This is a genomic window from Nonomuraea marmarensis (genome assembly GCF_043197025.1).
GTDB classification, from domain to species: domain Bacteria; phylum Actinomycetota; class Actinomycetes; order Streptosporangiales; family Streptosporangiaceae; genus Nonomuraea; species Nonomuraea marmarensis.
The window spans coordinates 1-57,443 of sequence record NZ_JBICRM010000044.1 but is presented as its reverse complement, the minus strand read 5'-3'; the positions used below and the strand labels follow the sequence as shown (position 1 = coordinate 57,443).

Here is a 57,443-nt window from a genome sequence, read left to right as displayed (position 1 = left end):
GATGATCTCGCAGAACACGTCGGCGCTCACCGGCCGGCCTTACTCGCGAAGGCCGTCCAGCTCGTCACGTTGGGCGCCGACCACTCGGCGGGCGCGTGCCGGAACCGCTCGCCCACCCGCTCCCGCAGCCGCTCGGGGACCTCGGCCACCTTGGCGCCCCGGCAGTGGTAGACCAGCCCGCCCCCGCGCTGCCCCATGGCCATCCACGGCAACCACGGCGACACCCGGCACCACGAGAACACGCCCGGCACGTCCGGCACCCCCGAGTCCAGGTCTTTGGCCGAGACGAAGAACTGGAACAGCTCCATCGCCCGGTACGTGTCACTCGCGGAGTTCTCGGGGTAGTCGGCGACCTTCAGCGGCGACGGATAGGCCAGCCGGATGTCCACGTTGAAGACCACCTGGTCGCCGAGCCGGGTCGTGGGCACGGGGTAGCCGCCGAGCCGCTGGTTGACCGGGTCGTTGAAGACGTGCTGCACCTCGACGGCGCGCCCGGTGAGGGGGTTGTCCCAGGTGCCGAGCACCTCCCTCGTCCTGGGGTCGAGGTAGAGGGCCGCCTCCCTGGTCAGGAGCTGCCAGCCGCCGTCGGACTCGACCGCCCTGGCCACGTTGAGCCCCTCGAACCCGAAGAGGTGGTGCGGCCCGTCGTCGTCCTGCCAGCCGTACACGTCGCCGGTCCAGTACGAGATCGTCTCCGCGCCGTCTGCGGACGCGCGCACCCGGATGAAGTCCATGAATCCGCAGCCTAACCCGTCATTTCGGCGGACTCACCGTGACGGCGAAGATCGCCTCGCCGGACTGCTGCCTGCTCTGCTCGTCGGACGGCGTCTTGTTCTGGCCGCACCGCCAGCAGTCACGCAGCCTGATCTCCGTCGTGCCCGGATGCTTGCTGTTGAAGACGAAATAGAGCGTGCCGCCGGCTCCGGGGGCGTCGCTCTCGCTCTCGTGCTCCTCGCTGATGAACGAGGCCACCTTCGGGTCCGGCACCTCGACCAGGTCCCAGTTGTCACCCACCGAAGGGTTGTCGGCGACGGCCAGCGAGAACCGCTGCCCGGGCCGCAGCTCGACCCGCACGGTCGTGCCCTTGGCGCCCTTGACCACGGTGCCGAAGTCGCTCACCGCCGATCCGGCGCCGCACGCCGCCACCAGCAGGGCGAGCACGGCGGCGACGCCCGTTCGACGCATCACCCAGGCAGGCTATCGGGCTTCGGCTGATGCCGGAGCACCGCGTACCCCACTCGGCGCTGCTTCTTACTTGGCCTTGTGGCGGCGCCGCACGATGCGGCGCACGACGACGGCCACCACGGCGCCCGCGGCCGCGACGAGCAGCACCGGCCGCTTCTTCGCCTTCTCGGCGGCGTGGGTCGCCGTGTCCTTGGCCACCTCAGCGGCATGGGTCGCCGTGTCCTTGGCCGCCTCGGCGGCGTGACCCGCCTTGTCCTTGGCGGTCTCCGCGGCGTGGGTCGCCCTGCCCTTGATGTCGGTCTTGGCGGCCAGCGCGCTGACGGTCTCGCCGAGCTCTCTCCGGGTTTCCTCGATGTCCTTACGCACGTCGTCCTCTTCCTCGTCCTCCTCCCTGCGCCCCCTCGTGCTCGTCACCGTCTCCTCCTCGGCCGGCCAGGTCTCCGCGGCCTCGGTTCGTTCGTCTGAGATGGGGGGTTCGGGAAGGAACGTCTCGTGTTCCCGCCGGGCTGCCTCAGCCCGCCGGGCGTTCTCCGCCGCGCCTGGTCTCGTCGGGGGGACGTTGATGGACTCGCGTTCCGTGGGCTCGCCCACGGTCGCTCTGCGAGCGCCGACGTCTCCGGCGTGCTGTTCGCTGTATCCGGGATCAGTCTCGCTCATCGTCGTGACCTCTCCTTGACCATGTCGATGTCGGCCTTGACACTCGCGATGGTCTCCGATGGGACCGGTGACCCGGCTCGTTTCACCTGGTTCTTACCGATCAGCCCGAGCAGCGCGGCAATGATGAACAGAACTCCCGCCACGATCGTGGCGGCCGCCCATCCGGGCATGACCCGAGCGAGGAGTATGACGACGGCGGCCATGAGGGCCGCTCCACCGTAGAACGCGGCCGTTCCCGCCGCGCCGAGCAGTCCGGCGCCGAACCCCGCGTGCTTGCCCTTCTCCGCGAGCTCCATCCTGGCCAGCCGGAACTCGTCCCTGACGAGCCTGGAGACCTGTTCGGAGAGGTCGTTGACGAGCTTGTGGGTGTCGTTCACGACGTTCGCCTCCTCCGCTGAGGAAGGCGACTACCCAGGAAATGGCTGTTATTACCGCTTTGCTGCCTTAAAGAGGAACCCCAAAACAGACAAAACTGGATCCTTCTGGACTTCGCACCAGTTATCCGGCTGCTTCGGCTTGCTCCACGGCGATGGCAGCTCGCACGAGGGAGCCTGCGGCTTGGGCCGCTCACACCACGATCCTGGAGGGTTCATACCTTTATCGTACAACTTCAGGTATGGCTTATATAAGCTCTTCCGCATGACTGACATGTCCGACTGGCTGACCCGCAACCACCGCGAGATCGGCCGCCGCGACGGCGCCAGGAGCATGATTCTGCGCCGCGACTACGACGCGTCCATCGAGGACGTGTGGGCCGCGTGCACGGAGCCCGACCGGCTGAGCCGCTGGTTCCTCAAGGTCGGCGGTGAATTGCGGCTAGGCGGCACGTTCGCGCTCGACGGCAACGCCCACGGCGAGATCCTCCGCTGCGAGCGCCCCCGCCTGCTCGCGATCACCTGGAAGTACGGCGACTTCCCCGACAGCCAGGTCGAGCTCCGCCTGTCCACCGGCTCCCCCGAGACCACCACGCTGGAGCTGGAGCACTTCCTGCTGCCGGACGACGGCGTGATCGGCGTGGGCACCGGCTGGGAGCTCCCGCTGTCCATCGCGCTCTCCCTCTACCTGCGCGGCGAGCTGCCCGAGGCCCCCGTGGACGACTGGTACTCGCCCGGCGAGGAGCAACTGCGCCTGGCCGGCCTAGTCGCCCGGGAATGGGTGGCCCTGGCCGAGGCCGAGGGGCTCCCGCTGCCGGCGGAGATGCCGGACTGGACCTGACACGGTCGGCTGGCGGCCCGATCTTCGGCTCATGACGGTAGCCTGCCGGGGTGCTGGTACACGGGGTCTGGACCGCAGACGGGCTCGCCTTCTGGGCGGAAAGGGGCGACAGCGACCCTCATCCGGATGAACGGCCTCAAAGGTCCCCTTCAGCCGGCCGCTCGCGCCCGGCGCCACGCCCGCACCCTTACGCCACCCCCGCGTCCGGCATCGCCGCCCTGCTCGGCCTCGAAGACCCGCCGTCGCGCACGCTGGAGCTGTTGCTTCCCGGCTCCACCAAGGAGCCGCTGCCCTCACCGGAGACCGGGCGGCTGTCGGAGGTGGCCCGGCCGCGCCTGCACCTCTGGCAGGTCCCCGCCGTCGTGCCACCCGCCCCGGCGGCGCTGCGCGCGCCGGCCGAGCACTCGGGCACGGCCACCCTGCGCCACTGGGCCGCCGTCGCCGACTTCGCCCGCGACCTGGTACGCCGAGGCCGCGTCGTCCCTCAACTCGTCCCCCCGGACGGCCCTCACGTGGCCCTCCAGCCCGACGACACGACGGCCATGTGGGCGATCCCCAAAGCCGACGCCCGCGCCGTGTGGCGGCCTGTGATGACCGGGGTCGATGCCGGATATTTCCGGGACCTGGCGCTGGCCATGCCGCCCGCGTGCCGGACCGCGAGTACCGAGCGCCCGTCGGCGGAGGTCCTGCGCGAGGCGCTCGAAGCGTTCGCCGACGCGCTCGTCCGGCAAGCACTCACCGAACCCCTGGTCTCCACCCCCCGAACCCTCCAGGAACGCTGGCTGGCCGCGCTGACCGGCGACGACCCGTCCTGCCCCGACGTCCCCGAGCTGCGCGAGGAGCTGGAGAAGTGGCAGGACTCCGTGGCGGCGGCCGAGGGCGCGACCCGCGTGTGCTTCCGCCTGCAGGAGCCGCGAGAGCCCGCCGACACCGACGACTGGCGGGTCGAGCTGGCGTTGCAGGCCGCCGACGACCCCAGCCTCTACGTCCCCGCCGCCAGAGTGTGGAACGGCGAGAAGGGCCTGCCGGGGAAGCCGGAAAGGGAGCTGCTGGCCGGGCTGGGACGGGCCGTCAGGCTGTATCCCGAGCTGGACCACGCCCTGCGCGTCCCCCAGCCGAGCGAGTTGCGGCTGGATACCCCGGGCGCGTTCGGGTTCCTGAGGCAGGCGGCGCCGCTGTTGCAGGCGGCCGGGTTCGGGGTGCAGCTGCCGCGCTGGGCCGGCCGTACGAAGCTGGGGTTGAAGCTCACCACCAGGACCAAGGCGCAGACGGCGGCCACCAGCCAGGGGTTCGGGATGCGGGACCTGGTCGACTTCCGCATCGACCTGGCCGTGGGCGACGAGACGATCAGCGAGGCGGAGCTGGCCGAGCTGGCCAGGCTCAAGGTACCGCTGGTCAGGGTGCGCGGCCAGTGGGTGGAGCTGGACGACCGGCAGCTCAAGGCGGCGCTCAGGGCCGTGGCGGGCAGCCGTACGGGTGAGAGCACGGCCGCCGACATCCTGCGGCACGTCGTTCAGGGTGACGACGAGCTGCCGCTGCTGGAGATCGACGCCGACGGCGTGCTCGGCGACCTGTTGTCCGGGCAGGCCGAGCGGCGGCTCGTACCGCTCGAGACCCCGGCGGGCCTGGACGCGAGGCTCAGGCCGTACCAGGAGCGGGGGCTGGCGTGGCTGAGCTTCCTGTCCGAGCTGGGCCTTGGCGGGGTGCTGGCGGACGACATGGGGCTGGGCAAGACGATCACCACGCTGGCCCTGCTCGTGCACGAGCAAGCGGGCACGCCCACGCTGCTGGTGTGCCCGATGTCGCTGGTGGGGAACTGGCAGCGTGAGTCGGCCAGGTTCGCGCCTGGATTGCGCGTCTACGTGCATCACGGCAGCGGGCGCGACGCCACCCGGATCCCCGAGGCCGACCTGGTCATCACCACGTACGGCACCGCGCAGCGCGATCTGGAGACGCTCAAGGGGTACGAGTGGCGCAGGGTCGTGTGCGACGAGGCCCAGGCGATCAAGAACAGCGGGACGTTGCAGGCCCAGGCCGTACGGTCGATTCCCACGGGCACCAGGCTGGCCCTGACCGGCACGCCGGTGGAGAACCACCTGGCCGAGCTCTGGTCGATCATGGAGTTCGCCAACCCGGGGCTGCTGGGATCGCGTTCGCGGTTCAGGACCAGGTTCCAGGAGCCCATCGAGGCCCAGCAGGACGAACAGGCCGCCCAGGCGCTCAAGCGGGCGACGGGACCGTTCATCCTCCGCCGCCTCAAGACCGACAAATCCATCATTTCCGATTTGCCGGAGAAGTTGGAGGTCAAGGAGTGGTGCCCGCTCACGCCCGAGCAGGCCACGCTCTACCAGGCGGTGGTGGACGACATGCTGGCCAAGATCAACGACAGCGAGGGCATCGAGCGGCGCGGCCTGGTGTTGTCCGCGATGGCCAAGCTCAAGCAGGTCTGCAACCACCCGGCCCACCTGCTCAAGGACGGCTCCCGCCTATCCGGCAGATCCGGAAAACTCACCCGTTTGGAGCAGTTGTCCGAAGAAATCCTGGAAGAAGGCGAAAAAGCCCTACTTTTCACGCAATATGCGGAATTCGGGACCATGCTGCAGCCCTACCTGGCCCAGCGGCTCGACCGCCCGGTCCTCTGGCTGCACGGCGGGCTGCCGAAGAAGACCCGCGACCGCCTGGTGGACCGGTTCCAGAGCGACGAGGAGCCGATGTTGTTCGTGTTGTCGCTCAAGGCGGCGGGTGTGGGCCTCAACCTGACGGCCGCCAACCATGTCATCCACGTGGACCGCTGGTGGAACCCGGCCGTCGAGGACCAGGCCACCGACCGCGCGTTCCGGATCGGGCAGCGCAAGAACGTACAGGTGCGCAAGCTCATCTGCGCGGGCACTCTCGAAGAACGGGTGGACCAGATGATCGAACGCAAGAAAGCCCTGGCCGAGCGCGTCGTCGGCACCGGCGAGGACTGGCTCACGGACCTGTCGACCGACGAGTTGCGCGAGGTGTTCGAGCTGACGGCCGAAGGGGTGAGCTGACATGGCGTGGTTCGACGCGGGCAAGCCGATCAGGGTCGAGGGCGGCCTTAAGGCCCGCACGCAACGTGGCACCATCGGCTCCACCTGGTGGTCCAGGCGGTTCATCGACATCCTGGAGCGCATCTGCGACAAGGGCCGCCTCTCGCGCGGGCGCGCCTACGCCCGGCAGGGCCAGGTCCTGTCGATCGACCTGTCCCCGGGTGAGGTCAGGGCCGCCGTCCAGGGCTCGCGCCGCACGCCGTACCGGATCGTGATCAGGATCGAGGCGTACGACGAGGCGCGCTGGACCACCATCGAGGAGTCGATCGCGGCGCAGGCCGTCTACCGGGCCAAGCTCCTGGCGGGCGAGATGCCGACGGAGATCGAGGAGTTGTTCGCGGCGCTGGGGATCGACCTGTTCCCGCGCGACCTGGACATGGACTGCTCGTGCCCCGACTGGGGTTTCCCCTGCAAGCACCTGTCGGCCGTGCTCTACCTGCTGGCCGAGTCGTTCGACGACGACCCGTTCCTGGTGCTGGCCTGGCGCGGTCGCACCCGCGAGCAGCTGCTCGGCTCCCTGGCGGACGACGCACCCGTAGACACCCTGCAGGTGGCGGACGTGCCGTTCGCCGACCGCCTGGCCGACTTCTACGCCCCCGGCGCCACGGCGCACCGCCCCGAGCGCCGCGCCACAACCGCCGCCCCGGACCTGCTCCTGCGCGTCTTCCCACCGCCCGGCGATCTGACCCGCACGCTCACCCCCGCCTACCGGGGGCTCGCGGACGCCTGAAGCACGCCCCGACGCCTATCCATGCGGAGCCCCGTTCGAGATCAGCGGTCCTCGAAGGAGTCGGGGACCATGACGCGCACCCCGTTCGGGACCACGCGGAGCCTGATCGGGGTGCGTAGCCGCACCTCGCCGTCCACGTCGGCGGCCATCGGCGGCTCGGTCTCCAGCAGCATCTCGCGGCCCACCACGAACGGCCCCCCTGCGAGGCTGCGCCAGCGGCCCGTCGTCGCCCTGATCAGCGTCTCGCCGAGCAGACGGAGCTTCTTGCCCGAGCCGAGCTGGTAGGCCACCAGCATGCCGTTGTCGATGCTGATGTCCCTGGCCACCTGCCAGCCGCCGTGGAAACGACCGTTGGCGATGTTGAGCTGGTGGGTGAGCAGCTCGTGGCGCTGCCCCTCGACCGTAATGTACGCGCGGAACGGCGTGTGTCCCGGCAGGATCGTCAGGGCCGTCAGCGGGTAGGCGGGGCGGCCCACGATGCGCTTGAGCCACGGCTTGACCTTGCCCGCCACCTCGACGGACACGCCGAAGCTGGCCAGGTTGGCGAACGGCTGGTCGTCCGCCATGCCGAGGTCGATGTCGGCCACCTTGCCGGTGGCGAACACCCCGATCGCCCCCGCCAGGTCGAGCGGCAGCCCCAGGCTGCGGGCGAAGTTGTTGGTGGTGCCGAGGGGCAGCACGCCGAGCGCCACGTCGCGGTGGGCGACGTGGTGCACGGCCGAGGACAGCGTGCCGTCGCCGCCGCCCACGATGAGCAGGTCGGGCTCGGTGGCCAGCGCCGTGTCGAGCAGGTCGCGCAACCGCTTGGGGTTGTAGACCGACAGCTCCGCCAGCGGCTCGAACCCGAGGTTGTGGATCTGCTCGATCACCTCGAAGTAGTGACGGCGGCCCCGGCGCGAGCGAGTGTTCACCACCACCGCCACCTTGCGATCTCTCCGGATCGCCTCGGTGTGCTCGTCTTTGGTGCGCAATTCGCTCATGGTCATCAATCGTAGGGGGCCGCCGGGGTGCCCCGACGGCCCCTTGATTTACTTCTTCGGGGGAACGACCTGGACAATGGCGCCCAGGTTGCCGGGCAGCGGGCTGACCAGCTTGAACTGCACGCCCAGCGCCTTGCCCTCGTCACCGGGGTTGCCGGTGCCGAGCACCGAGCCGGCGGCCACCTGGCCGTACAGCTCCGTGGCGGGGGTGCCGTCCGAGTGCACCACGCGGGTGCTGTACGCCTGGTCGCCCTTCGACGGCACGACCGCCGAGGCGTCGAAGTCACGGTAGGCGAGCCCGCCGTTGAGCACCTCGATGCCCGGGAACCAGGTCTTCGCGTCGGTGAACGCCGAGACGCCCTTCTGCGCGGGCAGGTCCGTGCAGTACGCGCTGAACGGCTCGTCCGCCGCCTCGATGCACTCCTTGAACGGGTACGTCTTGCCGAACCCGAACGCCGCGTTGGACGTCTGGACGCGCCCCTGCAGGTTCTTGTTCGCCGTCGGGTCCTTCGTGGCCGCGGTCCCGGTGCGGCGCAGCGGGTCGTAGTGGGAGTCCACGACCAGCAGGCTGCCCTTGGGGCCGAGGCTCGGCGGGGCTGTGATGGTGGTGCCGATGTTGTTGGTGGTGAACGTCGAGTCGCGGTACCACACCAGCAGGCCCGGCGCGTTGTACTTCAGCTTCTGCACCTTCCACGACCCCTCACGGGAGTAGTCGGTGTCGTAGGTGTACGCCAGGCCCTGGTCGAACCCGTCGAAGTTACGCCACTCCGCCAGGTAGAAGCGCGAGATCTCGCGCTCGCCGTTGTTGCGGGTCCAGCCCTGGCCGCTGGTGTTGGTGAACGTGCCGCCGATGGCCCGCCAGCCGTTGTCACCACCCTCGACGTCGTCGCTCCACACCGCGGTGCCGCCGTTGGTGAGCTGGAAGTCGTCGGCGTGCCAGCCGCGCGGGGTGAAGGCCGCGTCGGTGTTGTACGTCAGCCGCAGCTTGACCGTCTGCCCGGCGAACGGCGTCAGGTTGGCGTAGTCGTGCCGCCAGCCGTCGGTGTTACCGGTGAGCCCGTACTTCTTGTTGCCGAACGTCTTGAGGTTCTTGTTCGGGTCCGGGTAGTCGTCAGGCGTGCTGACCTCGGTGCCGGCCTCGTCGTAGACCTTCTGCTGGGCCCAGGTCTCGCCGCCGTCGGTCGAGACCTCCACGAAGCCGTAGTCCCAGTCCTGCTCGATCTCGTAGTTGTTCCACATCCAGAACTTGAGATCCGTCCCGGCGGGAACGGGCAGGTCGCGGGTGAGCGTGACGTTGGCCCATTCCTGGTCCAGGTTGGTCCACCAGGAGTTCGAGCCGCTGTGCGGGTCGATCATCTTCAGCGGCGTGGAGGCCAGGTTCACCCGGAGGCCGTCCTCGGTGAGCTTGGGCGTGCGCGAGGACTGGCCGACCGTGACGAGCCTGGAGGCGTCGCCGGGGTTGAACGTCTTCGGGTTCGCCCAGCCCAGCACCCACTTGTCCCACAGGCCCATGTGGGTCGGCATCGACTGGAAGATCGGGCCGGAGTGGGAGCCGCTGGACATCAGGTCCCAGAAGTCCACGGCCGAGCTGGCCTGGCCCGAGGTGTCGTACAGGTCGGGCAGGCCCAGGTCGTGGCCGTACTCGTGGGCGAAGACGCCGACGCCGGAGTCCTCGGGCTGCACGATGTAGTTGGAGATCTTCTTGTCGCTGCCGGGGATGTGGTAGCCGCCGGCGACCGCGCTGGAGTGCGCCCAGATGGCGTAGGTGCCCTCGGCGCCGCCGTCGGAGGACTTGTCCTTGCCGGCGTGCACCAGCACCAGGTGGTCGACGACGCCGTCGGGCTCGTTGTGGTTGCCGTCGCCGTCGGCGTCTGAGGTGTCCTCGAGGTCGTAGTCGGCCCACGGGAAGTTCGGCTGGGCCTTGGCCAGGGCGTCCACCGCGTCGATGGGCAGCTGCTGGGCGCCGATCTCGTTGCCGGGGTGGCCGGACATGTCCTGGGGAGCGCCGCCGCATTTCGCGGCGCCGTAGTACGCCTCGGAGTGCGGCACCTTGATCCAGCCGACCGCCGAGCCGGTGACGGAGTAGGCGCCCTTCGACATCTCCTCGTACATCTTCTTCATCGTGAAGCCGGAGACGTCGATGCCCGGCTTGCCGTCGCGCGGGTCCTTCAGGTCGGGACGTACGCGCTGGGTGATGCCCTTGTCGGTGTAGAGCATCTTGTTGAAGTGGTCGGTGCTGAAGTCCTTGACCCAGAAGGAGTTGTTGTCCTTGTGCGGCAGGGTCGCCGGGTCGGGGATCTTGTTGTGCAGGGGGCCGTTCTTGAGCGTGCCGGGCGGCTCGACCACGCAGTCGTCGGGCTGGCTGTTGATCGTGCGCAGCCGGTTGAAGCCGGAGAAGTCGTCGTTGGCCTGCTCGTTGAACTCGACGAGGACCGTCAGGAGCTTGGCCGTACGGGTCTGCCTGGAGTTCTTGAAGATCCATTCAGCGGGGTTGCGGCCGGTTTTGATGGCCTGGTTCTCGCGGGCGGCGAGGATGCGACCCGCCGCCGGGTTGCCGCTGCTGAACTTCTGGTCGAACTTCTGCGCCGGGGTGAGCGAGCGCTGCTTCTGGTTGGCGAGCGTCGGCTCCTTCGGGTCCTTCTCGACCCTCGGTGGAGCGTAGTTGATGTAGAAGTCCGAGGCCGACGGCTCGTAGTGCGCGACGGACGACGCTTGAGCGGCGGGCACGGACAGGGCGGCGCCGAGGAGGGCGACCGCCGGGAATGTGGCTAACAGGCGCTTTGTGCGTGGCACCAGGAACCCTCTCTGCCCGGGATCGCCGGGCGCATGGCCATAGGGTGTGCAATGCCGGACGCTAGAGGCTTGGTCAACGAATCGTAAAGTACGTTGTTGAAACGTGATCAAACTACGACATTTAGAACATCAAGAGCGCGGCGGCGATCCCGCCCGCGACCGCGCCCCCGTAGCAGATCATCGCTATGACCAGGTCGAACCTGGCGATGCCGAGCAGCTCCTCGCTGGTGAACCTGATCCGGTGCGCCGCGTGGAAGAGGCAGAGCACGACGACGGCGAGCAGCGCGAGCCGCACCAGCACGTTGTCCAGCAGCGCCCGCAGGTGCTCGGCCGTCGGCCAGTCGACCACGCCGAGCGGCATGAGCACCCCGAACAGCAGCACGAGCACCGGCAGCACGAACGCGGCCACCACTCCCCCGCCGCTGAACAACAACCACAGGTACGGCTCCAGCGTGCGCTTCATGGGGACCTCAGGACGAAGTAGGCGATCAGCGCGGAGATCAGCGCCCAGGCCGAGTGGTTGCCGCCCTGGATCATCCAGGCGGGCACCCGCCAGCCGTCCAGGCGGACGACGGTGGCCTTGGGCGCGAGGTTGAGGAACGTGACCGTGTGGAAGACGGTCGCCGCCAGGGCGATCACGTTGATCGCGATCATCCAGGGCTGGGCGGCCAGCGCGGCGAACTCCGGAAGGCCGCCGCCGAGCACCGCGTCGACGAACATCAGCAGGAAGACGATCGACCAGGCCACGAAGACGCTGGTCAGCTCGCGCAGCACGAAGACGGTGTAGTTGCGGGAGCGGGCGAACCACAACCTGTCGCGCCCCGCGCGGTACGCGGTCGTCATCGTTTGCTCCACGGCAGCACCGAGCGTAGCGCGGCGGTCAGCTTGTAGCGCTGGATGGCCTCGGCCGGGTCCACGTGCTTGGGGCAGACCCGCGTGCACTCGCCGACGAACGTGCACCCCCACACGGCGTCCTCCAGGTTGAGCACGTCGAACCGGTCGCCCATGTCGCGCGAGTCCAGGTTGTAGCGCTGGGCGAGGGCGATGGCCGCCGGGCCGAGGAAATCGGGATCGAGCACGTAGACCGGGCAGGCCGAGTAGCAGAGCAGGCAGTTGATGCACATGCTGTACTGCTTGTACGCCTCCAGCTGCGCGGGCGTCTGCGCGTACTCGGTGGTCAGGGGCAGTTCCTCGCCCTCCCTGATCAGCCAGGGGCGCACGGACGACAACTTGGCCAGGAAGTCGTCGATGTCCACGACCAGGTCCCTGATGACGGGGAAACCCTTCAGCGGCTCGATCCTGACCGGGCCGTCGCCGTACTCGGTGAGGAAGGTGCCGCAGGTCAGCCTGGGCTCGCCGTTGACGGTCATGCCGCACGAGCCGCACACGCCCATCCGGCACGACCAGCGGTAGGACAGGCTGCCGTCGAGCTGGTCTTTGATGTAGTTGAGCCCGTCGAGCACGGCCCAGTCGGACATGAGCGGCACGTCGTACCCCTCGAACACCGGCTCGGCGTCCTCGCCGGGCCGGTAGCGCGCGACCTCCAGCCGGATCGTGCGCGTCTCCGCCTCCTGCCGAACCCGCTCGGTGGTATCAGGCGCGCCCATTTGTTCCCTCACCCTCCTCATTCGCTCCGCGGGCGGCTTGCTTCGCGGCGCCCCCCACTCCGCTCACTGCATCGGGTTCAGTCACGGCCATAGACCCTTTCTCCCGGAGGCCAGCGGGTGATCGTCACGGGCAGCAGGCCGACCGACGGGCTGCCGTCGGGCGCGCGGTGCACCAGCGAGTGCGCCAGGTAGGTCTCGTCGTCCCTGGCGGGGAAGTCGGTGCGCTGGTGCGCGCCGCGCGACTCCTGCCTGTTCAACGCGCTGGCCGCGATCGTCTGCGCGACCTCCAGCATGGTGTGCAGCTCCTGCAGGTTGATCAGCTCGGTGTTGAACGCGGTGCTCGTGTCGTCGAATCGCACCTCCTCCGCCCGCTCGCGCAGCTCCGCGAGCGTGTCGACGGCCTTGGCCAGCACGTCGCCCGTGCGGTAGATGCCGGCCGCCCCCTCGAGCGTGTGCTGCATCTGCTCCCGCAGGTCGGCGACGCGCTCGCCGGTCCTCCTGCCCTCGCGCGCGCGTTCCAAGCGCCGCTGCTCGTCACCCCCCTGAGTCCGTACGGCCGACGCCTCCCCGCTCCTGTGCTCCTTGGCGAACTCGGCGGCGGCGATGCCCGCCCGCCGGCCGAAGACCAGGATCTCGGGCAGCGAGTTCGAGCCGAGCCGGTTGGCGCCGTTGATGCTCACGCAGGCGGTCTCACCGGCCGCGTACAGCCCGGCGATGGGGGTGGCGCCGTCGATGTCGGTGTGGACGCCGCCCATCATGTAGTGCACGACCGGGCGTACCGGGATGAGGTCGGTGGCCGGGTCGAGGTTCTGGTAGCTCTTGCACAACTCGCGCACGAAGGGGATGCGGGTGTCGATCTTCGCCTCGCCCAGGTGCCGCAGGTCCAGATAGACGACGGGACCGTACGGCGTGTCCACGGTGCGGCCCTTGTGCTGTTCGTGCACGAACGCCTGGGAGAGCCGGTCGCGCGGGCCCAGCTCCATGCTGCGCAGCTTCGGCGTGGGCGTGGGTTTGCCGAGGTCGTAGTCCTGCAGGTAACGGTAGCCGTCCTTGTTGATCAGCCAGCCGCCCTCCGCCCTGGCCGCCTCGGTGATGAGGATGCCGGTGAACGGCAGGCCCGTCGGGTGGTACTGGACGAACTCCATGTCCTTGAGCGGGGCTCCCGCCCGGTAGGCCAGGGCCATGCCGTCGCCGGTCTTGATGGCGGCGTTCGTGGTGAAGGGGAAGACGCGGCCGCAACCGCCGGTGGCCAGGATCACGGTCCTGGCGGCGATGGTCTCGATGCGGCCGGTCCTGATCTCGACGGCCACGACTCCGTGGACCCGGCCGTCGTCGACGACGAGCTTGGTGACGTACCACTCGTCGTACCTGATGATGTCCTGATATTTCAGGGTTGTTTGGAACAAGGTGTGCAAGAGGTGGAAGCCCGTTTTGTCGGCCGCGTACCAGGTGCGTTCCCGCTTCATGCCGCCGAACGGGCGGACCGCGACGCGGCCGTCGCTCTCGCGGCTCCAGGGGCAACCCCAGTGCTCGAGCTGGATCAGCTCCTGGGGCGCCTCGGCCACGAACGCCTCGACCGCGTCCTGGTCGCATAGCCAGTCACCACCGGAGATCGTGTCGTAGCAGTGCTCGTCGAGCGTGTCGCCGTCGCCGATCACCCCGGCGGCGCCGCCCTCGGCCGAGACGGTGTGGCTGCGCATCGGGTAGACCTTCGACACGACCGCCACCTTGGACGACGGATCCCTCTCGGCGACCGCGATGGCCGCCCGCAGGCCCGCTCCGCCTCCTCCGACGATGAGCACATCGATCATTTACGTCACTTCCCGTGGTCGGGTTGTATCGGGTCCTTCACCCGTTTGCCGTCATGGCGGATGGCGGACAGGTGGATGCTGCCGTCGTGGTACTCGTGCCGGATCCGGCGGCAGCCGCAGTCGAAGAACTGGTCGCGGATCACCAGGCCGTAGCCGTCGTCGTCGACGAGGCGGTCACCTCCGGACTTCTTCCCGCAGGGGGCCGTCTCGGGGATGAAGGGGATTTTCGTGCCTGTCATCGCCGATCTCCCTAGATAGGCGAAACACCATGATCAATCTGTTGTTTCCTGGCGGGGCGGGACCTCTGGCGTCTCGTCCCGCGCGACCTGCGAGGTCTCCTCGGGCTCGACCACTGGCGCCTGCTTCCCCAGCTCACGGGGATAGTGCAGGTCGAAGGCGGGCCTCTCGGAGCGGATCGCGGGCATGCTGGTGAAGTTGTGCCGGGGCGGCGGGCAGGAGGTGGCCCACTCCAGCGAGTTGCCGTAACCCCACGGGTCGTCGAGCGTGACCTTGGGCGCGTGCCTGGCGGTCTTGTACACGTTGTAGAGGAACGGCAGCGTCGAGGCCCCGAGCAGGAACGCCCCGACCGAGGACACCTCGTTGAGCAGGGTGAAGCCGTCGGTCGGGCTGTAGTCGGCGTACCGCCTGGGCATGCCGATCTGTCCCAGCCAGTGCTGCACCAGGAACGTGGTGTGGAAGCCGATGAACAACGTCCAGAAGTGCAGCTTGCCCAGCCGGTCGTCGAGCATCCTGCCGGTCATCTTCGGCCACCAGAAGTAGAAGCCGGAGAACATGGCGAACACCACGGTGCCGAAGACGACGTAGTGGAAGTGGGCGACCACGAAGTAGGAGTCGCTGATGTGGAAGTCCAGCGGCGGCGAGGCCAGGATGACGCCCGTCAGGCCGCCGAGCAGGAAGGTGACGAGGAAGCCGACCGCGAAGAGCATCGGCGTCTCGAAGCTCAGATGGCCCCGCCACATCGTGCCGATCCAGTTGAAGAACTTCACGCCCGTCGGCACCGCGATGAGGAAGGTCATGAACGAGAAGAACGGCAGCAGCACCTGCCCGGTGGCGAACATGTGGTGCGCCCACACCGTCATCGACAACCCGGCGATGGAGATGGTCGCGCCGACGAGCCCCAGGTAGCCGAAGATCGGTTTGCGGCTGAACACCGGGATCACCTCGGAGATGATCCCGAAGAACGGCAGCGCGATGATGTAGACCTCGGGATGGCCGAAGAACCAGAACAGGTGCTGCCACAACATCGCCCCGCCGTTGGTCGCCTCGAAGACCTGCGTGCCCAGCTTGCGGTCCGACTCCAGCACCAGCAGCGCCGCGGCCAGCACCGGGAAGGCCATCAGCACCATCATGCTGGTCAGCAGCACCGTCCAGGCGAACAGCGGCATCCGGAACATCGTCATGCCCGGCGCCCGCATGCCGATGATCGTGGTGATGAAGTTGACCGCGCCGAGGATCGTACCGAGGCCGGACAGCGCCAGCCCCATGATCCACAGATCGCCGCCCACCTGCGGCGAGTGCACCACCGACGACAGCGGCGTGTAGGCGAACCACCCGAAGTCCGCGGCCCCGCCCGGCGTGAAGAACCCCGCCACCACCATCAGCCCGCCGAACAGGAACAACCAGTACGCCACCGCGTTCAGCCGCGGAAAGGCGACGTCGGGCGCGCCGATCTGCAGCGGCATGACCACGTTGGCGAACCCGGCGAACAGCGGGGTTGCGAACAGCAGCAACATCACCGTGCCGTGGACGGTGAACAACTGGTTGTACTGCTGCTGGGTGACCAACTGCATGCCGGGGGCGGCGAGCTCGGCCCTGATGAGCATGGCCATGACGCCCGCCACGAGGAAGAACCCGAACGAGGTGATCAGGTAGAGGTACCCGATGACCTTGTGGTCGGTCGTCGACATCCAGGAGGCGATGACGGTCCCGGTACGGCGACGCCTGACCTGCTCGATCGAGGTCTCTCGAACAGTCGTCACGGCTGCTCCCCTCCAGTGCGGAGTGTTGGCTGCCCCGATCTACCCATTCCACGCCAACCATCGCCGCTCGGGAAGTCGTTCTTTAACATTTTCGGTCGAGACCTTTGCCGTCAGGGGGCTTCACGGGCGGTCCAGATGCCGGATATGGGACCGGCTCATCCGGTGCGGTCTTCTATCCTTCGTAAGTGCACAAACCGCTACCCGAGGCCGGCCGCTGAACGCGACCGACCTCAGGTGAGGTGGACCCGGCCCCCTCAGGCCGCCGATTCGGAGGAGATCTCGTGACCGCTCAGCGTGACTACGCCGCCCTCGTCCAGCAGGGGCTCTCGCTGGACCTCACCAGGGGCAAGCCGTCGCCGCGCCAGCTCGACCTCTCCAACGACATGCTGAAGCTGCCCACGTCCTACCGGGCGGCCGACGGCACCGACGGCCGCAACTACGGCAACCTGCAGGGGCTGCCCGAGTTGCGCGAGCTGTTCGCGCCGCTGGTCCAGGTGCCCGCGGGCCAGCTCGTCGTGGGCGGCAACGCCAGCCTGGCGCTGATGCACGACACGATCGTGCACGCGCTGCTCACCCCGCTGCCCGGCGCCGCGCGCCGGTGGGTGGAGGAGCCGGAGATCACGTTCCTGTGCCCGGTCCCCGGATATGACCGGCATTTCACGATCTGCCAGCGGTTCGGGATCAAGATGGTGCCCGTCCCGATGAACGCCGACGGCCCCGACATGGACGTGGTCGAGCGCCTGGTCGCCGCCGATGCGAGCGTGAAGGGCATGTGGTGCGTGCCGAAGTACAGCAACCCGTCCGGCATCGTCTACAGCGACGAGACGGTGCGCAGGCTGGCCGCCATGCCCACCGCAGCCCCCGATTTCCGGATTTTCTGGGATAACGCCTACGCAGTGCACCACCTCACCGACACCCCGGCCGAGCTGGCCGGGCTGCTGGCGCTCAGCGCCGGACAGGGCCACGCCGACCGCGTGTTCGTCTACGCCTCCACCTCGAAGGTGACGCTGGCCGGGGCCGGCGTGTCGTTCTTCGGCGGCTCTCCGGCGAACGTCGAGTGGTTCCTGCACCAGACCAGCAAGCAGTCCATCGGCCCCGACAAGATCAACCAGCTTCGCCACGTGGAGTTCCTGCGAGACACCGCGGGCGTGGCCGCGCACATGCGGCGGCACGCGGAGCTGATCGGGCCGAAGTTCGAGCTGGTGGACAAGGTGCTGACCGAGCGGCTCGGCGACCTGGCCACCTGGACGAGCCCGAAGGGCGGCTACTTCATCAGCCTGGAGGTGCCGCACGCCGCCGAGGTGGTGGCGAAGGCCAAGGCCGCGGGCATCGCGCTGACGCCCGCGGGCGCCACGCACCCGTACGGCGACGACCCCGCCGACCGGACGATCAGGATCGCGCCGACGTACCCGGAGCCGGACGAGCTGGCGCAGGCCATCGACGGCCTGGCCGTCTGCGTCCGCCTGGTGGCCGAGGAACGCGACTGATCAGCGGTTGTGCCGGAACCCGAAGATGTACTCGCGCGTCTCGCTCGGATGGAACGAGACGCCGACCCCCGGCTCGAACGCCACGTTGTCGCGGGCGCAGTAGCAGAGGCGTTCCCAGACGGTCAGCGCCTTCTCCCTGGCGGGGGCCTCCACCGTGTCGCGCTTGCGGGCGCCGTACGAACCGAGCACGAACAGCAGCCCGAACCCCCAGAACAGCCCCGTCAGGCAGAACGGCGCGAGCAGCACCTCGCCCCACTCCGGGTCCTGGCCCATCGCGATCAACAGCGCCACGACCAGATGTGCCAGGGCCGCCACGCAGAGCAGGATGTAGCCGTGGTTCCTGGTCCACGGCGTGTAGTGGCGGCTGGGGAACGACAACCAGACCGCGAGTTGCGTACGGCTCATGACGTGTTTCGACGCGCCCAGCGACGCCGCCATGGGGAGATCCGCGACCTCGCGCGCGCCGGGCAACCTGACCCGCCCGATCCGGTACGTCGTCCCGGCGGCGACTGCTCCGGGGACCGCGACAACCTGGTCGGTCTCCGAACACACCGGGCACCTGACATCCACCCGGGCAGTCTGGCCGTAAGGAACGGGCTGCGCAAACCGTAAGGTTCATGTTGTGAGACCGATTGATGCCTTGGTGAACTCCCTGTCCGAAGCACGTGTTGTGACCGATCCAGACGTGATCGACTCCTATGCCCGCGACCGGACGTTCGTGGAGCCGGGCAAGCCGCTCGGCGTCGTGCTCGCCGCCTCCCGTGACGACGTGGTGACCACCATGAAGTGGGCGACGGAGCACCGGGTGCCGGTGGTACCGCGCGGCGCGGGCTCGGGCCTGGCGGGCGCCGCCACCGCCGGTGACGGCTCGGTCGTCCTGTCGCTGGCCAGGATGACCGCGATCAGGGAGCTCTCCCCCGCCGACGAGATCGCCGTGGTGGAGCCCGGGGTCATCACCGCCGACCTGGACAAGGCCGCCAGGGAGCACGGGCTGATGTACGCGCCGGACCCGTCGTCGTACGAGATCTCTACGATCGGCGGCAACCTGGCGACGAACGCGGGCGGGCTGCGCTGCGTGAAATACGGCGTGACCAGGGACTCGACGCTCGGCCTCGAGGTCGTGCTGGCCGACGGCCGGATCCTGAACACCGGCCGCCGCACCATGAAGGGCGTTACGGGGTACGACCTGACGGGCCTGTTCGTGGGCTCGGAGGGCACGCTGGGCGTGATCACCTCGGCCACGGTCCGGTTGCGGCGGGCGCCGGCCGCGCCACCGGCGACGTTCGCGGCCGAGTTCGGCTCGTTGCGGGAAGCGGGGGCGGCCGTGTCGGCGATCATGGCGGCGGGCTGCCAGCCGTCGCTCATGGAGCTGCTGGACCGGGCCACGCTGGAGGCGATCGACGACTGGCGCAACATCGGGCTGGAGCCCGCCACGCAGGCCATGCTGATCGGCCAGTCGGACGCGACGGACGGGCAGGCGATGGCCGAGCGCATGGAGCAACTGTGCATGGAGAACGGCGCGTCGTTCGTGGCCGTGTCCTCCAGCCCGCAGGAGACGGAGGAGCTGATCGGGCTGCGCCGGATGGCGTACCAGGCCAAGGAACGGCTCGGGGCCTGCCTGGTGGAGGACGTGTGCGTGCCGCGTTCCGTACTGCCTGACATGATCAGCGCCATCGAGGCGGCGGCGGCCCGGCACGGGGTGAAGATCTGCACGGTCGCGCACGCCGGGGACGGCAACCTGCACCCGGTCTTCATCTTCGACCACGGGACGGTGGAGCCGCCCGCGGAGGTGTGGGCGGCGGCGGACGAGGTGTTCACGCACGCGCTGGAGCTCGGTGGCACGCTGACCGGCGAGCACGGGGTGGGGCTGCTCAAGAAGCGATGGCTGGCGCTGGAGTCGGGGCCGGTGGCCACGGAGGTTCAGCGGGGCATCAAGGCGGTCTTCGATCCCCTGGGCATCCTCAACCCCGGCAAGGCGATCTGATCATTCGTCTCAGGTCGTGGACCGATCCCGGCTTGACCAAGCCGTGACCTTGGGCGTTGAGATGCACACCACCTGCGACGAAACGCTGACATCTCTCGTCAAAACGCGAAACTTCTGATAGGTCCGGCAGACGTCTCAAGGGTCACGCTGGTAGCGTTTTGCCTCATCTATTGGGTTGTGATGGGGGTCCGACGTGAATCAGCTCCCGCCGTTGGCGGCGGACGATCCGCGGCGGCTGGGGGCGTATGACATCGTCGCCCGGCTCGGCGAGGGCGGCCAGGGCGTTGTCTATCTGGGCAGGAGCGACTCGGGGGAACAGGTCGCGGTCAAGCTGCTGCATCATGCCCTGGTGGCCGACACCGACGCCAGGACGAGGTTCCTGCGCGAGGTGGCGGTGGCGCAGCGGGTGGCCAGGTTCTGCACCGCACCAGTGCTGCACGCCGACCTGGACGGGAGCCGGCCGTACATCGTCAGCGAGTACGTCCCGGGGCCCTCGCTGCGTGAGCTGGTCATCAACGAGGGGCCGCGGCGGGGCGCCGCGCTGGAACGTCTCGCGATCAGCACGGCCACCGCGCTCGCGGCCATCCACCGCGCCGGGATCCTGCACCGGGACTTCAAGCCCGCCAACGTGCTGATGGGGCCCGAGGGTCCCGTCGTGATCGACTTCGGCATCGCCCGCGCCCTGGACTCGCCGGGCGCCACGGCCACGGGGATGGCCATGGGGACGCCTTCGTACCTGGCGCCCGAGCAGCTCAGCGGGGCGGCCGTGTCGGAGGCGGCCGACGTGTTCGCGTGGGGCGTCACGATGGTGTTCGCGGCGACGGGCAAGCCCGCCTTCGGCGCCGACTCCATCCCCGTGGTGATGAACCGCATCCTGAACGAGGAGCCGCAGCTCGGGGGGATGGAGGGGGTGCTGGCCGAGCTGGTGGAGGCCTGCCTCTCGAAGGACCCGGCGCAGCGGCCCAGCGCCGACGAGCTCATCGTCCACCTCACCGGCCAACCGGCCCCGAAGTCCGCCATCGAACCGGTAACGGGCGGCCAGCCCGCACCGGGCGGGACACCGCCGCAGGGTCAGGACGTCTATCCCGGCCCTTGGACGCAGCCGACCGGCCCCCAGCACGTGGGTCACCTCCAGCCCGGCCACCAGAGCCCTCCCCAGACGGGCCCGCAGCCCGGGAGCTCTCCTCAGCCTTCGGCGCCTCCGCAGACCGGCCCCTACGGCCGTCCCGCGACCGCTGCGCACAACGGCCCGGGCCAGGGCGGTCCCACCATGCCGGGCGGCCCGGCAGGCGGCTCGCCCCACGGAGGCCCGCAAGCCGGCGCGGCCCACGGCGGCCCTCAGGCGCCGCATGGCCCGCAGTCCGGAGCCCCCCAGGCGCCCCACGGCAGCCCGCAGGCCGGAATGCCCCATAGTGGCAGCGGCGGCCCGCAGGGCGGTCCCAACTACGGCCTTCAGCGTGGCGCGTCCGGCATGCCGCCACACGGCCCTGGCATGCCTCCAGGCCGCCCCTTTCAGGCAGGAGCCCCAGGCGGGCCAGGTACTCCGGGTGGCCCGTCGCGGCCGGGTGACGGCGCGCCCGCGAAGCAGCGCCGCACGTTGACACTCGCCCTCTCCGGGGCCGCCGCAGCGGCGCTCCTGGTGGTCGTCGGCGCCGTGGTGGTGCAGGCCAACACCAAGGAGGTCCCGGTGGTGGCCGTGGGCAACTCCTCCCAGAACCCCTCTGGCGACGGCTCGGGCGCGGACCAGCCCCCTGCCGTCGAGCAGACCCCCGCCCCCGCCGTACCGACGGACACCTCGATCACGGTCCCCACGGTCGACGTCGGCGAGCCCGACGAGACCAAGAAGCCGGAGCACACGAAGGCGCCCGTCTCCCAGGTCCCGAACCCGGTGACCGACGCGCCCAGGCCCACGAGGACGCCCGCCCCCGCCCCGACCAAGAAAAAGAAGACGAACATCATCGAACCCGGGGGGGAGCCGACGGAGGCGCCCTCTTCCGGTCCCACGGTGACCATCCCGAGCACCGAGAAGAAGCCCTCGCCCAGGCCGACCCCGACGCTGAAGCCGAACCCGTACAAGGCGACCACGGTGTGCGGCTCCGGCTATAAGACCATCGACTCGCACGCGCTCGGCAGCGGCGCCACGATCTACCTGCTGTACAACACCAGCGCGGGCAAGAACTGCGTGATCACGATGTCGCGCCTGGTGTACCCGGGCAAGATCAAGATGAACGCGATTCTCCAGGTCAAGGGCGGCTCCAGCGGGAGCAATCCCGGCGCGTTCTCGGCCTACGCGGGCCCGGTCCGCCTGCCCGCGAAGGCGAAGTGCGTGATCTGGGGCGGTTCGTGGGGCACGCAGACCTGGAAGTCCGGCTGGAGCCACTGCACCTAACCCGAACGACCTGCGTCAACTGGAGCCCATGGCATCAGCGCGTGGCCGGACATCTATCCGCTCCGCTTCCCGTCGGCTACCGTAGTTGACGTGATCGTCAAGTCTCCGGCGCCGACCTCCAGAGGCAGACGGACGCGGGCCGCGCTGTTGCAGGCCGGGCGTGAGGCGTTCGAGGAGCACGGGTATGACGCCGTGCGGATCGACGACGTGTGCAAAAGGGCCCGGGTCTCGCATGGCACCTTCTACACGTACTTCGCGTCCAAGGAGGCGTTGTTCGGCGAGGTGGCGGAGGCGGTGGTCGGCGAGATGTTCGCGGCGAGCGTCGTCGGCGCGGCGGCCCCGGACGACCCGTACGCCCGCATCGAGGCGGCGAACCGGCTCTACCTCCGGGCCTGGGCCACGAACTCGCGGCTGGTGCGCATGGTCGAACAGGCCGCGACCGGCGACGACAGGTTCGGGCGGCTGCTGCTGGAGTTGCGCGAGGTCTTCGTGCGGCGCGGTGCCGAGGGGCTGCGGCGGCTGCAGGAGCAGGGGCTGGCGGACCCGTCGCTGGATCCCAGGCTCACCGCGATCATGCTGGGTGGGATGGTGGAGCATTTCGCTCATGTCTGGCTTGATCTCGGGGAGCGGGCCGACGAGCAGGTGGCCGTCGATCATCTGACGCGGTTGTGGGCGCAGGCCATCGGATTGACGCCGGCGTCAAGTTCAGCGGAGGAGGGCGTGTGATCAGGAGCAGGCTCGATCCCGGGAGTGACGACTACCTGGGGCGGCGCGAGGCGATGCTGGTCAAGCTGGCCGAGCTGGACGCCGAGCAGGCCAAGGCGGTGGGCGGGGGCGGTGAGAAGTACGTCGAGCGTCATCGTAAAAGGGGCAAACTGCTCGCCAGAGAGCGGATCGAGCTGCTGGTCGACGCCGACTCGCCCTTCCTGGAGCTGTCACCGCTGGCCGCCTGGGGCAGTGAGTTCCCCGTCGGAGCCAGTATGGTCTCCGGGATCGGGGTGATCGAGGGCGTCGAGTGCGTGATCACGGCGAACGACCCCACGGTCAGGGGCGGCGCGTCGAACCCGTGGACGTTGCGGAAGTCCCTGCGTGCGGCGGACATCGCGCTGCAGAACCGGCTCCCGTACGTGAACCTGGTCGAGAGCGGCGGCGCGGACCTGCCGACGCAGAAGGAGATCTTCATCCCGGGTGGCCGGATATTTCGGGACCTGACCCGGCTGTCGGCGGCGGGCATCCCAACCGTCGCGATCGTGTTCGGGAACTCCACGGCGGGTGGAGCGTACGTGCCCGGGATGAGCGACTATGTGGTGATGGTGCGGGACCGAGCGAAAGTGTTCCTGGGCGGCCCGCCGCTGGTCAAGATGGCCACCGGGGAGGAGTCGGACGACGAGTCGCTCGGCGGCGCCGAGATGCACGCCAGGATCAGCGGGCTCGCCGACTACCTGGCCCAGGACGAGCACGACGCGCTGCGGATCGGGCGGAAGATCGTACGATCGCTCAATTGGCGCAAGCAGGGCATCACTCCGGATGAGGCGCGAGAGCCGAAATATCCGGTGGAGGAGCTGCTCGGGATCGTGCCGGAGGATCTCAAGGTGCCGTTCGACCCCCGCGAGGTGATCGCACGGGTGGTGGACGGGAGCGAGTTCGAGGAGTTCAAGCCCGCTTACGGGGCCTCGCTGGTGACGGGGTGGGCGCGCGTCCACGGCTATCCGGTGGGGGTGCTGGCGAACGCGCGCGGCGTGTTGTTCAGTGCGGAGTCGCAGAAGGCCACGCAGTTCATCCAACTCGCCAACCAGTCCCGCACCGCGCTGCTCTTCCTCCAGAACACGACCGGCTACATGGTCGGCAAGGATTACGAGCAGGGCGGCATCATCAAGCACGGCGCCATGATGATCAACGCCGTGTCCAACTCGACCGTCCCGCACCTGACCATCGTCATGGGAGCCTCGTACGGCGCCGGGAACTACGGCATGTGCGGGCGCGCCTACGATCCCCGGTTCCTGTTCAGCTGGCCGAGCGCCAAGTCGGCGGTGATGGGACCCGCCCAGCTCGCCGGGGTGTTGTCCATCGTGGGCCGGGCGTCGGCGCAGGCCAGGGGGCAGGTGTACGACGAGGAGGCCGACGCGGCGATGCGCGCGATGGTGGAGGCCCAGATCGAGGCCGAGTCGCTGCCGTTCTTCCTGTCCGGGCGCCTGTACGACGACGGGGTCATCGATCCGCGCGACACGCGTACCGTGCTGGGTCTGTGCCTGTCGGCCGTCAACAGCGCGTCGGTGCCGGCGGCGGCCGGGTTCGGGGTGTTCCGGCCGTGATCACCCGTCTGCTCGTCGCCAATCGGGGCGAGATCGCCCGCCGCGTCTTCCGTACCTGCAGGTCGCTCGGCATCTCCACGGTCGCCGTGTGCTCCGACCCCGATGCGGACGCGCCGCACGTGGCCGAGGCCGATCTGGCGGTACGGCTGCCCGGCGCCCGCCCTTCCGACACCTACCTGGACATCGGCCGCATCCTGGACGCGTGCCGGGCCTCGGGTGCGGACGCCGTACATCCCGGCTACGGTTTCCTGTCCGAGAACGCCGCCTTCGCCCGCGCTGTCCTGGAGGCCGGGCTGGTGTGGGTGGGCCCGCCGCCGGAGGCCGTCGCCGCCATGGGCTCGAAGATCGAGGCGAAGCGGCTCATGGCCGAGGCCGGGGTGCCCGTGCTGCCGTCGCTCGATGCTCCTGGGGAGTTCCCGGTGCTGGTGAAGGCGTCCGCCGGCGGAGGCGGGCGGGGGATGCGGATCGTGCGCGAGGCCGCCGAGTTCGAGCGGGAGCTGGAGTCGGCGCGGCGCGAGGCGGCAGCGGCGTTCGGGGACGGGACCGTGTTCGTGGAGCCGCTGCTGGAGGCGGCCCGGCACGTCGAGGTGCAGGTGCTGGCCGACCGGCACGGGACCGTGTGGGCGCTGGGCGAGCGCGAGTGCAGCGTGCAGCGGCGGCACCAGAAGGTCGTCGAGGAGTGCCCCTCGCCGGGGATCTCGCCCGAGCTGCGGGAGAGACTGTGCGAAGCCGCCGTCAGAGCCGCCCGGAAGATCGGCTACGTCGGGGCCGGGACGGTGGAGTTCCTGGTCAAGGGGGAACGGGTGGCGTTCCTGGAGATGAACACCCGGCTCCAGGTCGAGCATCCGGTCACCGAGTTGGTCTACGGGGTCGATCTCGTACGGCTGCAGCTCGAGGTGGCCGAAGGCGCCGCCCTGCCGCCGGTGCCGCCCGAGCCCTCCGGGTATGCCGTTGAGGTGCGGCTTTATGCGGAAGACGGCGAATACCTGCCGCAGAGTGGGGTGCTGAGGCAGTTCGAGGTTCCTGGTGACGTGCGGGTGGATTCGGGGGTCGAGTCCGGGTCTGTGGTCTCGCCGCACTACGACGCGATGCTGGCCAAGGTCATCGCGCACGGCTCGTCCCGGGCGGAGGCGGTACGCAAGCTCGGCACGGCACTGCGGCAGGCGAAGCTCCACGGCGTCACGACAAATCGGGATTTGTTGGTAAAAATCCTGAAAAATCAGGATTTCTTGGCTGGCGATACCCACACCGGCTTCCTCTCCCCGGACGGCCCCCTGCACGGCTCCGAAGCACCACCCACTGGGGCTCCCGAGTTGCCGGCGCTCGCCGCCGCCCTGGCCATGGCCGCCGCCAACCGCAGCCGGGCGAAGGTGCTGGCGGACCTCCCGAGCGGCTGGCGCAACGTACGCTCCCAGCCCCGCCGCGCCCGCTTCGAGGAGGCCGAGGTCGTCTACGACCCGCTCCCCGAGGGCGTCACCGTCGTCGGCGCGGAGCCGTACAAGGTGGTCCTGGAGCGGGACGGCGTCCGGCACACCTTCGAGATCGCCCAGTACGACGAGGGCGGAAAGGTCTATGTCGACCACGTCAGCGGCCACGCCGAGCTGACCCCGATCCCCCGCCTCCCCGAGCCGGTCGAGCACGTCGCCCCCGGATCCCTGCTGGCCCCCATGCCGGGCAGCGTGTTGCGGATCGAGATGGAGCCCGGCGACCGGGTCACCAAGGGCCAGCCGGTGCTGGTGCTCGAAGCGATGAAGATGGAGCATCGGATCGCCGCCCCGGCGGACGGCGTGGTGTCCGGCGTACACGTCGAAAAGGGCCAGCAGGTCGACGCGGGCGCGGTGCTGGCGATCATCCAGGAGGGAAACCCATGAGCCTCGTGCACAAGGACCTGGCGGCGGGCGTCGCCACGATCACCCTGGACTCGCCGCCCAATCGCAACGCCCTGTCCGTACGGCTCCTCGGCGACCTGAAGGAACGGCTCACCTGGGCGCTGGCCGAGCCGGAGGTGAGGGTGATCGTGCTGACCGCCACGGGGACGGTGTTCTGCTCCGGCGCCGACATCAAGGAGCAACGCTCATCGGACGCGCCGGTGACGGCGTCGTTCCCGGAGATCCTGGCCATGATCTGGGAGAGCCCGAAGCCGGTCATCTGCCGCCTCAACGGCACCGCGCGGGCGGGCGGCCTGGGGCTGGTGGCGGCGTGCGACTTCGCGATCGCGCCGCTGACGGCGTCGTTCGCGTTCACGGAGGTACGGCTCGGGGTCGTGCCCGCGATGATCTCGGTGCCGGTGCTCAGGAGGCTCGATCCCCGGGCCGCGGCCGAATACTTCCTGACCGGCGAGGTGTTCGACGCCTCCAGGGCGGCGGAGATCGGGCTGCTGTCGCGGGCGGTGCCGGAGGAGGAGCTGGACGCGACGGTCGCGCACTACGCCGGGCTGCTGATGAAGGGCGGCCCGGAGGCCCTGGCGATCACGAAGCGGCTGGTCAGGGAGGTGCCGCAGGTGTCGTTCGAGGAGGGGCAGCGGCAGATGACCCAGCTGTCGGCCGAGCGCTTCACCTCGGAGGAGGGCCAGGAGGGCATCGCCGCGTACATGGACAAGCGCCCGCCCAAGTGGGCGTCGAAATGACCCTGCGCGTCGCGAACTGCAGCGGCTTCTACGGCGACCGCCTTTCCGCGGCCAGGGAGATGGTCGAGGGCGGTCCGATCGACGTGCTGACCGGTGACTGGCTGGCCGAGCTGACCATGCTGATCCTGGCCGGCAACCGTCTCAAGGGCCGCCCTGGTTACGCCCCGACCTTCCTCCGGCAGCTGGAGGACGTGCTCGGCCCTTGTCTCGATAAAGGCATAAAAATCGTGACAAATGCGGGCGGCCTGGACCCGGCTGGCTGCGCCGAAGCCGTACACGAGCTGGCCGCCCGCCTCGGCCTCTCCCCCACGGTCGCCCACGTCACCGGCGACGACCTCACTGGCACACCCCTGGACCTGATCAACGCGGACACCGGCGAACACCTCTCCGCCACCCCTCTGACCGCGAACGCCTATCTCGGCGGCCGCCCGATCGCCACCGCCCTGTCGGCGGGCGCGGACGTGGTGGTGACCGGCCGCGTGACGGACGCCGCCCTGGTGACCGGCCCCGGCATCTGGCGGTACGGCTGGAGCCCCGACGATCTGGACCCGCTGGCGGGCTCGGTGGTCGCGGGCCACATCATCGAATGCGGCTGCCAGGCCACGGGCGGCAATTATGCGTTCTTCCAGGACGTACCGGACCTGGCACACTGCGGCTTCCCGATCGCGGAACTCCGCGCGGACGGCTCGGCCGTGATCACCAAGCATCCCGGCACCGGCGGGCTGGTCTCGGTCGGCACGGTCACGGCGCAACTGGTGTACGAACTCGGGAGTCCGCGCTACCTGGGCCCTGACGCGGTGGCCCGATTCGACACGATCACGCTGACGGACGACGGCCCGGACCGGGTCCTGGTCTCCGGCGTCCGTGGCGAGCCCCCACCGGACACCCTCAAGGTCGCCGTCAACTACCTGGCCGGTTACCGGAACACGATGACCCTCGTCCTCACCGGCCTGGACCTGGAGGCGAAGGCCCGGGTGGCGGAGGAGGCGATCTGGGCGAGAATCCCCCGGGACTCCTTCGACCAGGTGGACGTGACACTCACGGACTCGGGCCTGCTGCGGATCACCGTCATGGACGCCGACGAACGCAAGGCCGGCCGCGCCTTCTCCTCGGCCGTGGTGGAAACGGGCCTGGCCAGCTACCCGGGCTTCTACGGCCTCGCCCCACCGGGCAACGCCGCACCGTACGGGGTCTACTGGCCGGTGCTGGTCCCGGCCTCGCAGGTCCGGCCAAGAGTCTTCCTGAACGGCAAGGAGCTGACGCGGGACACCGCACCCGGGACCACGCCGACCGCGCCGCACGCGCATACCGAGGTACGGCGGAGCTCGGCGCCCGTGGTCGGCGAGCAGGCGACCGTGCGGGTGCCCCTGGGCCGGATCGCAGGGGCCCGCTCAGGCGACAAGGGCGGCAACGCCAACCTGGGCGTATGGGCAGCCACACAGCACCGATACGACTGGCTGGAAACCCACCTGACCCCCGACTGGCTCAAGGAGCTCCTCCCGGCCCTGGCCGAGCACCGCATCGACCGCTACGAGCTGCCCAACATCAAGGCACTCAACTTCGTCGTCCACGGCCTCCTGGGCAGGGGCGTGGCGGCGAGCCCCCGCATGGACCCGCAGGCCAAGGCATTGGGCGAGGAGCTACGCGCCCAACTCGTGGACATCCCCGCGGCCCTGCACGACTGAGACGCGTACCGGCTACGAGCCCACGGCCCGCCACCCCAGCAACCCGGCCCCCATCACCCCGGCCCGCACCCCAAGCGCCGAAGCCCGCACCTCAGGAGCCGGCCGGAACGCCAGCCGCTCCGACAACCGCGCCCGCAGCGGGACCAGCAGCGAGTCCCCCGCCAGCGAAACCCCGCCCCCGACCACGACGCCCCCGGGATCCAGCACCAGCGTGTACGTGGCCAGGGCCAGGGCGAGCGCCTCCACCGCCTCGTCCCACACCTCGACCGCCCGCGCGTCCCCCTCCGACACCCACCGCACCACGTCCGCGGCCGACGACGCCCCGTACCGGGCCGCGATAGCCCCGCCCGACGCGTAGGCGGCCAGGCACCCCCGCTGCCCGCACCCGCACGCCAGCCCGTCAGGCCGGACCGGGATGTGCCCGATCTGCCCGGCCCATCCCCCGGCTCCCCCGTACAGCGAGCCTGACAGGACCACCGCGCCCGCGATGCCCGTACCGATGGGGAGGTACAACACGTCGTCCCCACCGAAGCCGTATGCGAGCTCCGCCTCCCCGGCCGAACGGACGTCGTGGCCCAGCGCCACGGGCAGGTCCACATCCGTGAACGCCGAGGCGGGAACGTCGCGCCACCCGAACGCCGCGGAAAAAACGGCGTGCGTCGGCGTGACCAGCCCCGGGACGGCCAGCCCCACGGCCAGCGGCCGCAACCCTTCGCGGCGTCGCGACAGGTCGGACACGAAGGACGAGATGGCGGCGATCACGCGGGCGGGCCCCTCAGCGCGGGGCGTGGGTCGCCGCTCGAAATGGTGAATTGTCCCGTCCCGGGCGACAAATCCGCCCTTCATGGTTGTTCCGCCGACATCGACCGCTACCACGCACTCCATCTCCCCATCCTCCCCCAGCCCCAACAATCGCTTTGAGATCAGGGTCCCCGCTGCAGAAAGATAGGGGCCATGCGCCCTCTCACCCCTGATGACCTGGACGACTGCGCCCGCCTGGCCGAAGACCGAGGCTGGGGGCCCGAGCGGCACAAGTGGCGCCTGCTGTTCGAGGTCGGCGAGCCGTACGGCATCGACGCCCCCGACGGCGACGGCCTGGCCGCCACGAACATCCTGACCCGCTACGGCCACGACCACGCCGTGATCAGCATGGTCCTCACGGCTTCCAGATTCGCCAGGCAGGGCCTGGCCCGCAAGCTCATGGAACACGTCCTGGAGCAGGCGGGAGAAAGGACGGTCTCGCTGTACGCCACCGAGTACGGCCGTCCCCTCTACGAGCAACTCGGCTTCCGCACGGTCGGCACGGCCTCCGTGCACACGGGCGTCTTCCAGGGCGAGCCGTCGGGCCGGACCCGCCCCGCCACGCAGGCGGACCTGGCCGGGATCCTGGAGCTCGACGCCGAGTTGTTCGGCACGGACAGGTCTGTGGTGTTGCGGCGGATGTCCGGGTTCGGCGAGCAGGTGCGGATCGCCGATGGCGGCTTCGGCCAGTGCTGGCGCAACGACGGCAACACGGTGATCGGCCCGGTCGTGGCGCGCGACGAGGGGACCGCGCGGGCCCTGATCGGTGACCTGGCGCTGCACGCGGGCGGCCCGGTGCGGATGGACTTCGACCTGGCCAAGGACGGCATGATCCGATGGGCGGGCGAGCACGGCGTCGGCGACCCGTGGCAGTCCTCGATGATGGTGCGCGGCGGCGACCTGCCCGGCGACCGCACGTGCCAATACCTACCGTTCATGCAGGCCCTGGGTTGACCGTGCGAACGGATTCCCACCAGAATATCGTTCGGTAGAAGGGCGGCACATGACCTCCACCCACATCGACGTCAGCGCCATCGACTTCGGCGAGCTCGGCGCGTGGATGGACGCCCAGGGACTGCCCGGCGGCCCGATCACGGGCACGGCGCCGGTCCTGGGCGGCACGCAGAACGTCATGGTCCGTTTCGAGCGCGGCGGCCGCCCGTACATCCTGCGCCGGCCTCCCCTCCACGCCCGCCGCAAGAGCAACGAGGTGCTGCGCCGCGAGGCGCGGGTGCTGGCGGCGCTGCGCGACACGCCCGTACCCGCGCCCCGGCTGGTGGCCGCGCAGACCGCGCGGGAGCCGGTGTTCTACCTGATGGAGCCGGTCGACGGGTTCAACCCGTCGACCGGGCTGCCCGACCCGCACGCCTCCGACCCGGCGATCAGGCACCGGATGGGGCTGGAGGCCGCCGCCGCGCTGGCCGGGCTGGGGCGGGTCGATCCGGGGGTGCTGCCGGGGTTCGGCCGGCCGGAGGGGTTCCTGGAGCGGCAGGTGCCGCGCTGGCTCAAGGAGCTCGACTCGTACGGGGAGCTCGACGGCTACCCGGGCCCCGACATTCCGTACTTGCCCGAGACGGCCGACTGGCTCACCCGCAACGTCCCGAGGACCTTCACGCCGGGCATCATGCACGGCGACTACCACTTCGCGAACCTCATGTTCGCCTGCGACGGTCCCCGCGTAGCCGCGATCGTGGACTGGGAGATGTGCACGATCGGCGACCCGCTGCTCGACCTCGGCTGGCTGCTGGCCACCTGGCCGTCCAACAACGGCCACGTCCCGGGGCTGCCGCCGCCGCGGGAGATCATCGCGTACTACGCGGCGCTATCCGAGCGGGACATGTCGGCCATCGACTGGTACGCGGTGATGGCCTGCTTCAAGCTCGGCATCGTGCTGGAGGGCAGCCACGCGCGGGCATTCGCCGGCAAGGCGCCCAAGGACATCGGGGACCTGCTGCACGCGACGACGCTGGGATTGTTCGAGCGGGCGCGGGAGTTCATGGGAGGCGGTCTCGGCTGACCCCATATCACGATTTATGGAAAAACGATCACACGTTCGGCCCCGAGTCGTACAATTGCGCGCAATTGCATCTGTTATTCGGGGAAGGATCGTCATGCGCATGCGGTTCCTCGGCTCCACTTCGGAGGCGGGCGCCTGTCCCACCCTGTATGAGACCGACCGCGGCACCATCGTCGTACAAGGTCTCCAAGTCACCGACGCGGAGGCGCTCGCAGACCTCCGCGACGTCCTCGACGGCGAGACCGCGGTCGAGGTGCCCCGCGAACTCATCACCGAAATCGCCCGCCGAGTCCTGCCCGAAGGCTCGGCAATCGCTTTCCCAACCAGCGGAGAAACACCCTCGGCAACCGCTTGATCACAATTGCGCGTGATGCTGGCATGATCGGCACAAGCAGGGCTAGCCTCTTGCCGCGTGACGTCCTTTCAGCAGGCGCGCATCGACCTCGGCAGCCAATTACGTCAGCTGCGCGAGGCCGCCCATCTGTCGGGCAAGGATCTGGCCGAACGGCTGCGCTGGCAACCGTCCAAGGTCTCCCGCCTGGAAAACGCCCGGCAGACGGCAACCGAGGATGACGTGGTCGTGTGGGCGCAGGCCGTACGCGCCTCGCCCGACACGACCGACGAGCTGATCAGGCAGGCGATCGCGTTGCTGGAGCGGCACGACGACTGGAAGCAGCGCCATCGCAGCGGTCTGGCCGCCATCCAGGAGGACATCCGCGACCTGGAGTCGCGCACGAAGTTGTTCAGGGTGTTCGAGCCCGGCATCATCGTGGGCCTGCTGCAGACCTCCGAATACGCCAGGCACGTCTTCCGCAAGGTCAAGCGCCTCTACAGCGCGGCCGACCAGATCGACGCGGCGGTGCGGGTGCGGATGCAACGTCAGGAGATCCTCTACGACCGCACGCGGACGTTCAGGTTCGTGGTGACGGAGGCGGTGCTGCGCACCGCCCTGGCGCCGCCCGAGGTCATGCGCGGCCAGCTCGACCGCCTGCTCGCGGTCAGTACGCTGCCGAACGTGGAGTTCGGCGTGATCCCGTTCGGCACCGAGCTCCCGTCCAACCCCATCAACGGCTTCTGGATCTACAACGATGCCCTGGTCGCCGTGCCCACCATGACGAAGGACCTGCTCCTTCGCGACCCCGACGACATCGCCTTCTACGTCCGGGCGTTCGACGGCTACGCGAAGGTGGCCGAGTTCGAGGAATCCGGGCGGGACGTCATCATCAGGATTCTTCGCGAATACCGTAAAGAAAGCTCACATTAACCGCAGCAATTGCTTGCCTCCCACCCCAAGATCGTGCAATTCTGTCGCGAGACGTTGCGGAGGTGACGCATGATGCTTGATACCGCGCTCTGCCTCGAGCGGTTCGCCTGGCACGCTGGTCGTCATGCTGACCTGTCGGTCCAGAGCCTCGCGTTGTCCAGCGACCCGGCGTACGTGTCGGTCCGCAACCGCTTCTCGGCCACCCTCGCGGAGACCGTGACCTGCTCTGACGAGGGGGCGTTCATCACCTCGTGGGGCTACCGCCTCGGCACCACCGAAGACGTCGAGTCCGCCGCCGCCCGCCTCGCCTTCCTCCTCGCCGCCCTCCCGGCCTAGCAGCCTGCCTTGTAGAGCACCTTCTGCACCTCCGGCTGGTCCACGTTCTCCTTGGTGACGATGGTGGCGTCGGTCGGGATCGACGGCGTGACCTGCTGCCCCTTGACGGCGGCGACGGCCTGCTCGACCCCCTTCGCGCCGATGTCACCGGGCAATTGTGCGATCAGAGCCTGTACGACGCCGTCCTTGAGCTGCTTGACCTGCGCCGGACCGGCGTCGAAGCCCACCATCTTGACCTGCCCCAGCTTGCCCGCCTGCTGGAGGGCCGAGCCCGCCCCGGTGGCCGAGTTGAGGTTCGTGGCGAACACTCCGGCCAGGTCGGGATCCTTCGCCAGCGCCGCGTTGACGATCTTGGAGGCTTCGCCGACGTCGTTGTGCGAGTACTGCACACCCAGATAGGTGATGTCGGGATGGCTCGCCTTGATCTCCTCCTCGAAGCCCTTGATCCGGGCGTCCACCGTGCTCACCCCCGGGTCGGTGGAGATGACCAGCGCCTTGCCCTTGCCGCCGATCTGCTCCGACAGCGCCTTGGCCGCCGCCGCGCCGCCCTTGAGGTTGTCGGTGCTGATCCTGGACAGGCCGATGCTCGGGTCCTCGACCACGGTGTCCACCAGGATGATCTTGATGTCCTGCTTCTTGGCCTGGGTCAGCGGCGCGATCATGGCCTTGACGTCGGTCGGCGCGATGAGCATGGCGTTCGGCTTGCCGGCGACGACCGAGTTGACGATCGGCGTCTGCAGCGTCGGGTCGAACTTCTGCGGCCCCTGCACGTCGAGCGTCACGCCCAGCTCCTTGGCCTTGGCCTTAGCCCCGCAGGCCATGGTCTCGTAGAACTCCTCCCCGGCCAGCCCCTGCACGAGCGTGATCCTGACCTGGTCACCGCCGCCGCCCTGCCCGCCGCAGGCGCTGATCATCAGTAGCGCTCCAAGAGCTGCCACAACCTTGCGCATGATGGTGCCTCCTCTACTGGTCGCGGGCCCTGCGCCGCCATTGGTCGACGTACACGGCGGCGACGAGCACGGCGCCCACCACCACCTGCTGCCAGAACGGCCGCACACCGAGGATCTGGAAGCCGTTCTGCAGCACGACGGGGATGAACACGCCGATGACCGTGCCGACGACCGTCCCGACCCCGCCGAACAACGACGTGCCGCCGATCACCACGGCCGCGATGGCCTGCAGGTTGTCGGTGGAGTGCGCGGACACGCCGGTGATCCCGTACTTGGCCAGCGACAGGTGTCCGGCCAGCCCCGCGAGCAGCCCGGCCAGGCCGTACACCCTGATCAGGTGCCGGCGCACGGCCACGCCACCGCGGCGCGCGGCCTCGGCGTTGGAGCCGATCGCGTACGTGTGGCGGCCGAAACGGGTGTAGGCGAGCGCGAGCGCGAGCAGTGCGGTGATGGCGGCGCAGATCCACGCGATGAGCGGCACGCCGAGCCAGCGCGCCAGCCCGAGCCCGAGGTTCAGCTCAGTCGGCGCCCGCAGATCCACGCCACCGGTCAGCAACAGGGCGGCGCCGAGCGACATGCCGAGCGTGCCGAGCGTCACGATCAGGGCGGGGATGCGCCCCATGGCGACCAGCACCCCGTTCAGCACACCCCACAAGAGCCCGCTCACCACGGCCGCCGCGGCGCCGAGCAGCAGCGACCCGGTGGCGTCCATGACCTTGGCGGCCGCCACGGCCGAGAACACCAGCACCCCGCCCACCGACAGGTCGATCCCCGCGGTGATGATCACGTATGTCATGCCGGTCGCGAGCAGCAGCAGGATGGCGGCGTCGCTGACCAGGTTGAGCAGGTTGAACGAGGTGGGGAACGTACGCGGCGCCAGGACCGAGAACGCCACCAGCAGCACGACCAGCACCAGGCCGATCCACACGACCTGCAACTCGCCCAGCCGCAGCCGCTTCATACGTCGTTCCCCTGTTCGAGCGCACCGGTCATGGCCCCGACCAGTTCCTCCATCGAGACGTGCGCGGTCTCGAAGCGGGCCACCCTGCGCCCGAGCCGCAACACCTCCACGCGATCGGACACGGCCATCACGTCCGGCATGTTGTGGCTGATCAGCACGACGGACACGCCGGAGTCGCGGACGCCCCGGATGAGGTCGAGCACCCGCTGCGTCTGCAGGACGCCGAGCGCCGCGGTCGGCTCGTCCATGAACACGGCCCGCCGAGCCCACGTCACCGCCCTGGCCACCGCCACCCCTTGCCGCTGCCCACCGGACAATGTGGAGACCGGTGCCTTCTGGGACCTCAGCCGAACCCCGAGCCGTTCGCAGGCGGCCCGCGTGTCGCGGCGCATGGCGGCGTTGTCCAGCACACCGAGCAGGCCGAGGAGTCCGGGCTTGAGGCGTTCCCTGCCGAGGAAGAAGTTGGCGGCGGGGCTGAGGTCGGCGCAGAGCGCGAGATCCTGGTAGACGGTCTCGATCCCGGCGCCCCTGGCCTCCTCGACGGCCCCGAACGCCACGGACTCGCCGTCGATCTCGATCGTCCCCGTGTCCGGCCGCTCGACGCCGGAGAGGATCTTCGCCAGGGTGGACTTGCCCGCGCCGTTGTCGCCAATCAAGGCCACGACCTCGCCGGGTCGCAGCATGAAGTCCGCGCCGCGCAGCGCCTCGACTTGGCCGTAGCTCTTCACGATCCCTCGGGCGTCGATCAGTGGTGCGGCCATAGCACCATCAAGAATCCGTCTGACATCGTTGTCAAGGGCGTTGTGATATGGGGCGCCGATCACGGCGCCCCGGTGACTCGTCAGGTGGCGCAGTCGTAGAGCCCGTCCTGGCCGTCCACCGCCGTGCAGTTCTCCTGCACCCAGGTGGTCACCTCGGTGTCCCCTCTGCCTCGGTCACCGCCCGACATGACGTAGCGGAGTTGTCCGGAGGAGACGAGTTCCTTGAGACGGTCCACGGTCATGGCGGGGTCGCTGCCGGTGAAGCCGCCCATGGCGATCACGGGCTTGTGGGTGGACAGGATGATCTGCGAGGCCTCCTGGGCGCTGCTCACCGCGACCAGCCAGGTGGCCGTGCCCTGGTTGGACACGAGGTATTTGACCATGGCGTCGCCGACCCCGCCGCCCGGCCCGCCACCGCCCATGAAGCCCGCCCAGCCACCACGTTCCACGCCCGAGCGCCCCTGGCCGGTGGCCTGGTCCTGGCCGGTGGCCTGGCCCTGGCCGGTTGCCTGGCCCTGGCCGGTGGGCAGCTGGCCTGGAGGCAGTTGCCCCGCCGGGAACTGGCCGCCGCCCGGCATCCCTCCCGGACGTCCGAACCCGCCCATCCGGTCCGCCGATGGCCCCGCGGTCGGATTGGTGCCGTTGACCTGCGACTGCAGCGGCGTGACGGCGAAGGCGGCCGGTCCCGCCAGCCCCGCGACCAGCGTGGCGGCCAGCGCGATCGCGGCCACCTTGACCGTCACCTGCGCCCGCACCCTGGCCAGCACGAGCACCACCACGGCCACCAGGGTCGCCCCGAGCACGACCCAGGCCAGCCACGGCACCCACTCGGGCGTGCGGCGCAGCACCACGAACGACCAGATTCCGGTGGCGGCCACCGCCAGCGGCAACGCCCAGGCCCACGCCCGCGACCGCCGGTACGCCTGCCACATGACGACCACGCCCATCCCGCACAGCGCGGCCACGGCAGGGGCCATGGCGGTCGTGTAGTACGGGTGGAACGTGCCACTGGAAAAGCTGAACACCACGTAATGAACGACCAGCCAACCGCCCCACACCAGCCAGGCCGCTCCCGAAGGCCCCTCACCGGAGGGCAACCGCCTGATCAGGGCGAACACCAGCGCCACCACACAGAACGGCAGCAACCAGGAGATCTGCCCCGCCATCGTGTCGTTGAACAGCCGCCCGGCCCCGGCTTCCCCACCGAAACCGGCACCACCACCCCCGAACCCACCACGGCCCTCGCCGAAGATCCGGCCGAGGCCGTTGTAGCCGATCACCAGGTCCCAGACGGAGTTGTCCGTGGAGCCACCGATGTAGGGCCGCGACGAAGCAGGCCAGAGATCGACGATGACCATCCACCAGGCGCTGGACACGACGAGCACGGCACCCGCCGCCAGCAGGTGCGACACCCGCTTCACAAAGGACTGCCGCGCACACACCAGGTACGCCGGCGCGAACGCGGGCACCACCAGATAGGCCTGCAACATCTTCGCGTTGAACCCCAGCCCGATGAAGAAGGCGCACCACAACAGCGACCGCATCCGCCCGGTCCGCACCGACTCCAGGCCGAACCAGGCCGCCAGCACCAGCAACAACACGAGAACCGTGTCGGGGTTGTTGTCCCGGTTGATCGCCACGGTGATCGGCGTCAGCGTCATGACGACGGCGGCGACCAGAGCGGCCACGTGCGCGTACCGTACCTGGACGAAGGCCCGGCGTACGGCCGAGAAGACCAGTCCGACGGCGGCCACGCCGGCGAGGGCCTGCGGGAGCAGCATGCTCCACGTGGAGTAGCCGAAGATCCGCGCCGACAGCCCCATCACCCACAGTGCCAGCGGCGGCTTGTCCACGGTGATGAAGGACCCGGCGTCGAGCGCGCCGAAGAAGAACGCCTTCCAGCTCTGCGTGCCCGAGACGACGGCGGCGGCGTAGTACTCGTTGGCGTCGCCGCTCAGCGCCCACGCGTACAGGACGAACGCCACGACCAGCACCGCCCACAGCGCGGGACGCGACCAGCGCGGGTCCTCCTCGGTGCCCTGGAACAGGCGCGCGGGCCGCACCTCGGTGGCGGTCATCGCGCCGTCCTCCGCCTGGGGTTGAACACCCAGACGCGCAGCAGCAGGAACCGTACGAGCGTGGCGGCCGCGTTCGCGATGATGACCGCGACCAGCTCCACCCCGTGCGAGACCCCGTCAGGCAGCAACGACAGGCTGCCCGAGGTGAGCGCCAGCCCCACGAGGAACGCGATCAGCCCCTCGAACTGGTGCCGCATCGCCCCGGCCGAGCCCGTGACGCCGAAGGTGAAGCGGCGGTTGGCGGCGGTGTTGGCCACGGCGGTGACCAGCAGCGCGACCGCGTTGGCCGGCAGCGGCGAGACCACCTGCCGCAACAGCGAGAACAACGCCAGGTACGCCAGCGTGCTCACCACGCCCACCATCGCGAACCTGGGCAGCTGCCTGGCCATCCCCTTCGGCAGCTGGGCCCGCTGGATCCGGGCCGGAACGGGGATGCGGGCCGCCCCGGACAACGTCTTGCGCGCGACCCTGGCCAGGCCGCGCAGGTCGTCGAGCGCGGTCCGGACGATGTCGACCCGGCTGTCCGGATCGTCCACCCAGTCCACGGGCACCTCGTGGATGCGCAGCCCGTGGCGTTCGGCCAGGAGCAGCAGCTCGGTGTCGAAGAACCACTGCTCGTCCTCGACGCCGGGCAGCAGCGCCTGGGCGATCTCCGTACGGACGGCCTTGAACCCGCACTGCGCGTCCGAGAACCGTGCGCCCATCACCGAGCGCAGCAGCAGGTTGTACGAGCGGGAGACGAACTCGCGCTTCGGCCCCCGCTCCACCCGCGACGCCCTGGCCAGGCGGGTGCCGATGGCCAGATCGCTGTGTCCCGACAGCAGCGGCGCGACCAGCGGCAGGAACGCGTCCAGGTGGGTGGACAGGTCCACGTCCATGTAGCTGACGACGTCGGCCTCGCTGGCCGCCCAGACCCGGCGCAGCGCCCGGCCGCGGCCTTTCTCGTCGAGGTGTACGGCTTTCACGTGCGGCAGTTCGCCGGCCAGCTCGGTGGCGATCTGCCAGGTGTTGTCGATGCTGGCGTTGTCGGCGATCGTGATGCGGTAGCCGTACGGGAAATGCCTGGCGAGGTAGGTGTGCAACCGGGTGACGCTGGCGCGTAGGGCCCGCTGCTCGTTGTGGACCGGGACGACCACCTCGACCAGGCGGGTCCTTACTGCTGTTATCTCCATGCACTCAGCAGACGGTTTGGCCCTTTAATGTGACTTATCCGCATCTGAGTTACGGATGAGAGTTCCCGGCAGATCGACGGTCGCGATCGCTCCGCCACCCGGCGCGTTCGCCAGGCTCACGTTGCCGCCCGCCTCGGCCACCGCCTGCGCCACGATCGCCAGCCCCAGCCCGGACCCGGGCAGGCCGCGCGCCGACGGTGAGCGCCAGAACCGCTCGAAGACGTGCGGCAACTCCTCCTCGGGCAACCCCGGGCCGTGGTCGCGCACGGTCAGCCAGCCGTGGCGCAGCCTCACCTCGACCTTGCCGCCGGGGCTGAACTTGGCCGCGTTGTCGATGAGGTTGAGCACGGCGCGTTCGAGGGAGGCGGCGTTGCCGACGACGTACCAGGGGGACAGCTCGGTGGCCACCTCCGCGCCGCGCAACCTGGCGCGCTCCACGGCGGCCGTCACCACCTCGTGAAAGGCCAGCTCGACGTGCGGCTCGTGGTCGGTGTCGCCCCTGGCGAGCTGGAGCAGGTCACCGACGAGCGTGGTCAACTCGGCGAACTGCGCCTTCACATTGACCAGCAGCCGCTCCTTGGCCGCCGGGTCGAGCCTGCGACCGGTCTGCTCACTGCGCAGCAGCAGGTCGATGTTGGTACGCAGGGTCGTGAGGGGGGTGCGCAACTCGTGTCCGGCGTCGGCGACGAGTTGTTGCTGACGTTCACGGGACCCGGCCAGGGCGGTGGTCATGGCGTTGAAGGAGGAGGACAGGCGGGCGATCTCGTCGTTGCCCTTGACGGGGATGCGGGTGTCGAGGTCCTCGGTCTGCGCGATGTGCTCGACCGCCCTGGTGAGCCGCCCCACGGGACGCAACGCGGCGCGGGCGACGAGCAGGCCCGCGGTCGCCGCGACCAGGATGCCGAGCGCGGCCACGCCGCCGAGCAACAGCGCCACCTCTCGCAACGTGTCGCGCAGATCGCCAAGCGGCACTGCGTCCATCACGGCCATGCCCGGCCCCACGTGCTCCGTGAGGATGCGCATCTCCCTGCCGTCCTCGGTGAGGCCGTTGTGCGGATGGTCGCGCCCGCCCGCTGCCACCCACTTGTCATCCTCGGTGACCACAAGAGCCGGCCCCACATAGCAAGAAGGGCGGCCGTCGGCGAAGATGAGCTGCGTCGAGCGCTGCGGGCCGTAGTGCTCCTCGTCAGACGGGACGGGACTGCACTCCCGCTGGAGGTAGGCCAGTTGCCCGCCTGGATCCTTGCCGGGCGGTGAGCCGAGCTGCCGGTCCACCTGCTCGTACAGCTGCTGGCGGACGATCATGAAGCAGGCGCCCGCGCTGATCGCCACCGCCAGCGCCACGGCGACGGTGACCAGCAGCGTCAGGCGCGCGCGGAGGCTGCCAGGGATCACGTCGCGACCCGCAGCACATAGCCCACCCCGCGCACCGTGTGGATCACGCGCGGCTCTCTCCCGGCCTCGGTCTTGCGCCGCAGGTACATCACATAGACGTCGAGTGAATTGGACGTCGGCTCGAAGTCGAACCCCCATACCTCGCTCAGGATCTGATCCCTGGTCAGCACCTGCCGCGGGTGCGCCAGGAACAGCTCCATGAGCAGGTATTCGGTCCTGGTCAGGTCGAGCCGGCGCGTGCCCCGCGTGACCTCCCTGGTCGCCAGGTCCATGCGCAGGTCGCCATACGACAGCGTGTCGCCGTCGGGGGTGCCCGCGCTGAGCGCGCCCCGCCGCAGCAGGGCGCGCACCCGGGCCAGCAGCTCGTCCAGCTCGAACGGCTTGACCAGATAGTCGTCGGCCCCCGCGTCGAGCCCCGAGACCCGGTCGCCGACCGCGTCCCGGGCCGTGAGCATGAGGACGGGGATGTGGTTGCCGGACGCCCGCAGCCTGCGGCACGCGGTCAGCCCGTCGAGCCGGGGCATCATGACATCGAGCAGCACCGCGTCGAAGGGCTCTCCGGCCAGCTCGGCGAGCGCCGCCTGCCCGTCGTTGGCCGTGACGACCCGGTAGCCCTCGAACTCCAGGCTCGACTGCAACGCCTCGCGCAACGCGGGCTCGTCGTCCACCACCAGCAACCGTGCCAGCTCACTCATGGTACAAACGCTATGGCTTCATCATGAGAACGCGATGAACGGGTTCATCTGCGTTTCATCAGGATCACCAGGCGACGGGCAGGGCTTTGAGTCCGAAGATGACACCTCCGTACTTGGCGGGCAGTTCCTCGTCGGCCACCGTGACCCGCAACCCCGGGATCCGCTCGAACGCCACCCAGTCCACCACCGACAGGTACCGCAGCAGCTCGTCGACCGCCATCGGCCACCCGCCGGGGTTCTCGCGCAGCGCGGCGAGCTGGCCGGGGTGGCGCAGCAGGGTGAGCGCGCTGAAGGCCCGGCATTAGCGTTTCAGCACGGCCATCGCCGCGTTGTGGCCGCCTATTCCGCTGACGCCGCCGCCTCTGCGGGCACTCGCGCCGCAGATCAGGATGCGCTCGTGCTCGGTTTCGACGCCCCAGCCGCTTTCTTCCGCGTACGGCCAGCTCAGGTCCGTGTGGAAAATGTGGCCGCCGGGCAGTCCGGCGTCCTTTTCCAGGTCGACCGGTGTTTTGACCTCCACGCATGGGGTGCCGTCCGGGGCCTGGAGCAGGCAGTCTTCGATGGGCTCGGCGAGGACGGAGTTGATGGAGGCGAAGGTGGCGGCCAAAGCGATTTTTCGCGATTTATCGGGATTTTTCCGGAAAAGTCGGGCGGGCAGATGCAGCCCGAACAGCGTCATCGTCTCGGCCCTGCCCCTGAGGTCCGGTCCGAGAATGGATGAATCGGTCAGCGAATGGCAATAGACCTCGGCCGGGGGCAATTCCGGAATTTCCCCTCTTGCCGCCTGCGCATGCGCTCTGGCGAGCTGATCACGTCCCTCATTGATATGGAACGTCCCGCTGAAGGCCGCCCGGGGATCCACGGACGTGTCCTTCAGCCTGGGCAGCCTGGTGAGCACCATGTTGACCTTCAGCTGCGCCCCCTCCGGCACCGTCGCGGGCCTGCCGAGCACCCGGTCGAGCACGGCGGGCGGCAGGTTGACCAGCACGTGCCCGCCGTTCACGGTGTGCTCGCCGTCGTCCGCCACGAACGTGACCTCACCGGCCGGCGAGATCCCGACGATCTCCGCCCCGGTCCTGATCTCGGCCCCCGCCTGCCTGGCCGCCGCTTCGAGCGCCCCGGAGACCGCGCCCATGCCGCCGACGGGGACGTTCCACTCGCCGGTGCCGTCGCCGATCACGTGATAGAGGAAGCACCGGTTGGCCAGCAGGTCGGTGGCGGGGTCGGCGAACGTGCCGATCAACGCGTCGGTGAGCACGACGCCGCGCACGGTGTCGTCGCGGAAGCGTTCGCCGACGGTCTCGCCGATCGGCCGCGCGAACAGGTCCCGCCACGCCTCCGCCCCCACCAGCCGCTCGATCTCGGCGGGGGTGCGCAGCGGTTCGAGCAGGGTGGGCGCCAGGGCACGCGCCACGCGCTCGGTCAGGCTGTAGAAGTCCTGCCAGGCCTGGTGGTCGGCGGCGCCGCCCGTGACGTTCGCGAACGAGGCCGCCGTCCTGCCCGCGTCCTCGTTGTCGACGAGCAGGCCGGTGTCGCCCTTGGGGGTGTACGAGGCGTAGCGGCGGCGGCGCAACTCCAGGTCGAGCCCCAGGTCACGGACGATTTGGGTGGGCAGGAGGCTGACGAGGTAGGAATACCGCGACAGACGCACATCGACACCGGGAAACGCCCGCGCGGAGATCGCCAGGCCGCCCACGTGGTCGTACCGCTCCAGGACCAGCACCCGCCGCCCGGCCCCGGCCAGGTACGCCGCCGCAACCAGCCCGTTGTGCCCGCCACCGGCCACAATCACGTCATACGTACCCATCCCCGGACCTTACGCCTCAAACCACACCACCCGTCAACAACCCTTTGCTGACAGGGCCGCACCGCTCGCAGCATCTTCACAGGAAACACCACCGCCATCGCTCTGGCAGGCGTCACCCTCCTCGTGTGATCCTCAGGTGGACGGCCGGGCCGAGGGGCCCGTAACCTGCTCTGTTCGGAACAAAGACCGCGAAACACTCCGTTCCCCCTAAACAGGGCCAGGACCACTCAAGGAGCATGAAACTCACCATGCGCAGCGCCACCGACTCCGTTCTCCAGCCCTCCGACGAGGTCGCCGAGGCCCTGGCAAGTCGCTCGCCGGTCGTGGCGCTGGAGTCCACGATCATCTCCCACGGGCTGCCGCAACCGCGCAACCTGGAAGTGGCACGGGAGCTGGAGGGAGTCGTACGGGCCGCGGGCGCCGTGCCGGCCACGATCGCCGTGCTGGACGGCGTGCCACGCATCGGCCTGAACGACGTGGAGCTGGAGCGCATCGCGACCGAGTCGGGGCTGCGCAAGCTGGGCCAGCGGGACCTGCCCGTGGCGGCGGCGCTGAAGGCGAGCGGCGCGACCACGGTGTCGGCCACGTCGTTCCTGGCCGCCCGCGCCGGCATCCGGATCTTCGCCACCGGCGGGCTCGGCGGCGTGCACCGCGGCTGGACGGAGGACCAGGACGAATCCGCCGACCTCGACACGCTCGCCCGTACGCGCATCACGGTCGTCTGCGCGGGCGTGAAGTCGATCCTCGACGTGCCCGCCACGCTGCAGCGCCTGGAGACGAGGGGCGTGAGCGTGGTGGGATACCGTACCGACACCTTTCCCGGCTTCTACCTGCACTCCTCCGGCCAGCCGATCGATTGGCGGATCGAGTCGCCCGACGAGGCCGCGGACATCATGCGCGGCCAGGACACGCTCGGCGGCCGGGAGACGGCGCTGATCGTCGCCAACCCCGTCCCCGAGGATCAGCAGCTCGATCCGGAGTTGCACGACCGCGTGCTGGCCGAGGCGCTGGCCGCCGCCGAACGCGAGGGCGTCAAGGGGCAGGCCATCACCCCGTTCCTGCTCGGCTACCTGGTGAACGGCACCGCCGGAGCCTCCCTGGAGGCCAACCTGGCCGCCGTACGCGGCAACACCGCCCTGGCCGCCCAGATCGCCCTGTCGTGGGCCAGAACGTGACGGGCAAGGCTCTCCTCGTCATCGGTGACGCGGTCACCGACGTGGTGGCATTGCACGGTTCGCCGGTCATGTCGGGCACCGACACGGCCGCCGACATCGTGCTGCGCCCCGGCGGCTCCGGCGCGAACACCGCCGCCTGGGCCGCCCGCTTAGGCGCCGACGTCCGCCTGCTGGCCAGGCTCGGCTACGACAGCAGCGCGTGGCACACCACCGAACTGATCAAGGCAGGAGTCCGCCCGCAGGTCACCGTGGATCCGGCGCGCCCCACCGCGGTCGTGATCGCGATGGTGGACAAGAGCGGCGAACGTTCGATGCTCACCAACCGCGGCGCCGGCGGCCTGATCTCCGAGGCCGACTGGAGCCCGTCCCTGCTCGACGGCGTCGGCCGACTGCACCTGTCGGGCTACGTCCTCTTCGCCGAGCCCGGGCTGCGGCTGGCCAGGCTCGCCATGGCCGAGGCGGCCGCCGCGGGCGTCGCCATCAGCATCGATCCGGCCTCCACAGGCCCGCTGCGCGACTTCGGCGTTGAACGTTTCATGCGCGAATCGTCCCCCGCCAACCTGATTATCCCGAATCTCGACGAGGCTCTCCTTCTCAGTGGTGCCACGACGGCGGAGCGCGCCGCCGTACTCTTGAGTGAGATGTACGGCACAGCGGTCGTGAAGCTGGGAGCGAAGGGCGCGACGGCCGCCGTGGACGGCGCGGTGGTCGCGACGGCGGCAGGCGTGCCCGCCAAGGTCGTGGACTCGACGGGGGCCGGTGACGCGTTCGCCGCCGGGTTCCTCACCGCGACTTTGCATGGTGTCAGCGAGGAGGCCGCTTTGGAGGCAGGTTGCCGTGCTGGTGCCGAATGCGTGGCCCGGGTGGGCGGTCGGCCACGGTACGGTTTGGATCTGAACCGTCTTTACCCTATTCACACTGATTGATAGCTTGCCGCGTAGGCTGCACCATTAGCCACATACGTTACGGGCAGCACCACGCGGCTCACTGGGGAGGATAAGGTCCGCCGATGGAAGTCGAGTCATCGATCTGCCTGAGCGACCTCGTCCCTGCGCTGCGCTGGAGCCGCCCTCAGCAGGTGGCCGAGGCGCTGGGCGATCCGCGTCTGCCCCCGGGGTGGTGGTCCTCCCTCGCGTTGTCGAGGGCGCTCGGCACGGCGGGGCTCGACTGGATCTGCGAACGCCTGGCCCGGCTGGCCGCCGCCCGCTGGGATCACCTGCCGCTGGCCGACCTGCTGCCCGCGTTGACGGTTCACCACATCGATCCCGCGCTGCCCGGCTGGCCGGAGGCCACCCGTACGGCGATCACCGGCCTCGGCGGCTGGCAACGGCTGCGCCGCCTGTCGCCCAGCGACCTGGGCACCCCGTCGGCCACTCCTGAAGTGGTGATCGGCTCGGTCTTCCGCGAGATCCTCGGCCGCATCCCGGCCCAGCGAGACGGAGCTCGGGCCCCCCAGGCAGGTCACCCGGAGGTCACCCGCCCGCTCCAGCGCGGCGCCACCTTCCCAGGTGAGGGCCTTTCGTCCCGGGGTACGGGCTCGTTCCCGGTCCAGCCGGAACCCGCCTCGCAAACCGGTTCCTTCGCCGGGCAGAGCGGTCCGTTCGCCGCGCAGCCGTCGGACAGCGGGCCGCAACGGCAGCCGACCGGCCCGTTCGCGAACCAGAGCCAGGGCGACGGCCTGCCCCAGCGCCAGGCCGCCTCCTTGCCGGAAGGCACGCCGCAGCGGCAGACGGGCTCGTTCCCCGCACAACCGGAAAGCGGCCCGCAACGCCGCCAGACCGGCTCCTTCCCGGCACAGCCGTCGGATGGCGGCCCGCAGACCGGAACCTTCGCCGCGCAGCCTGCGGACGGCAGTCCCCAGGCCGGATCCCACCCCGCGCAACCGCCGGACAGCGGTCCGCAAACTGGAATGTTCGCGGCGCAGCCTCCGGACGCCGGCCCCCGGACCGGGACTTTCGCGGCGCAACCTTCGGATGGCGCCACGCGGCGGCAGACCGGCTCGTTCCCTGCCCAGCAACCGGAAAGCGGCCCGCAGCAGCGCCAGACGGGCTCGTTCCCCGCGCAACCGCAAGGCGGCCCGCGCCAGGGCTTCCCGGGCGAGGGCCTCCCGCAACGTCCGATGGGTCCCAAATCCGGACGCCAGGACACCGGACGTCAGGACATCGGCTCCCTTCCCGGCAGCCCCGCCTCTGGCGGCACCGGCCCCAGTTCCGTCCCCGGCGGCCCCCACACCGGCTCGTTCCCCGCCATTCCCGGCGCAGACGCCTCCAAGGCCGGAGCCAACGGCACTACCGGCACTACCGGCACTTCGGGGGTACCTGGGTATTCGACCCCGGCCCCTGGCGCCACCACCCCCGCCGCGTCGTCGTCCAGCCCCGTGCCCTCCGACACCGACCATGCGATGGTCCGGGTCGTGGACAACCTGTTCCGCAGCCTGGACAAACTCGAGCTGGCGGTGGCCGTTCACCGGTTGTTCGCGGAGGACCCGGTCAGCCTGCGCACCCTCGCCCACAAGATGCTGGTGGACAGGGACGCGCTCTCCCACGCCCAGCGCACCGCCGAAGAACGCGTGCTGCACTGGCTCCGCTCCTCGGAGTCCGCGCCGGTCACGGGCCACATGTTCCGCCTGACCGAGTGGCTCGGCGCGGCCGCCACCGAAGACCAGCTCATCGGCGCGGACCCGGCCCACCCCGTGACGGTCCCGTCGCTGCGCACACCGCTCTGGCGGGTACTGGTGACGCTCATGCCCGACCGCCGCTTCCAGGACGGCTGGCTGGTGGTGGGCGACATCCACGGCCTGCAGGCCCGTACGCGGCAGCTCCTGGCCGCGAACCCGGCCGACGCAGACGTCGTGGAGCTCATGACCGAGCTGGGCATCCGCGCCCACTCGGCCAAGGCCTGGCTCGACGCTCTCCCTGCGGAGGCGGACCCCGACGCGGTGGCCGAGGCCCCGTCCCCGGCCCAGCCCCTGCCCCGCCGCACTCCGGGAGCCAACGGCCACCACCACCGAGGCGGCCAGCCCATTCCGACGGCGACGACGGGCTCGATCGACCCTTCCGCCGCCCTGGCCACGCTGTCGGCGTTGTCGGGCGGCCGTTCCGCCATGCTCCCGGGCAGCCTCGCGGGCACCCCGGCCACACCACCTCCGCCGTTGCCGAGCCCGTCCTCCGACCCCCGCCGCTGGCAGCGCATTGAGGTCACCCCGGAACACCTCAGGGGCGGCCCGGTGCCAGTGCCGGAGGGGTACGCGGCCCAGCTCGGCATGCGCCCCGGCACCCTGCTGTCGGTGACGGGCCCCGGGGACAACGCCATCGTCCTGGTCTGGCAGGGCCACCAGCCGGTCTTCGACTCCCTCCAGCCGGTGCTCATGCGCCTGAACGCCCGCCCGGGAGACCAGGTCTACGTCACGGTGGACGGCTACCGCCTGGAGGCCCAGCTGACCGGCTGAGCGTTGACCACGTCGACGGGTTCGGGGCGCACGTAACGGCGCCCGGCCCTGTGGGCTCCACCCGAGACACCCGAGGGCCCGAGACGCCCCGCGGGAGCGTTCACGGGGAGGCGTCGAAGAGGTGGAGGCGGTGGGCGGTGGCGGCGGCCTCGCCTCGGGTGGCGACGCCGAGCTTGGCCAGGATGTTGGAGACGTGCACGCTCACCGTCTTGATCGAGATGAACAGCACCTCAGCGATCTCCCGGTTGCTCCGCCCGTTCGTCACCTCCCGCAACACCTCCAGCTCCCGAGCCGTCAACCCCAGCGGATGCCCGTCCGCGGCCTCATCGGAGCCCCCGATCCTGGCCCGCCGCCCGAAGACGTCGAGCTGCTCCAGCAGCGGCGTTGCCCCGAGCCGCCCGGCGAGCTCCCTCGCCCGCGCCAGCCGCGCCGCGGCCTCCTGCCGATCACCCGTCGCCAGCGCCGCGTGCGCCGCACCCACCAGCGACCGAGCCTCCGCGTACGGCTGCCGCAACGAAGCCCAAGCCCCCACGGCCAGCTCCCACGCCTTGAACTGCCACGCGAACGGCTCGACGGCACCCTCCAGCGGCGTGTCAGGCCCGGTCAGAGCGGTGAACGTGAGCCGCTGCGCCTGCTGGAGATCGCCCTCGACCTCCAGCTCCTGCCCCAGCGCACGAAGCCGTGGCAGGAGAGCCGCACCCAGTCGCGCGAGCCCTTCGAGAGCCGCCCCACCGGACCGGGCAGCCTCCCCCGCCTGCGCGGGCGGCACGACAGCCGACAGCAGCTGGGCGGAGGTCACCAGCACCGGCCAGGAATAACGCGGGCTGGCCAGCAGATCGTGCTCCTCCAGGGCGCGCCCCGCCGCCCCCATGGCCGCCTCCATCTCCCCCCGAGCCTGCAGCAGCTGCACCTCCCTGCACAGATGCGGCAGAACAGTCTGATCCCGATAAGTCCCCCGCGCCAACACGCTCCGCGACGACTCCAGCAGCTTCTCCGCCCGGTCGAACTGCCCCCGCGCGAGCGCGATATCCGTCGCGAACCCCTGCAAGCTGGCCCGATAAGGCGCCGGCGGCGCGAGGTCGAGCGCATGCTCGACCACCTCCAGCGCCTCGTCCCAGCGCCCGAGCGACACCAGCGGCTCGGCCAGGTTGATCGACAGGAACGTCCCCGACGTGCGGGCCAGGCCGTATTGCCCCGCCTCCTCGACCCCCTCCCGAGCGACCTGCGCGGCCCGCTCGTGCCACCCCGCGCCCTCCAGCGCGTCGGACTCGGAGATGGCGCAGCGCATCAGCGCGTTGTACGCCTCGTCGCGGTAGGCGATGCGCCGAGCCTCCGCGAACGCCTCCATCTGGGCCTCGATCTCGGAGTATTTCGAGTGCGACCAGGTGAAGCTGATCAGGGCGTGGGCCTCGGTGTTGGCGTCGCCCACCTCATGGGCGATCTCCATCGCGAGCCGGGCCGTGGCGAGCCGCTCCGGCCAGTCCGCCGGCATGTGGAGCATGCGTGACAGGCTCTCGAGGACCTGGCCGCGTAGTTTGTTCGGCTTGTCGGCGGGGGTCAGCTCGGCCGCCTGGCGCAGGTCGTCGAGGTGGCCGGGGCGGCCCAGGTCGTAGCGGGTCAGGCCGCGCTGGCGCAGCAGCGTGGCCGACCTGATCGGGTCGGTCGCGTAGTCGAGGTCGGCGAGGGCGGCGGTGGCCAGGGCGATCGAGCGCTCGTATTCGCCGGCCAGGTGAGCGACGGTGGCCGTCTGCTTGAGCACGTCGAGGCGGTCGGCGCCGATGCGCTCGACCGCGTCGGGCACCTGGTCCCACAACTCCAGCACCCTGGACAACATCCTGAGCTGCTCGTCGTAGGCGGTGGACTTGCGAGCGGCGGCGGCCGCGCCCCAGGCGCTGGCCAGCGCCCAGGTGGAGTCGTGGGCGGAGTGCCAGTGGTGGGCCAGCTCGATCGCGCCGCGCGGGGCGGGCAGGATCGACAGGTCGTGGTCCAGGGCCTGGGCGTAACGGGTGTGGAACCGGGTGTGCTCGCCGGGCAGCAGGTCGTCGTGCAGCGCCTCGCGGATGAGCGCGTGCCTGAAGGCGTAGCCCTCGCCGTCGACCATCAGCACGTTGCCCGCCACCGCGGGGCGCAACGCGCGGGAGAGCGCGCTCTCTTCGAGCCCGGCGACGGCGCTGAGCAGGTCGTGCTCGATGCGCTGGCCACCGGCGCTGGCCACCCGCAGCAGCTCCTGCGTCTCGTCGGGCAGCCGCTCGACGCTGGCGAGCAGCAGGTCGCGCAGCGACTCCGGCAGCGCGTCACCGCCGCCCGCCTCGCTGAGCAACGCCTCGACGAACAGCGGGTTTCCCTCGCTGCGCGCGTAGATCAGGTCCATGGTGGCGGGGGACGGCTCCCGCTCCAGAATGCTGGCCGCCTGGGCGACGGCCTCCCGGCGGGTGAGCCTGCGCAGCTCGACCCTGGTCACCCAATCGATCCGGCCCAGCTCGGCGAGCAGCGGCCGGAGGGGATGGGTGCGGCGCAGCTCGTCGGTGCGGTAGGTGACGACGATCAGCAGGCGGCCCGCGGTGCGCTGGTAGCGAACGAGGAAGGACAGCAGGTCGCGGGTGGACCGGTCGGCCCAGTGCGCGTCTTCGACGATCAGCAACACGGGACGCTCTTCCGCCAGCCGCTCCAGCAGTCCGAGCACCTGCTCGAACAGCCGCGCCCTGGCCTCCGCCCCGTCCTTGCCCGGCTCCCCGAACTCGGGCAGCAGCCGCGCCAGCCCCCGCGTGGTCCCACCTGGTACGAGCGCCGCCACCCCGTCCCGGCCCAGCTCGCGCACCAGCCCGCGCAACACGGCGGTGAACGGCGCGAACGGCAGACCCTCGGTGCCCAGCTCCAGACACCCGCCGACGAGCACCATGGCGTCGTCGGCCCGGTCGGTGAACTCTCCGATCAGCCGCGTCTTGCCGACCCCGGCCTCACCGCCGACGAGCACGGTGGACGACACCCCGGCACGCGCCCTGACGAGCGCGTCACCGAGAGCGGCGAGCTCGCGGGCACGGCCGACGAACAGGGGGCTCACGGCGTGGATACTCACGCCCTAAGGATGCCATCCGGCGGCGACAGAAACGCCCGCGGAGATTCCGCCGACCGCTAACGCAGGACCTTGCGAAAGAACGTGGCCGAGGCCTCGTATTCGAGCGCATGGTAGAACTCGGGCGCCCGCCGCGTGGCCATCGCCACGTAACGCGCCTCGCGCGAGCGCGCCCACTTCTCGAACCCCTCCAGCAACGCCCGCCCGATCCCCTGCCTGCGCGCCCCCGGCCCGACCATGGCCTCCTCGACCCAGGCGACCGGTCCGTTCGCGAACAGCGTCAGATGCACGAACCCCAGCAGGTAACCCTGGACGTGCCCGCCCACGACGGCCGCGAGCAGCAGGGCGTTCTCGTTCGCCAGCAGCTCGGGCAGCGCGGCGTCGAAGGGCTCGCGCTCCGGCCTGAACGTCAGTCCGAACTCGCGGGCCAGCGCGAACACCTCGTCCGCGTCCGCCTTCTCCGCCTTCCTGATGAGAAGATCGTCAGCCGTCATGGTTGATGACACTAGATCGTCCTCCGTTCCCGGCGCAAACTCCGCCCCTCGCCCAAGGAGGTCCGGTCAGAGGTCGCCCAGCCCGAGCTGGCGGGCGATGAGCATGCGCTGCACCTCGCTCGTCCCTTCCCCGATCTCCAGGATCTTGGCGTCCCGGTAGAAGCGCCCGACGGGGAACTCGTTCATGAATCCGTACCCGCCGAACACCTGCGTGGCGTCCCGCGAGTTGTCCATGGCCGCGTTGGACGCCACCAGCTTGGCGATAGCCGCCTCCTTCTTGAACGGCAGCCCCGCCAGCATCTTCTCCGCCGCGTGATAGTAGGCCAGCCGAGCCGTGTGCGCCCGCACCTCCATGTCGGCGACCTTGAACTGGATGGCCTGGTAGTGGCCGATCGGGTGGCCGAACGCCTTCCTGTCCCTGACGTACTTCAGGCACTCGTCCACGCACCCCTGCGCCAGCCCCACGCTGACGGCGGCGATCGCGATGCGGCCCTCGTCGAGCGTCTGCAGGAACTGGGCGTAGCCGCGGCCGCGCTCGCCCAGGAGGTTCGCGGCGGGTACGCGGCAGTCGGTGAAGGACAACTCGCGGGTGTCGGAGGCGCTCCAGCCGACCTTGGAGTACTTCTTCGACACCGCGAACCCGCGCGTGCCGCTCGGCACGAGGATCGTGGAGATCTCCCCCTCGCCGGTGAGCGCGGCCACACCGACGACGCCGGTGATGTCGGTGCCGGAGTTCGTGATGAACGCCTTCGTCCCGTTGATCACCCATTCGGCGCCGTCGAGCACGGCCGTGGTGCGCATCCCGCCCGGCACGTCCGTGCCGCCGCCAGGCTCGGTCAGCCCGAACGCGCCCAGCTCCGCCCCCGAGGTCAGCCTGGGGAGCCAGCGTTCGCGCTGCTCCTCGGTGCCGAACCGGAAGATCGGCATCGCGCCCAGCGAAACCGCGGCCTCCAGGGTGATCGCCACGCTGGAGTCGACGCGGGCCAGCTCCTCCAGCGCCACGCAGAGGGCGAAGTAGTCGCCGCCCATCCCGCCGTACTCCTCCGGGAACGGCAGCCCGAACAGCCCCATCGCGCCCATCTGCCGCACGATGTCGTACGGGAACTCCTCGCGCTCGTAGTAGTCCCCGATCACGGGCGCCACCACGTCGCGGGCGAACGCCTCGACCGTCTTGCGCAGCTCTTCGTACTCGTCTTTGAGCATGTCAGCCTTTCGAAAGCGCCTGTACGACGCGGGACGGGCTGGGCCGGCCGAGCAGCTCCGCCAGCCAGGTGCTGGTGGACACGAGTTTGCCCAGGTCGAGCCCGGTCTCGATGCCGAGCCCCCGCAACATCCAGACCAGGTCTTCGGTGGCGAGGTTGCCGGTGGCCGACTCGGCGTAGGGGCAGCCGCCGATGCCGCCCGTGGAGGCGTCCACCGTGGTCACCCCTGCCTGCAAGGCGGCCAGGGTGTTGCCGAGCGCCTGGCCGTACGTGTCGTGGAAGTGCACGGCGAGCCGCTCGGGCGTGCGGAAAGCCCCGATCAGGGCGGTGACGTGGCCCGGCGTGCCGACGCCGATGGTGTCGCCGAGCGAGAGCTGGTAGCAGCCGAGCCCGAGCAGCCGCTCCCCCACCGCGACCACCTGCGCGATCGGCGTCGGCCCCTCCCAGGGGTCGCCGAAGCACATCGACACGTACGCCCGCACCCTGACCCCGTTGTCCAGCGCCCTGGCCACGACCGGCTCGAACATGTCGAACTGGCTCTCCAGGCTCCGGTTGAGGTTCTTCGCGGCGAACGTCTCCGTGGCGCTGGCGAAGATCGCGATCTCGTCCACGTCGAGTTCGAGCGCCCGGTCGAGGCCGCGCAGGTTCGGGACCAGCACGGGGTAGCGCACGCCCGGCCTCCGGTGCAGCCTGGTGAGCAGTTGGCCGGCGTCGGCGAGCTGCGGCACCCACTTCGGGTGCACGAAGCTGGTCACCTCGATCACCTTGTGCCCCGCCTCGGCGAGCCGGTCGATGAACTCCGCCTTCACCTCGACGGGCACGACGGCGGACTCGTTCTGCAGCCCGTCGCGCGGCCCGACCTCGTAGATCGTGACCTGGTGCGGAAGACCTTCCATGGGGTACGGCATCACGCCTCCTCGCTGATGATCACGGCCAGGACGGCGTCCATGTCGACCGGCTGGCCCGCCTGCACGGGCAGCTCGGACACCACGCCGTCACGCGGGGCGGTGACCGTGTGCTCCATCTTCATGGCCTCGACGATGACCAGCGGCTGCCCCTCGCTCACCCGATCACCCGGCTGGGCCTTGACCACGAGCACCGTGCCCGGCATGGGACTCCTGACCACGCCGTCACCCGCCACCGCGGCGCCCGGCCGGTCGCCCGGGTCGCCGATGAGGTGCCGGGTGAACGCCCACGCCTCGCCACCCTTACCGAGCCAGAGCGTGTCGCCCCTGCGCGCGCAGAGGTAGCGCTCGGTACGCCCGCCGAGCGTGACGGCGAGCTCGGCGCCGCCGATCCTGATGCACCCAGCCACCTTCTCGTCATTTATCCGCACTTCTGCGGATACTTCGGGCAGGCCGCGGACCTGAACCGCGTGCACACCGTGCCTGGACTCCAACCGCCACGTGGTCCACGCCCGCTCGCCGACCCGCCATCCGTCGGTGACCTGCCACGGATCGTCGCCCTGGGGGATGGCGTGGAAGACGAGCCCCGCCGCCGCGAGCACCTCGCCGGGCACGTCCACGTCGGGAACCAGCTCGGGAAGCACCCGCTCGACCAGCCCGGTGTCCAGCTCGCCCGCCACGACGGCCGGGTGGGCGGCGAGGGCGCGCAGGAACGGGATGTTGGTGACCACGCCCAGGACGGCCGTGCGGGCCAGGGCCCGGTCGAGCGTCCTGAGCGCAGAACCGCGATCGGGGGCCCAGGCGATGACCTTCGAGAGCATCGGGTCGAACTCGCTGCCCACGACGCCGCCCTCGACCAGCCCGGAGTCCACCCGCACACCGTCGCCGGGTTCACGGAGAACGAGCACCCGGCCACCGCTCGGCAGGAAGCCGCGGGCCGGGTCCTCGGCGTACACGCGGGCCTCGACGGCGTGGCCGGTGAGCCGCACGTCCTCCTGCCCGAACGCCAGCCGCTCCCCCGCCGCCACCCGCAACTGCAGCTCCACCAGATCGAGCCCCGTCACCAGCTCCGTGACCGGATGCTCGACCTGCAACCGGGTGTTCATCTCCATGAAGTGATAGGCCCCGGTGGAACCGTCCACGATGAACTCGACCGTGCCCGCCCCCACATAACCCACCGCGCGGGCGGCCTCCACCGCCGCCGCCCCCATGTGGGCGCGCGTCTCGGGGCTCACGAAGGGCGAGGGGGCCTCCTCGATGATCTTCTGGTGCCTGCGCTGGAGGCTGCATTCGCGCTCGCCCAGGTGCACGACGTTCCCGTGGGTGTCGGCCAAGATCTGGATCTCGATGTGGCGCGGGCTCTCGACGTAGCGTTCGATCAGCAGGGTCCCGTCCCCGAACGCCGCCACCGCGGTACGCCGTGCCGATTCGAGGGCGTCGGGCAGCTCGGCGGCCGACCGTACCAGCACCATGCCCTTGCCGCCGCCGCCGGCGGACGGCTTGATCAGGGCGGGGAAGTCGCGCCAGTCCTCCAGGGAGTCGGTCGCACCGGGCACGACGGGGACCCCGGCGGCCGACACCGTGGCCTTGGCGCGGATCTTGTCGCCCATCGCGTCGATGGCCGCGGCGGGCGGGCCGACGAAGACCAGCCCGGCCTCCGCACACCGCCGCGCGAACGCGGCGTTCTCCGCGAGAAACCCATAACCGGGATGTACGGCTTGAGCCCCTGAATCCCGAGCCGCCCCCACAATCGCCTCAATATCCAGATATTTCGTCACCTGGAGGGCTATGTCGGCTTCGAGCACATGACGGGCACCCGCGTCGGACGGCGTGAACACGGCCACCGACGTGATGCCGAGCCCGCGCAACGTGCGAATGATCCGTACGGCGATCTCGCCCCTGTTGGCGATCAGAACACGTCCAAACCCCTGCGGGGGGCGAGCCCCCCGCATCCCCCCCAACAGCGCAGTGCTTCGCACGTTTTTCATTGCTCGCTCACGCTTCGCTCACATCCGGAAGACGCCGAAACCGGCGGGTTCGAGGGGGGCGTTGGCCGCCGCGGACAGCGCCAGGCCCAGGACGGTACGGGTGTCGAGCGGATCGATCACCCCGTCGTCCCAAAGCCTGGCCGTGGAGTAGTACGGGTTCCCCTGGTGCTCGTACTGGGCCCTGATCGCGTCGGCGTCGGCGTCGCCCACGGTGGTGAGCACGTTCGCGGCCTGCTCGCCGCCCATGACCGAGATGCGGGCGTTCGGCCACATCCACAGGAACCTGGGCGAGTACGCCCGCCCCGCCATCGCGTAGTTCCCCGCGCCGAACGACCCCCCGATCACCACCGTGAACTTGGGCACCCGCGCGCACGACACGGCCGTCACCATCTTGGCCCCGTGCTTGGCGATGCCGCCCGCCTCGTAGGCCTTGCCGACCATGAAGCCGCTGATGTTCTGCAGGAAGACAAGGGGGATCCGCCGCTGGTCGCACAGCTCGATGAAGTGCGCCCCCTTCATGGCGGACTCGCTGAACAGGATGCCGTTGTTCGCCACGATCCCGACCGGATGGCCGTGGAGGTGGGCGAACCCGGTCACGAGCGTCGAGCCGTACTCGGCCTTGAACTCCAGGAACCGCGACCCGTCCACGATCCTGGCGATCACCTCGCGCACGTCGTAGGGCTGGCGGGTGTCGGCGGGCACGATCCCGTACAGGTCGCGCGGGTCGTGCCGGGGCGGCTCCGGCCTGGTCGTCTCCCACGGCCGCTCGGCGCGCGGCGCGAGCGTGGCGACGATGTCGCGGACGATGGCCAGCGCGTGCGCGTCGTCGTCGGCCAGGTGGTCGGTGACGCCGCTGACCCGCGCGTGCAGGTCGCCGCCGCCCAGCTCCTCGGCCGTGACCTCCTCGCCGGTGGCCGCCTTCACCAGCGGCGGGCCGCCCAGGAAGATCGTGCCCTGGCCGCGTACGATGACGGCCTCGTCGCTCATCGCGGGCACATATGCCCCGCCCGCCGTGCACGAGCCGAGCACGGCGGCGATCTGAGGGATGCCGCGGGCGGACATGGTGGCCTGGTTGTAGAAGATGCGGCCGAAGTGCTCGCGGTCGGGGAACACCTCGTCCTGCCTGGGCAGGAACGCTCCACCGGAGTCCACGAGGTAGACGCACGGGAGCCGGTTGTGCAGGGCCACCTCCTGCGCCCTAAGGTGCTTCTTGACCGTGATCGGGTAGTACGTGCCGCCCTTCACGGTGGCGTCGTTGGCGACGACCACGCACTCGCGGCCCGCGACCCTGCCCACGCCGGTGATGATCCCGGCCGCGGGCGCCTGGTCGTCGTAGAGGCCGTTCGCGGCCAGCGGCGACAACTCGAGGAAGCGGGAGCCGGGGTCGAGAAGGCCATCGACGCGGTCGCGCGGCAGCAGCTTGCCCCGCTCCACGTGCCGCTTGCGCGAGCGCTCGGGACCGCCCCGGGCGGCGCCCGCGAGACGTTCGAGCAACTCGGCGGCGAGCCGCTCGTTGAGCTCGGAGTTACGTTTGTACGTCTCGCTCCCCGGCTCGGCGGCCGACTTCAGCACCGGCCAGTCGCTCATGAGTCCCCTCTCATGGCTCGAATGTTAGTCATCATTAACGTAATCGTCTAGCATGTGAGACGTGACCACCGTCCCCACACCTACCCGAAATAGGGGCAAAAGGCGCACGGAAATCCTAGAGGCGGCCGCCCGGCTGTTCGCCGCGCGCGGCTTCCACGGGGTCTCGATCGAGGACATCGGGGGCGCGGTCGGCGTCTCGGGCCCGGCGCTCTACCGGCACTTCAGCGGCAAGGACGCGCTGCTGGCCGAGATGCTGCTGGACGTCAGCTCCCGGCTGCGCGCGTCGGCCGCCGCGGCCGTCACCTCGTGCCCGGACCCGCAGGAGACGCTGGACGCGCTGCTCAACGTGCAGATCACGTTCGCGATCGAGCAGCCGGCGCTGATCACGGTGCACGACCGGGAGCTGGGCAACGTGCCAGAGCCCGAGCGCAGGCAGATCAGGCGGCTGCAGCGGCTCTACGTCGAGGAATGGGTGACCGTGCTGGCCGAGCTGCATCCGTCGTGCCCGGCCGCCCGTCTGCGCGCCGCGACGCACGCCGCGTTCGGGCTGCTCAATTCGACGCCGCACAGCGCGGGCGAGTTGCCTGCGCAGGACATGCGGCCCCTGCTGCACGCGATGGCGCGGGCCGCGATCGACGCCTCGGTTAACGCTCACTAACTCAGGGTCGCTCTGCGCGTAATGCCCTTGCCCTCTCAACTATCTAGATATATCGTCACGCTATCTCGATAGTTGAGGAGATTTGTCATGCGAGATCCGGACTACTGGGACGCGCCCCCTCCCCCTTCCCCTCCCCCGCCC

General features: G+C 70.0%; 50 protein-coding genes (1 of these 50 running past the window's edge). 20 read left to right on the top strand and 30 right to left on the bottom strand.

Annotation, left to right across the window (positions count from 1 at the left end; all coding sequences use genetic code 11):
- From ACFLIM_RS44085 to ACFLIM_RS44065, 5 genes are all read right to left on the bottom strand, one after another.
- Positions 1-30: the 5' portion of an HIT family protein gene (locus ACFLIM_RS44085; protein ID WP_393175684.1), read on the bottom strand. 375 nt of this gene lie to the left of the window's left edge; 30 of the gene's 405 nt are visible here — the first part of the coding sequence; the start codon lies at positions 28-30; its stop codon lies beyond the left edge, outside the window.
- Positions 27-734 (bottom strand): DUF1838 family protein, encoded by a 708-nt coding sequence (locus ACFLIM_RS44080; RefSeq protein WP_393175682.1) that lies wholly within the window; start codon positions 732-734, stop codon positions 27-29. The genes ACFLIM_RS44085 and ACFLIM_RS44080 overlap by 4 nt, the downstream gene beginning before the upstream one ends.
- A gap of 19 nt (positions 735-753) precedes the next feature.
- Entirely contained in the window at positions 754-1,185 is a 432-nt protein-coding gene (locus tag ACFLIM_RS44075; protein WP_393175724.1) for a protease inhibitor I42 family protein, read from the bottom strand.
- 66 nt (positions 1,186-1,251) lie between these two features.
- Complete coding sequence (locus ACFLIM_RS44070) at positions 1,252-1,842, bottom strand: DUF3618 domain-containing protein (protein WP_393175680.1); 591 nt, start codon at positions 1,840-1,842, stop codon at positions 1,252-1,254.
- Entirely contained in the window at positions 1,839-2,219 is a 381-nt protein-coding gene (locus tag ACFLIM_RS44065) for a phage holin family protein (protein WP_393175678.1), read from the bottom strand. The genes ACFLIM_RS44070 and ACFLIM_RS44065 overlap by 4 nt, the downstream gene beginning before the upstream one ends.
- Before the next feature lie 262 nt (positions 2,220-2,481).
- Here ACFLIM_RS44065 and ACFLIM_RS44060 point away from each other — a divergent pair, with 262 nt between their 5' ends.
- From ACFLIM_RS44060 to ACFLIM_RS44050, 3 genes are read left to right on the top strand one after another with little or no spacing between them, the layout of a single operon-like run.
- Positions 2,482-3,057, top strand: a complete 576-nt coding sequence (locus ACFLIM_RS44060) for an SRPBCC family protein (protein ID WP_393175676.1) — start codon at positions 2,482-2,484, stop codon at positions 3,055-3,057.
- A gap of 50 nt (positions 3,058-3,107) precedes the next feature.
- On the top strand, positions 3,108-6,092 hold the full coding sequence (locus tag ACFLIM_RS44055) for a DEAD/DEAH box helicase (RefSeq protein WP_393175674.1): 2,985 nt from the start codon (positions 3,108-3,110) through the stop codon (positions 6,090-6,092).
- Position 6,093: 1 nt separating this feature from the next.
- Complete coding sequence (locus ACFLIM_RS44050; protein WP_393175672.1) at positions 6,094-6,861, top strand: SWIM zinc finger family protein; 768 nt, start codon at positions 6,094-6,096, stop codon at positions 6,859-6,861.
- Between the two features lie 41 nt (positions 6,862-6,902).
- Here ACFLIM_RS44050 and ACFLIM_RS44045 read toward each other — a convergent pair whose 3' ends face one another.
- The 8 genes from ACFLIM_RS44045 to ctaD form a co-directional block, all read right to left on the bottom strand.
- Entirely contained in the window at positions 6,903-7,841 is a 939-nt protein-coding gene (locus tag ACFLIM_RS44045) for a diacylglycerol/lipid kinase family protein (RefSeq protein ID WP_393175670.1), read from the bottom strand.
- A gap of 48 nt (positions 7,842-7,889) precedes the next feature.
- A complete protein-coding gene (locus ACFLIM_RS44040; protein ID WP_393175668.1) occupies positions 7,890-10,634 on the bottom strand; it encodes an immune inhibitor A domain-containing protein in 2,745 nt (914 codons plus the stop codon).
- A gap of 121 nt (positions 10,635-10,755) precedes the next feature.
- On the bottom strand, positions 10,756-11,097 hold the full coding sequence (gene frdD / locus ACFLIM_RS44035) for a fumarate reductase subunit FrdD (RefSeq protein WP_393175666.1): 342 nt from the start codon (positions 11,095-11,097) through the stop codon (positions 10,756-10,758).
- The gene (locus tag ACFLIM_RS44030; RefSeq protein WP_393175664.1) at positions 11,094-11,477 is read right to left on the bottom strand and encodes a hypothetical protein; all 384 of its coding nucleotides are present in this window, start codon (positions 11,475-11,477) and stop codon (positions 11,094-11,096) included. The genes frdD and ACFLIM_RS44030 overlap by 4 nt, the downstream gene beginning before the upstream one ends.
- Positions 11,474-12,241 (bottom strand): succinate dehydrogenase iron-sulfur subunit, encoded by a 768-nt coding sequence (gene sdhB / locus ACFLIM_RS44025; protein WP_393175662.1) that lies wholly within the window; start codon positions 12,239-12,241, stop codon positions 11,474-11,476. Before sdhB ends, ACFLIM_RS44030 begins: the two co-directional genes overlap by 4 nt.
- 77 nt (positions 12,242-12,318) lie before the next feature.
- Complete coding sequence (gene frdA / locus ACFLIM_RS44020) at positions 12,319-14,052, bottom strand: fumarate reductase (quinol) flavoprotein subunit (protein ID WP_393175660.1); 1,734 nt, start codon at positions 14,050-14,052, stop codon at positions 12,319-12,321.
- A gap of 5 nt (positions 14,053-14,057) precedes the next feature.
- Positions 14,058-14,291 (bottom strand): hypothetical protein, encoded by a 234-nt coding sequence (locus ACFLIM_RS44015; RefSeq protein WP_393175658.1) that lies wholly within the window; start codon positions 14,289-14,291, stop codon positions 14,058-14,060.
- Between the two features lie 33 nt (positions 14,292-14,324).
- The gene (gene ctaD, locus ACFLIM_RS44010) at positions 14,325-16,052 is read right to left on the bottom strand and encodes an aa3-type cytochrome oxidase subunit I (protein ID WP_393175656.1); all 1,728 of its coding nucleotides are present in this window, start codon (positions 16,050-16,052) and stop codon (positions 14,325-14,327) included.
- A 281-nt stretch (positions 16,053-16,333) separates the two neighbouring features.
- Here ctaD and ACFLIM_RS44005 point away from each other — a divergent pair, with 281 nt between their 5' ends.
- On the top strand, positions 16,334-17,539 hold the full coding sequence (locus ACFLIM_RS44005; RefSeq protein ID WP_393175654.1) for an aminotransferase class I/II-fold pyridoxal phosphate-dependent enzyme: 1,206 nt from the start codon (positions 16,334-16,336) through the stop codon (positions 17,537-17,539).
- On the opposite strand, the gene ACFLIM_RS44000 is transcribed toward ACFLIM_RS44005, so the two are convergent.
- Complete coding sequence (locus tag ACFLIM_RS44000; protein WP_393175652.1) at positions 17,540-18,091, bottom strand: hypothetical protein; 552 nt, start codon at positions 18,089-18,091, stop codon at positions 17,540-17,542.
- A gap of 118 nt (positions 18,092-18,209) precedes the next feature.
- On the opposite strand from ACFLIM_RS44000, the gene ACFLIM_RS43995 reads away from it, so the two are divergent.
- The 7 genes from ACFLIM_RS43995 to ACFLIM_RS43965 all read left to right on the top strand — a co-directional run bounded on the left by ACFLIM_RS43995 (position 18,210) and on the right by ACFLIM_RS43965 (position 28,535).
- Entirely contained in the window at positions 18,210-19,523 is a 1,314-nt protein-coding gene (locus ACFLIM_RS43995; protein ID WP_393175650.1) for an FAD-binding oxidoreductase, read from the top strand.
- Between the two features lie 193 nt (positions 19,524-19,716).
- Positions 19,717-21,912, top strand: coding sequence for a protein kinase domain-containing protein (locus tag ACFLIM_RS43990; RefSeq protein ID WP_393175648.1), 2,196 nt, complete (start codon positions 19,717-19,719; stop codon positions 21,910-21,912).
- Positions 21,913-22,002: 90 nt separating this feature from the next.
- Entirely contained in the window at positions 22,003-22,638 is a 636-nt protein-coding gene (locus ACFLIM_RS43985) for a TetR/AcrR family transcriptional regulator (protein ID WP_393175646.1), read from the top strand.
- A 53-nt stretch (positions 22,639-22,691) separates the two neighbouring features.
- Complete coding sequence (locus ACFLIM_RS43980; RefSeq protein ID WP_393175722.1) at positions 22,692-24,224, top strand: acyl-CoA carboxylase subunit beta; 1,533 nt, start codon at positions 22,692-22,694, stop codon at positions 24,222-24,224.
- A complete protein-coding gene (locus ACFLIM_RS43975) occupies positions 24,221-26,095 on the top strand; it encodes an ATP-binding protein (RefSeq protein ID WP_393175644.1) in 1,875 nt (624 codons plus the stop codon). The genes ACFLIM_RS43980 and ACFLIM_RS43975 overlap by 4 nt, the downstream gene beginning before the upstream one ends.
- Complete coding sequence (locus ACFLIM_RS43970) at positions 26,092-26,850, top strand: enoyl-CoA hydratase-related protein (RefSeq protein ID WP_393175642.1); 759 nt, start codon at positions 26,092-26,094, stop codon at positions 26,848-26,850. The genes ACFLIM_RS43975 and ACFLIM_RS43970 overlap by 4 nt, the downstream gene beginning before the upstream one ends.
- Entirely contained in the window at positions 26,847-28,535 is a 1,689-nt protein-coding gene (locus ACFLIM_RS43965) for an acyclic terpene utilization AtuA family protein (RefSeq protein WP_393175640.1), read from the top strand. The genes ACFLIM_RS43970 and ACFLIM_RS43965 overlap by 4 nt, the downstream gene beginning before the upstream one ends.
- Before the next feature lie 12 nt (positions 28,536-28,547).
- Here the strand turns inward: ACFLIM_RS43965 and ACFLIM_RS43960 are convergent, their stop codons facing one another.
- A complete protein-coding gene (locus ACFLIM_RS43960) occupies positions 28,548-29,420 on the bottom strand; it encodes an ROK family protein (RefSeq protein ID WP_393175638.1) in 873 nt (290 codons plus the stop codon).
- Positions 29,421-29,489: 69 nt separating this feature from the next.
- On the opposite strand from ACFLIM_RS43960, the gene ACFLIM_RS43955 reads away from it, so the two are divergent.
- The 5 genes from ACFLIM_RS43955 to ACFLIM_RS43935 all read left to right on the top strand — a co-directional run bounded on the left by ACFLIM_RS43955 (position 29,490) and on the right by ACFLIM_RS43935 (position 32,953).
- Entirely contained in the window at positions 29,490-30,290 is an 801-nt protein-coding gene (locus ACFLIM_RS43955) for a GNAT family N-acetyltransferase (protein ID WP_393175636.1), read from the top strand.
- A 49-nt stretch (positions 30,291-30,339) separates the two neighbouring features.
- Positions 30,340-31,353: a phosphotransferase family protein gene (locus ACFLIM_RS43950; protein WP_393175634.1), complete on the top strand. Its 1,014-nt coding sequence runs from the start codon at positions 30,340-30,342 to the stop codon at positions 31,351-31,353.
- Between the two features lie 94 nt (positions 31,354-31,447).
- Positions 31,448-31,708: a hypothetical protein gene (locus tag ACFLIM_RS43945; RefSeq protein WP_393175632.1), complete on the top strand. Its 261-nt coding sequence runs from the start codon at positions 31,448-31,450 to the stop codon at positions 31,706-31,708.
- 57 nt (positions 31,709-31,765) lie between these two features.
- Entirely contained in the window at positions 31,766-32,617 is an 852-nt protein-coding gene (locus tag ACFLIM_RS43940) for a helix-turn-helix domain-containing protein (RefSeq protein WP_393175630.1), read from the top strand.
- A 69-nt stretch (positions 32,618-32,686) separates the two neighbouring features.
- Positions 32,687-32,953: a hypothetical protein gene (locus ACFLIM_RS43935; RefSeq protein ID WP_357869288.1), complete on the top strand. Its 267-nt coding sequence runs from the start codon at positions 32,687-32,689 to the stop codon at positions 32,951-32,953.
- On the opposite strand, the gene ACFLIM_RS43930 is transcribed toward ACFLIM_RS43935, so the two are convergent.
- The 9 genes from ACFLIM_RS43930 to ACFLIM_RS43890 all read right to left on the bottom strand — a co-directional run bounded on the left by ACFLIM_RS43930 (position 32,950) and on the right by ACFLIM_RS43890 (position 42,772).
- Positions 32,950-33,903 carry an ABC transporter substrate-binding protein gene (locus ACFLIM_RS43930; protein WP_393175627.1) on the bottom strand — a complete coding sequence of 318 codons (954 nt, stop codon included), beginning with the start codon at positions 33,901-33,903 and terminating at the stop codon, positions 32,950-32,952. The genes ACFLIM_RS43935 and ACFLIM_RS43930 overlap by 4 nt on opposite strands.
- Before the next feature lie 13 nt (positions 33,904-33,916).
- Positions 33,917-34,864, bottom strand: a complete 948-nt coding sequence (locus tag ACFLIM_RS43925) for an ABC transporter permease (RefSeq protein ID WP_393175625.1) — start codon at positions 34,862-34,864, stop codon at positions 33,917-33,919.
- The gene (locus tag ACFLIM_RS43920; RefSeq protein ID WP_393175623.1) at positions 34,861-35,625 is read right to left on the bottom strand and encodes an ATP-binding cassette domain-containing protein; all 765 of its coding nucleotides are present in this window, start codon (positions 35,623-35,625) and stop codon (positions 34,861-34,863) included. The genes ACFLIM_RS43925 and ACFLIM_RS43920 overlap by 4 nt, the downstream gene beginning before the upstream one ends.
- 80 nt (positions 35,626-35,705) lie before the next feature.
- Positions 35,706-37,703 carry a glycosyltransferase family 39 protein gene (locus tag ACFLIM_RS43915; protein WP_393175621.1) on the bottom strand — a complete coding sequence of 666 codons (1,998 nt, stop codon included), beginning with the start codon at positions 37,701-37,703 and terminating at the stop codon, positions 35,706-35,708.
- Positions 37,700-38,875 carry a glycosyltransferase gene (locus tag ACFLIM_RS43910; RefSeq protein WP_393175619.1) on the bottom strand — a complete coding sequence of 392 codons (1,176 nt, stop codon included), beginning with the start codon at positions 38,873-38,875 and terminating at the stop codon, positions 37,700-37,702. The genes ACFLIM_RS43915 and ACFLIM_RS43910 overlap by 4 nt, the downstream gene beginning before the upstream one ends.
- Before the next feature lie 24 nt (positions 38,876-38,899).
- Positions 38,900-40,270, bottom strand: coding sequence for a sensor histidine kinase (locus ACFLIM_RS43905; protein WP_393175617.1), 1,371 nt, complete (start codon positions 40,268-40,270; stop codon positions 38,900-38,902).
- Positions 40,267-40,965: a response regulator transcription factor gene (locus tag ACFLIM_RS43900; RefSeq protein WP_393175615.1), complete on the bottom strand. Its 699-nt coding sequence runs from the start codon at positions 40,963-40,965 to the stop codon at positions 40,267-40,269. The genes ACFLIM_RS43905 and ACFLIM_RS43900 overlap by 4 nt, the downstream gene beginning before the upstream one ends.
- A gap of 64 nt (positions 40,966-41,029) precedes the next feature.
- Positions 41,030-41,185: a hypothetical protein gene (locus ACFLIM_RS43895; protein ID WP_393175613.1), complete on the bottom strand. Its 156-nt coding sequence runs from the start codon at positions 41,183-41,185 to the stop codon at positions 41,030-41,032.
- An 81-nt stretch (positions 41,186-41,266) separates the two neighbouring features.
- Complete coding sequence (locus ACFLIM_RS43890) at positions 41,267-42,772, bottom strand: phytoene desaturase family protein (RefSeq protein ID WP_393175611.1); 1,506 nt, start codon at positions 42,770-42,772, stop codon at positions 41,267-41,269.
- Between the two features lie 236 nt (positions 42,773-43,008).
- Between ACFLIM_RS43890 and ACFLIM_RS43885 the strand changes: the two genes are divergently transcribed.
- The 3 genes from ACFLIM_RS43885 (at position 43,009) to ACFLIM_RS43875 (ending at position 47,395) form a co-directional block, all read left to right on the top strand.
- On the top strand, positions 43,009-43,947 hold the full coding sequence (locus ACFLIM_RS43885) for a pseudouridine-5'-phosphate glycosidase (protein ID WP_393175609.1): 939 nt from the start codon (positions 43,009-43,011) through the stop codon (positions 43,945-43,947).
- Entirely contained in the window at positions 43,932-44,873 is a 942-nt protein-coding gene (locus ACFLIM_RS43880) for a carbohydrate kinase family protein (protein ID WP_393175607.1), read from the top strand. Before ACFLIM_RS43885 ends, ACFLIM_RS43880 begins: the two co-directional genes overlap by 16 nt.
- A gap of 83 nt (positions 44,874-44,956) precedes the next feature.
- Positions 44,957-47,395, top strand: a complete 2,439-nt coding sequence (locus ACFLIM_RS43875) for a hypothetical protein (protein WP_393175605.1) — start codon at positions 44,957-44,959, stop codon at positions 47,393-47,395.
- Positions 47,396-47,495: 100 nt separating this feature from the next.
- Here ACFLIM_RS43875 and ACFLIM_RS43870 read toward each other — a convergent pair whose 3' ends face one another.
- From ACFLIM_RS43870 to ACFLIM_RS43845, 6 genes are all read right to left on the bottom strand, one after another.
- Positions 47,496-50,471, bottom strand: coding sequence for a helix-turn-helix transcriptional regulator (locus tag ACFLIM_RS43870; RefSeq protein ID WP_393175603.1), 2,976 nt, complete (start codon positions 50,469-50,471; stop codon positions 47,496-47,498).
- Between the two features lie 56 nt (positions 50,472-50,527).
- Complete coding sequence (locus tag ACFLIM_RS43865; protein ID WP_393175601.1) at positions 50,528-50,962, bottom strand: GNAT family N-acetyltransferase; 435 nt, start codon at positions 50,960-50,962, stop codon at positions 50,528-50,530.
- A 66-nt stretch (positions 50,963-51,028) separates the two neighbouring features.
- Positions 51,029-52,165 (bottom strand): acyl-CoA dehydrogenase family protein, encoded by a 1,137-nt coding sequence (locus tag ACFLIM_RS43860; RefSeq protein ID WP_393175599.1) that lies wholly within the window; start codon positions 52,163-52,165, stop codon positions 51,029-51,031.
- 1 nt (position 52,166) lies between these two features.
- Positions 52,167-53,072, bottom strand: coding sequence for a hydroxymethylglutaryl-CoA lyase (locus ACFLIM_RS43855; protein WP_393175597.1), 906 nt, complete (start codon positions 53,070-53,072; stop codon positions 52,167-52,169).
- The gene (locus tag ACFLIM_RS43850; RefSeq protein WP_393175595.1) at positions 53,072-55,021 is read right to left on the bottom strand and encodes an acetyl/propionyl/methylcrotonyl-CoA carboxylase subunit alpha; all 1,950 of its coding nucleotides are present in this window, start codon (positions 55,019-55,021) and stop codon (positions 53,072-53,074) included. The genes ACFLIM_RS43855 and ACFLIM_RS43850 overlap by 1 nt, the downstream gene beginning before the upstream one ends.
- A gap of 54 nt (positions 55,022-55,075) precedes the next feature.
- Entirely contained in the window at positions 55,076-56,644 is a 1,569-nt protein-coding gene (locus ACFLIM_RS43845; protein ID WP_393175593.1) for a carboxyl transferase domain-containing protein, read from the bottom strand.
- Between the two features lie 61 nt (positions 56,645-56,705).
- Between ACFLIM_RS43845 and ACFLIM_RS43840 the strand changes: the two genes are divergently transcribed.
- A complete protein-coding gene (locus ACFLIM_RS43840; RefSeq protein ID WP_393175591.1) occupies positions 56,706-57,302 on the top strand; it encodes an SACE_7040 family transcriptional regulator in 597 nt (198 codons plus the stop codon).
- Positions 57,303-57,443 lie beyond the last annotated feature (141 nt).

What these genes read in the sequence shown, in the direction of transcription:
- ACFLIM_RS43865 (WP_393175601.1), bottom strand. Translation starts at nt 50,962, where the DNA reads ATGACGGCTGACGATCTTCTCATCAGGAAGGCGGAGAAGGCGGACGCG.
- ACFLIM_RS44015 (WP_393175658.1), bottom strand. Translation starts at nt 14,291, where the DNA reads ATGACAGGCACGAAAATCCCCTTCATCCCCGAGACGGCCCCCTGCGGG.
- ACFLIM_RS43910 (WP_393175619.1), bottom strand. Translation starts at nt 38,875, where the DNA reads ATGGAGATAACAGCAGTAAGGACCCGCCTGGTCGAGGTGGTCGTCCCG.
- ACFLIM_RS44045 (WP_393175670.1), bottom strand. Translation starts at nt 7,841, where the DNA reads ATGAGCGAATTGCGCACCAAAGACGAGCACACCGAGGCGATCCGGAGA.
- ACFLIM_RS43860 (WP_393175599.1), bottom strand. Translation starts at nt 52,165, where the DNA reads ATGCTCAAAGACGAGTACGAAGAGCTGCGCAAGACGGTCGAGGCGTTC.
- ACFLIM_RS43930 (WP_393175627.1), bottom strand. Translation starts at nt 33,903, where the DNA reads ATGCGCAAGGTTGTGGCAGCTCTTGGAGCGCTACTGATGATCAGCGCC.
- ACFLIM_RS43920 (WP_393175623.1), bottom strand. Translation starts at nt 35,625, where the DNA reads ATGGCCGCACCACTGATCGACGCCCGAGGGATCGTGAAGAGCTACGGC.
- ACFLIM_RS43850 (WP_393175595.1), bottom strand. Translation starts at nt 55,021, where the DNA reads ATGCGGGGGGCTCGCCCCCCGCAGGGGTTTGGACGTGTTCTGATCGCC.
- sdhB (WP_393175662.1), bottom strand. Translation starts at nt 12,241, where the DNA reads ATGGGCGCGCCTGATACCACCGAGCGGGTTCGGCAGGAGGCGGAGACG.
- ACFLIM_RS43855 (WP_393175597.1), bottom strand. Translation starts at nt 53,072, where the DNA reads ATGCCGTACCCCATGGAAGGTCTTCCGCACCAGGTCACGATCTACGAG.
- ACFLIM_RS44080 (WP_393175682.1), bottom strand. Translation starts at nt 734, where the DNA reads ATGGACTTCATCCGGGTGCGCGCGTCCGCAGACGGCGCGGAGACGATC.
- ACFLIM_RS43965 (WP_393175640.1), top strand. Translation starts at nt 26,847, where the DNA reads ATGACCCTGCGCGTCGCGAACTGCAGCGGCTTCTACGGCGACCGCCTT.
- ACFLIM_RS44050 (WP_393175672.1), top strand. Translation starts at nt 6,094, where the DNA reads ATGGCGTGGTTCGACGCGGGCAAGCCGATCAGGGTCGAGGGCGGCCTT.
- ACFLIM_RS44075 (WP_393175724.1), bottom strand. Translation starts at nt 1,185, where the DNA reads ATGCGTCGAACGGGCGTCGCCGCCGTGCTCGCCCTGCTGGTGGCGGCG.
- ACFLIM_RS43980 (WP_393175722.1), top strand. Translation starts at nt 22,692, where the DNA reads ATGCTGGTCAAGCTGGCCGAGCTGGACGCCGAGCAGGCCAAGGCGGTG.
- ACFLIM_RS43960 (WP_393175638.1), bottom strand. Translation starts at nt 29,420, where the DNA reads ATGGAGTGCGTGGTAGCGGTCGATGTCGGCGGAACAACCATGAAGGGC.
- frdA (WP_393175660.1), bottom strand. Translation starts at nt 14,052, where the DNA reads ATGATCGATGTGCTCATCGTCGGAGGAGGCGGAGCGGGCCTGCGGGCG.
- ACFLIM_RS43900 (WP_393175615.1), bottom strand. Translation starts at nt 40,965, where the DNA reads ATGAGTGAGCTGGCACGGTTGCTGGTGGTGGACGACGAGCCCGCGTTG.
- ACFLIM_RS43935 (WP_357869288.1), top strand. Translation starts at nt 32,687, where the DNA reads ATGATGCTTGATACCGCGCTCTGCCTCGAGCGGTTCGCCTGGCACGCT.
- ACFLIM_RS43915 (WP_393175621.1), bottom strand. Translation starts at nt 37,703, where the DNA reads ATGACCGCCACCGAGGTGCGGCCCGCGCGCCTGTTCCAGGGCACCGAG.
- ACFLIM_RS44030 (WP_393175664.1), bottom strand. Translation starts at nt 11,477, where the DNA reads ATGACGACCGCGTACCGCGCGGGGCGCGACAGGTTGTGGTTCGCCCGC.
- ACFLIM_RS43925 (WP_393175625.1), bottom strand. Translation starts at nt 34,864, where the DNA reads ATGAAGCGGCTGCGGCTGGGCGAGTTGCAGGTCGTGTGGATCGGCCTG.
- ACFLIM_RS44070 (WP_393175680.1), bottom strand. Translation starts at nt 1,842, where the DNA reads ATGAGCGAGACTGATCCCGGATACAGCGAACAGCACGCCGGAGACGTC.
- ACFLIM_RS43955 (WP_393175636.1), top strand. Translation starts at nt 29,490, where the DNA reads ATGCGCCCTCTCACCCCTGATGACCTGGACGACTGCGCCCGCCTGGCC.
- ACFLIM_RS44060 (WP_393175676.1), top strand. Translation starts at nt 2,482, where the DNA reads ATGACTGACATGTCCGACTGGCTGACCCGCAACCACCGCGAGATCGGC.
- ACFLIM_RS43890 (WP_393175611.1), bottom strand. Translation starts at nt 42,772, where the DNA reads ATGGGTACGTATGACGTGATTGTGGCCGGTGGCGGGCACAACGGGCTG.
- ACFLIM_RS43970 (WP_393175642.1), top strand. Translation starts at nt 26,092, where the DNA reads ATGAGCCTCGTGCACAAGGACCTGGCGGCGGGCGTCGCCACGATCACC.
- ACFLIM_RS43875 (WP_393175605.1), top strand. Translation starts at nt 44,957, where the DNA reads ATGGAAGTCGAGTCATCGATCTGCCTGAGCGACCTCGTCCCTGCGCTG.
- frdD (WP_393175666.1), bottom strand. Translation starts at nt 11,097, where the DNA reads ATGAAGCGCACGCTGGAGCCGTACCTGTGGTTGTTGTTCAGCGGCGGG.
- ACFLIM_RS43885 (WP_393175609.1), top strand. Translation starts at nt 43,009, where the DNA reads ATGAAACTCACCATGCGCAGCGCCACCGACTCCGTTCTCCAGCCCTCC.
- ACFLIM_RS43845 (WP_393175593.1), bottom strand. Translation starts at nt 56,644, where the DNA reads ATGAGCGACTGGCCGGTGCTGAAGTCGGCCGCCGAGCCGGGGAGCGAG.
- ACFLIM_RS43950 (WP_393175634.1), top strand. Translation starts at nt 30,340, where the DNA reads ATGACCTCCACCCACATCGACGTCAGCGCCATCGACTTCGGCGAGCTC.
- ACFLIM_RS43895 (WP_393175613.1), bottom strand. Translation starts at nt 41,185, where the DNA reads ATGGCGGTCGACGAGCTGCTGCGGTACCTGTCGGTGGTGGACTGGGTG.
- ACFLIM_RS43945 (WP_393175632.1), top strand. Translation starts at nt 31,448, where the DNA reads ATGCGCATGCGGTTCCTCGGCTCCACTTCGGAGGCGGGCGCCTGTCCC.